Source organism: Streptomyces sp. Y20 (genome assembly GCF_043195475.1).
Classification (GTDB): domain Bacteria; phylum Actinomycetota; class Actinomycetes; order Streptomycetales; family Streptomycetaceae; genus Streptomyces.
On sequence record NZ_JBIDDP010000022.1, the window covers coordinates 57,177 to 101,187 of the forward strand.

At 72.5% G+C, this 44,011-nt stretch carries 41 protein-coding genes and 1 riboswitch (1 of these 42 running past the window's edge); of the genes, 6 read left to right on the forward strand and 35 right to left on the reverse strand.

Translation table 11 applies throughout. The annotated features are described in order from the left end of the window. The 8 genes from ACGFT1_RS34830 to ACGFT1_RS34865 form a co-directional block, all read right to left on the reverse strand. A protein-coding gene (locus ACGFT1_RS34830) for a hemolysin family protein (RefSeq protein ID WP_373912987.1) crosses the window boundary here: on the reverse strand, window positions 1–805 show its 5' portion. Its footprint begins 530 nt before the window's first position; the window shows 805 of its 1,335 coding nt (coding positions 1–805); its start codon is at window positions 803–805; its stop codon lies off the left edge, out of view. Between the two features lie 225 nt (window positions 806–1,030). Continuing rightward, window positions 1,031–1,486 (reverse strand): PH domain-containing protein, encoded by a 456-nt coding sequence (locus ACGFT1_RS34835; RefSeq protein WP_373912988.1) that lies wholly within the window; start codon window positions 1,484–1,486, stop codon window positions 1,031–1,033. A gap of 16 nt (window positions 1,487–1,502) precedes the next feature. Continuing rightward, the gene (gene hisG, locus ACGFT1_RS34840) at window positions 1,503–2,351 is read right to left on the reverse strand and encodes an ATP phosphoribosyltransferase (protein WP_373912989.1); all 849 of its coding nucleotides are present in this window, start codon (window positions 2,349–2,351) and stop codon (window positions 1,503–1,505) included. Window positions 2,352–2,396: 45 nt separating this feature from the next. Continuing rightward, window positions 2,397–2,669, reverse strand: a complete 273-nt coding sequence (locus tag ACGFT1_RS34845) for a phosphoribosyl-ATP diphosphatase (protein WP_059248197.1) — start codon at window positions 2,667–2,669, stop codon at window positions 2,397–2,399. Between the two features lie 34 nt (window positions 2,670–2,703). Then, window positions 2,704–3,189, reverse strand: coding sequence for a 6,7-dimethyl-8-ribityllumazine synthase (ribH, locus tag ACGFT1_RS34850; RefSeq protein WP_356824561.1), 486 nt, complete (start codon window positions 3,187–3,189; stop codon window positions 2,704–2,706). Between the two features lie 27 nt (window positions 3,190–3,216). Next, window positions 3,217–4,518, reverse strand: a complete 1,302-nt coding sequence (locus tag ACGFT1_RS34855) for a bifunctional 3,4-dihydroxy-2-butanone-4-phosphate synthase/GTP cyclohydrolase II (RefSeq protein ID WP_373912990.1) — start codon at window positions 4,516–4,518, stop codon at window positions 3,217–3,219. After that, window positions 4,515–5,156 (reverse strand): nicotinamide riboside transporter PnuC, encoded by a 642-nt coding sequence (locus tag ACGFT1_RS34860; RefSeq protein ID WP_373912991.1) that lies wholly within the window; start codon window positions 5,154–5,156, stop codon window positions 4,515–4,517. The genes ACGFT1_RS34855 and ACGFT1_RS34860 overlap by 4 nt, the downstream gene beginning before the upstream one ends. Further along, complete coding sequence (locus ACGFT1_RS34865) at window positions 5,153–5,758, reverse strand: riboflavin synthase (RefSeq protein WP_373912992.1); 606 nt, start codon at window positions 5,756–5,758, stop codon at window positions 5,153–5,155. The genes ACGFT1_RS34860 and ACGFT1_RS34865 overlap by 4 nt, the downstream gene beginning before the upstream one ends. A gap of 157 nt (window positions 5,759–5,915) precedes the next feature. Further along, a riboswitch (FMN riboswitch) is annotated at window positions 5,916–6,046 on the reverse strand. A 330-nt stretch (window positions 6,047–6,376) separates the two neighbouring features. Between ACGFT1_RS34865 and ACGFT1_RS34870 the strand changes: the two genes are divergently transcribed. Then, the gene (locus ACGFT1_RS34870; protein WP_373912993.1) at window positions 6,377–7,129 is read left to right on the forward strand and encodes an SDR family oxidoreductase; all 753 of its coding nucleotides are present in this window, start codon (window positions 6,377–6,379) and stop codon (window positions 7,127–7,129) included. A 75-nt stretch (window positions 7,130–7,204) separates the two neighbouring features. On the opposite strand, the gene ACGFT1_RS34875 is transcribed toward ACGFT1_RS34870, so the two are convergent. Beyond that, window positions 7,205–8,701: an ROK family transcriptional regulator gene (locus ACGFT1_RS34875; RefSeq protein WP_373912994.1), complete on the reverse strand. Its 1,497-nt coding sequence runs from the start codon at window positions 8,699–8,701 to the stop codon at window positions 7,205–7,207. A gap of 138 nt (window positions 8,702–8,839) precedes the next feature. Between ACGFT1_RS34875 and ACGFT1_RS34880 the strand changes: the two genes are divergently transcribed. Next, a complete protein-coding gene (locus tag ACGFT1_RS34880; RefSeq protein ID WP_373912995.1) occupies window positions 8,840–10,051 on the forward strand; it encodes an MFS transporter in 1,212 nt (403 codons plus the stop codon). Here the strand turns inward: ACGFT1_RS34880 and ACGFT1_RS34885 are convergent. Next, window positions 10,011–10,469: an acyl-CoA thioesterase gene (locus tag ACGFT1_RS34885; protein ID WP_373912996.1), complete on the reverse strand. Its 459-nt coding sequence runs from the start codon at window positions 10,467–10,469 to the stop codon at window positions 10,011–10,013. The genes ACGFT1_RS34880 and ACGFT1_RS34885 overlap by 41 nt on opposite strands. Before the next feature lie 231 nt (window positions 10,470–10,700). Between ACGFT1_RS34885 and ACGFT1_RS34890 the strand changes: the two genes are divergently transcribed. Together ACGFT1_RS34890 and ACGFT1_RS34895 are read left to right on the forward strand one after the other, a co-directional pair. Beyond that, window positions 10,701–12,071, forward strand: a complete 1,371-nt coding sequence (locus tag ACGFT1_RS34890; protein WP_373913024.1) for a uracil-xanthine permease family protein — start codon at window positions 10,701–10,703, stop codon at window positions 12,069–12,071. 123 nt (window positions 12,072–12,194) lie between these two features. Further along, a complete protein-coding gene (locus ACGFT1_RS34895; RefSeq protein WP_373912997.1) occupies window positions 12,195–12,881 on the forward strand; it encodes a DUF5995 family protein in 687 nt (228 codons plus the stop codon). A 337-nt stretch (window positions 12,882–13,218) separates the two neighbouring features. Here ACGFT1_RS34895 and ACGFT1_RS34900 read toward each other — a convergent pair whose 3' ends face one another. The 11 genes from ACGFT1_RS34900 to fmt all read right to left on the reverse strand — a co-directional run bounded on the left by ACGFT1_RS34900 (window position 13,219) and on the right by fmt (window position 25,390). After that, on the reverse strand, window positions 13,219–14,916 hold the full coding sequence (locus ACGFT1_RS34900) for a flavin monoamine oxidase family protein (protein ID WP_373912998.1): 1,698 nt from the start codon (window positions 14,914–14,916) through the stop codon (window positions 13,219–13,221). A 61-nt stretch (window positions 14,917–14,977) separates the two neighbouring features. Further along, window positions 14,978–15,766, reverse strand: a complete 789-nt coding sequence (locus ACGFT1_RS34905) for a carbon-nitrogen hydrolase family protein (protein ID WP_373913000.1) — start codon at window positions 15,764–15,766, stop codon at window positions 14,978–14,980. A 496-nt stretch (window positions 15,767–16,262) separates the two neighbouring features. Next, complete coding sequence (locus ACGFT1_RS34910; RefSeq protein WP_121789788.1) at window positions 16,263–16,715, reverse strand: Lrp/AsnC family transcriptional regulator; 453 nt, start codon at window positions 16,713–16,715, stop codon at window positions 16,263–16,265. Between the two features lie 27 nt (window positions 16,716–16,742). Continuing rightward, complete coding sequence (locus ACGFT1_RS34915; protein ID WP_373913001.1) at window positions 16,743–18,233, reverse strand: amino acid permease; 1,491 nt, start codon at window positions 18,231–18,233, stop codon at window positions 16,743–16,745. A gap of 392 nt (window positions 18,234–18,625) precedes the next feature. Continuing rightward, window positions 18,626–20,068: a GuaB1 family IMP dehydrogenase-related protein gene (locus tag ACGFT1_RS34920; protein ID WP_373913003.1), complete on the reverse strand. Its 1,443-nt coding sequence runs from the start codon at window positions 20,066–20,068 to the stop codon at window positions 18,626–18,628. A gap of 131 nt (window positions 20,069–20,199) precedes the next feature. Continuing rightward, window positions 20,200–20,529, reverse strand: coding sequence for a barstar family protein (locus ACGFT1_RS34925; protein WP_373913005.1), 330 nt, complete (start codon window positions 20,527–20,529; stop codon window positions 20,200–20,202). After that, entirely contained in the window at window positions 20,526–20,918 is a 393-nt protein-coding gene (locus ACGFT1_RS34930; protein WP_373913025.1) for a ribonuclease domain-containing protein, read from the reverse strand. The genes ACGFT1_RS34925 and ACGFT1_RS34930 overlap by 4 nt, the downstream gene beginning before the upstream one ends. Window positions 20,919–20,982: 64 nt before the next feature. Further along, entirely contained in the window at window positions 20,983–22,026 is a 1,044-nt protein-coding gene (locus ACGFT1_RS34935) for a sugar-binding transcriptional regulator (RefSeq protein WP_373913006.1), read from the reverse strand. Window positions 22,027–22,116: 90 nt separating this feature from the next. Continuing rightward, window positions 22,117–22,803 (reverse strand): ribulose-phosphate 3-epimerase, encoded by a 687-nt coding sequence (rpe, locus tag ACGFT1_RS34940; RefSeq protein WP_373913007.1) that lies wholly within the window; start codon window positions 22,801–22,803, stop codon window positions 22,117–22,119. Between the two features lie 154 nt (window positions 22,804–22,957). Further along, window positions 22,958–24,376, reverse strand: a complete 1,419-nt coding sequence (locus ACGFT1_RS34945; protein ID WP_373913008.1) for an RsmB/NOP family class I SAM-dependent RNA methyltransferase — start codon at window positions 24,374–24,376, stop codon at window positions 22,958–22,960. Between the two features lie 81 nt (window positions 24,377–24,457). Then, entirely contained in the window at window positions 24,458–25,390 is a 933-nt protein-coding gene (gene fmt / locus ACGFT1_RS34950; RefSeq protein WP_373913009.1) for a methionyl-tRNA formyltransferase, read from the reverse strand. 217 nt (window positions 25,391–25,607) lie between these two features. On the opposite strand from fmt, the gene ACGFT1_RS34955 reads away from it, so the two are divergent. Further along, window positions 25,608–26,150, forward strand: coding sequence for a hypothetical protein (locus ACGFT1_RS34955; protein ID WP_373913010.1), 543 nt, complete (start codon window positions 25,608–25,610; stop codon window positions 26,148–26,150). A 319-nt stretch (window positions 26,151–26,469) separates the two neighbouring features. On the opposite strand, the gene ACGFT1_RS34960 is transcribed toward ACGFT1_RS34955, so the two are convergent. From ACGFT1_RS34960 to pyrR, 14 genes are all read right to left on the reverse strand, one after another. Further along, complete coding sequence (locus tag ACGFT1_RS34960; RefSeq protein WP_373913011.1) at window positions 26,470–28,617, reverse strand: primosomal protein N'; 2,148 nt, start codon at window positions 28,615–28,617, stop codon at window positions 26,470–26,472. A gap of 196 nt (window positions 28,618–28,813) precedes the next feature. After that, a complete protein-coding gene (metK, locus tag ACGFT1_RS34965) occupies window positions 28,814–30,022 on the reverse strand; it encodes a methionine adenosyltransferase (protein WP_373913012.1) in 1,209 nt (402 codons plus the stop codon). Window positions 30,023–30,278: 256 nt separating this feature from the next. Further along, window positions 30,279–31,481 carry a bifunctional phosphopantothenoylcysteine decarboxylase/phosphopantothenate--cysteine ligase CoaBC gene (coaBC, locus tag ACGFT1_RS34970; RefSeq protein ID WP_373913013.1) on the reverse strand — a complete coding sequence of 401 codons (1,203 nt, stop codon included), beginning with the start codon at window positions 31,479–31,481 and terminating at the stop codon, window positions 30,279–30,281. Window positions 31,482–31,585: 104 nt separating this feature from the next. After that, on the reverse strand, window positions 31,586–31,858 hold the full coding sequence (gene rpoZ, locus ACGFT1_RS34975; protein WP_005319902.1) for a DNA-directed RNA polymerase subunit omega: 273 nt from the start codon (window positions 31,856–31,858) through the stop codon (window positions 31,586–31,588). 53 nt (window positions 31,859–31,911) lie between these two features. Beyond that, entirely contained in the window at window positions 31,912–32,505 is a 594-nt protein-coding gene (gmk, locus tag ACGFT1_RS34980) for a guanylate kinase (protein WP_373913014.1), read from the reverse strand. A 59-nt stretch (window positions 32,506–32,564) separates the two neighbouring features. Continuing rightward, window positions 32,565–32,888, reverse strand: a complete 324-nt coding sequence (locus ACGFT1_RS34985; protein ID WP_003977346.1) for an integration host factor — start codon at window positions 32,886–32,888, stop codon at window positions 32,565–32,567. A 301-nt stretch (window positions 32,889–33,189) separates the two neighbouring features. Further along, complete coding sequence (gene pyrF / locus ACGFT1_RS34990) at window positions 33,190–34,035, reverse strand: orotidine-5'-phosphate decarboxylase (protein ID WP_373913015.1); 846 nt, start codon at window positions 34,033–34,035, stop codon at window positions 33,190–33,192. After that, on the reverse strand, window positions 34,032–35,138 hold the full coding sequence (locus ACGFT1_RS34995) for a quinone-dependent dihydroorotate dehydrogenase (RefSeq protein ID WP_373913016.1): 1,107 nt from the start codon (window positions 35,136–35,138) through the stop codon (window positions 34,032–34,034). Before ACGFT1_RS34995 ends, pyrF begins: the two co-directional genes overlap by 4 nt. 54 nt (window positions 35,139–35,192) lie before the next feature. Further along, window positions 35,193–38,501, reverse strand: a complete 3,309-nt coding sequence (carB, locus tag ACGFT1_RS35000) for a carbamoyl-phosphate synthase large subunit (protein ID WP_373913017.1) — start codon at window positions 38,499–38,501, stop codon at window positions 35,193–35,195. Further along, window positions 38,494–39,651 carry a glutamine-hydrolyzing carbamoyl-phosphate synthase small subunit gene (gene carA / locus ACGFT1_RS35005; RefSeq protein ID WP_361987672.1) on the reverse strand — a complete coding sequence of 386 codons (1,158 nt, stop codon included), beginning with the start codon at window positions 39,649–39,651 and terminating at the stop codon, window positions 38,494–38,496. The genes carB and carA overlap by 8 nt, the downstream gene beginning before the upstream one ends. Further along, on the reverse strand, window positions 39,648–40,208 hold the full coding sequence (locus ACGFT1_RS35010; protein WP_373913018.1) for a hypothetical protein: 561 nt from the start codon (window positions 40,206–40,208) through the stop codon (window positions 39,648–39,650). Before ACGFT1_RS35010 ends, carA begins: the two co-directional genes overlap by 4 nt. Further along, entirely contained in the window at window positions 40,205–41,491 is a 1,287-nt protein-coding gene (locus ACGFT1_RS35015) for a dihydroorotase (RefSeq protein ID WP_373913019.1), read from the reverse strand. Before ACGFT1_RS35015 ends, ACGFT1_RS35010 begins: the two co-directional genes overlap by 4 nt. A gap of 4 nt (window positions 41,492–41,495) precedes the next feature. Continuing rightward, entirely contained in the window at window positions 41,496–42,530 is a 1,035-nt protein-coding gene (locus ACGFT1_RS35020) for an aspartate carbamoyltransferase catalytic subunit (protein WP_373913020.1), read from the reverse strand. Window positions 42,531–42,621: 91 nt separating this feature from the next. Further along, window positions 42,622–43,191, reverse strand: a complete 570-nt coding sequence (gene pyrR, locus ACGFT1_RS35025; protein WP_373913021.1) for a bifunctional pyr operon transcriptional regulator/uracil phosphoribosyltransferase PyrR — start codon at window positions 43,189–43,191, stop codon at window positions 42,622–42,624. Window positions 43,192–43,445: 254 nt separating this feature from the next. Here pyrR and bldD point away from each other — a divergent pair, with 254 nt between their 5' ends. After that, window positions 43,446–43,949, forward strand: coding sequence for a transcriptional regulator BldD (gene bldD, locus ACGFT1_RS35030; RefSeq protein ID WP_121789767.1), 504 nt, complete (start codon window positions 43,446–43,448; stop codon window positions 43,947–43,949). Window positions 43,950–44,011 lie beyond the last annotated feature (62 nt).

The window sequence follows — 44,011 nt, forward strand, 5'->3', positions numbered from 1 at the left end:
TGAGGTGGGCCATGCCGACGACCTCGTCGATCTTCTCCCGGTAGACGGGGAAGCGGGACAGGCCGGTGGCGCGGGTGAGGTTGACGACGTCCTCGGCGGTGGCCGAGTCCTGGAGGGCGCTGACCCGCACGCGGGGGGTCATGACGTGCTGCGCGGTCAGCTCCCCCAGGGACAGGGTGCGCACGAACAGGTCGGCCGTGTCCTGCTCCAGGGCACCGGCCTGCGCGGAGTGCCGGGCCAGGGAGACGAGTTCCCCGGGGGTGCGGGCGGAGGCCAGCTCCTCGGTGGGTTCGACGCCGAGGGCGCGGACCAGCCGGTTGGCGACCGTGTTCAGCGCGGAGATCACCGGGCGGAACAGGAGGGCGAAGCGGTGCTGGGGGCCGGCGACGAAGCGGGCGACCTGCAACGGCCGGGAGACGGCCCAGTTCTTGGGCACGAGCTCGCCGATCACCATCTGGATCGCCGAGGCCAGCAGCATGCCGACGACCACGGCGACACCGGAGACGGCGCCCCCGGGGATGCCGATCGCGGCGAACGGGCCGTGCAGCAGCTCGGCCAGGGCCGGTTCGGCGAGCATGCCGACGACCAGGGAGGTGATGGTGATGCCGAGCTGGGTGCCGGAGAGCTGGAAGGACAGTTCCTTCAGCGACTCCACGACCGTACGGGCGCGTCGGTCACCGTCGGCGGCGGCCTTCTCGGCTTCCGGGCGTTCGACGGTCACCAGACCGAACTCGGCCGCCACGAAGAAGCCGTTGGCCACAATGAGCAGGAGCGCCGCTCCTAGGAGCAGCAGGGGGATGGTCACGCTGCCACCGCCTTCCCGGTGTGTCGGGTCGGGGCGGCGCAGGTACTACAGGACGATCCGTCCATCGCTGGAGGGAGTCACTCCTCGGGTAGCAGGAACCCCTGGGTGCCGGGCGGCGCGCAGGGGGCGGAGGCACGGCGGAAAGGCCTCCGTCACCAGATTAATCAAGATAGGGGCGGGTGCGGCAGGGCCGGCACCCGGAGCGGTCCCTCATCCCGCCCCGAGTCAGCCCCGATTCTCCGCCGCCCGGGCCGTGGCGCGGGCCTCGGTGAGGGCACGGAGGGTGCGCGCGTCGGCGATGGCCCGCTGCCGGGCGACACCGGGCTGGATGCCGAGCGCGGGCAGGCTGGTGCCGTCGCTGAGGTCGAGGAACACCCAGGGGTCACCCGGTCGGAGGTTCACCCGGAGGATCTCCGCCCAGGCCAGGCGCCGCTTGCTCGCGATGTTGACCACGGTGACGCCGGACTCGTCGGCGACGACCCTGATCCGGGCGAGCTGGGCCGTGGCCCAGAAGATCAGCGCCCCGGTGATGACGAAGCTGAGCCGCGAACCGGGGCCGATGTGGTCCAGGAGCATCGCGACGCCGGAGAGCACCAGGAAGATCACGGCACCGGCGGTGAGCAGGATGGCCCGGGTGTGACCCGGCCGGAAGGTGACGGGGAGAGCGGGGAGGTCGGACATCTCGGTGCGTGTACCCCTACAGGCGGCAGGCGTGAATGGCCGTGGTAAGGATAGCGCGGGCGCCGATGCCGTAGAGGTCGTCCATGATCCGCTGCGCCTCCTTGGCGGGGACCATGGCGCGCACGGCGACCCAGCCCTCGTTGTGCAGCGGGGAGACGGTTGGGGACTCCAGGCCGGGGGTGAGCGCCACGGCCTTCTCCAGCTGCTCGACCCGGCAGTCGTAGTCCATCATCACGTAGGTCCGCGCGACCAGGACGCCCTGCAGGCGGCGCAGGAACTGCTGGACCTTCGGTTCCTCGCTGTCGGCACCGGTGCGGCGCACGACGATCGCCTCCGACTTCATGATCGGCTCGCCGAAGACCTCCAGGCCCGCGTTGCGCAGGCTGGTGCCGGTCTCGACGACGTCGGCGATGACCTCGGCGACGCCCAGCTCGACGGCGGTCTCGACGGCGCCGTCCAGGTGGACGACGGAGGCGTCGATGCCGCTGTCGGTGAGGTGCCGGGCGACGATGCCCTCGTAGGAGGTGGCCACCGTGCGGCCCTTGAGGTCCTCGATACCGGCCGCGGTGCCGGGCTTCGCGGCGAAGCGGAAGGTGGAGCGGGCGAAGCCCAGGGGGAGGATCTCCTCGGCGTCGGCGCCGGAGTCGACCAGCAGGTCACGGCCGGTGATGCCGATGTCGAGGCGGCCGGAGGAGACGTAGATCGCGATGTCGCGGGGGCGGAGGTAGAAGAACTCGACCTCGTTGACCGGGTCGACGATGCGCAGCTCCTTGGACTCGCGGCGCTGCTGGTAGCCGGCCTCATGCAGCATCTCCGCCGCAGGGCCGGACAGGGAACCCTTGTTGGGGACGGCGATGCGCAGCATGAGGTCGGCTTCCTTTGCTCGTTCTCTACGGGGGTGCGGTACGGCTCAGAGGTGGGCGTAGACGTCGTCCAGGGAGATCCCCCGGGCGACCATCATCACCTGGACGTGGTAGAGCAGCTGCGAGATCTCCTCGGCGGCCGCCTCCTTGCCCTCGTACTCGGCGGCCATCCAGACCTCGGCGGCCTCCTCGACGACCTTCTTGCCGATGGCATGGACGCCCTTGCCGACCAGCTCGGCGGTGCGGGAGGTGGCGGGATCGCCGTGGGCGGCCTTGTGCTGCAACTCGGTGAAGAGCTGCTCGAACGTCTTCTTGGACATGGTGGCCCCCACCCTACGTGGTCCGCCCGGTGCCTCAGTGCCAGGGTTCGGATACCGAGCGGAGTGTGGCCGCCGTCGCCACCGCGGCCGTCACCGCCTCGTGCCCCTTGTCCTCGGTCGAGCCCTCGATACCGGCCCGGTCCAGGGCCTGCTCCTCGGTGTCGCAGGTGAGCACGCCGAAGCCGACGGGGACGCCGGTCTCGACGGACACCTGGGTGAGGCCCTGGGCGACGCCCTGGCACACGTAGTCGAAGTGCGGCGTGCCGCCCCGGATGACGACGCCGAGGGCGACCACGGCGTCGTAGCCGCGGCCCGCGAGCACCTTGGCGGCCACCGGCAGTTCGAAGCTGCCGGGGACCCGGATCAGGGTCGGCTCGTCGATGCCCAGGTCGTGCAGGGCGCGCAGCGCGCCGTTCACCAGACCGTCCATCACCTTCTCGTGCCACTGTGCCGCGATGACGGCGACCCGCAGGTCGCTCACGTTGCGTACGGACAGTTCCGGTGCGCCCTTGCCGCTCACGTCTCTCCTCGGTGCTTTCTTTCTTGCTTACTGGTCGCCGCAGGTGGCCGCGGGAGCGGCCACGGCGGGCGTGTCGAGCCAGGGCAGGTCGTGCCCCATCCGGTCCCGCTTGGTGCGCAGGTAGCGGAGGTTGTGCTCGCCGGCCTGGACGGGCATCGGCTCGCGGCCGGTGACCCTCAGGCCGTGGCGCAGCAGCGCCTCGGTCTTGTCGGGATTGTTGGTCATCAGGCGGACGCTGCGTACGCCGAGGTCGGCGAGGATCTGCGCGCCGGCACCGTAGTCGCGGGCGTCGGCGGGCAGGCCGAGTTCGAGGTTGGCGTCGAGGGTGTCGTGGCCCTGTTCCTGGAGCGCGTAGGCGCGCAGTTTGGAAAGCAGGCCGATGCCGCGTCCCTCGTGTCCGCGCAGGTAGACGACGATGCCCCGGCCCTCGTCCTGGATGCGTCGCAGGGCGGTGTCCAGCTGGGGGCCGCAGTCGCAGCGCAGGGAGCCGAAGACGTCGCCGGTGAGGCATTCGGAGTGGACGCGCACCAGGACGTCCTCGCCGTCGCCCGGTTCGCCGTGGACCAGGGCGACGTGCTCGACGCCGTCGACGGTGGACCGGTAGCCGTAGGCGGTGAACGTGCCGTGCCGGGTGGGCAGCAGGGTCCGGGCCTCGCGGCGGACGGTGGGCTCGCTGCCGCGCCGGTAGGCGATCAGGTCCGCGATGGAGATGATCGTCAGACCGTGCTTGCGGGCGAAGGGGATCAGCTCGGGCAGCCGGAGCATGCGGCCGTCCTCGCCGGCGATCTCCACGATGGCGCCGGCGGGGCGCAGCCCGGCGAGCCGGGCGAGGTCGACGGCGGCCTCGGTGTGACCGTCTCGGACCAGGACACCGCCGGGCCTCGCGCGCAGCGGGAAGACGTGGCCGGGGCGGACGAAGTCGGTGGGCTGCGCCGTCCCGCCGGCGAGGAGCTGGAGAGTGGTGGCGCGGTCGGCGGCCGAGATGCCGGTGCTCACACCGTGAGCGGCGGAGGCGTCCACGGAGACTGTGAACGCGGTCTTCATCGACTCGGTGTTGTCCTCGACCATCTGCGGCAGCCGCAGCCGGTCCAGTTCCTCGCCTTCCATGGGCGCGCAGATCAGGCCCCGGCACTCGCTCATCATGAACGCGACGATCTCGGGGGTGGCCTTCTCGGCGGCGATGACGAGGTCGCCCTCGTTCTCCCGGTCCTCGTCGTCCACGACGACCACCGGGCGGCCGGCGGCGATGTCGGCGACGGCCTGCTCGACGGGGTCGAGTGCGAAGTCCTCGATCGGGTCGGTGCCGTACAGCGGTGGTGCGGAGGTCATGCCGGCGCTCCTTCCAGGACGGGCTGCGCGGCCCTGCGGGAGCGCAGCCACCAGTCGCGCATGCCCCACAGGACGAGCGCGCCGTAGATGACGTAGACGAAGCCGGAGAAGCCGTAGCCGTTGGCGAAGTTGAGGGGCACGCCGACGAGGTCGACGAGCAGCCAGGCGAACCAGAACTCGACCATGCTCTTGGCCTGGGCGTACATGGCGACGATGGTGCCGACGAAGATGTAGGCGTCGGGCCACGGGTCCCAGGACAGGTCGGGGTGGGCCTTGAAGAACAGCGCGACCGCGACCGTGCCGCCGGCGGCGGCGGCCAGCATCGCCGCGCGCTCGCGCCAGGTGGCGAAGCGGGGTGCGATGTGGCCGTCCCCCGACCGGTCCTTGCTGCGCTGCCACTGCCACCAGCCGTACAGCGCGACGGCCATGACGACGGCCTGCTTGCCGGCGCTGCCGGTCAGATGGCCGTAGAAGGCGGCGAAGAGGACGAGTCCGGACAGGAACTGCACGGGCCAGGTCCACAGGGAGCGGCGCCAGCCGAGGGCGAGGGTGATCAGGCCGAGGATGTTGCCGACCATGTCCGACCAGATGATGTGCTGGCCGAACAGGGTGAACGCCTCTGAGTTCATCCAGTTCACTTGCCGGCCCCCTGTCCGGCCGCGAGCAGCCGCTCCACGTACTTGGCGATGACGTCGACCTCGAGGTTGACCGGGTCGCCCGGCTGCTTCACGCCGAGCGTGGTCAGGGCGAGGGTGGTCGGGATGAGGCTCACGGTGAAGTGGTCGGAGCCGGCGTCCACGACCGTGAGGCTGATGCCGTCGACGGTGATGGAGCCCTTCTCCACGACGTACCGGGAGAGGTCCGCGGGGAGGGAGATCTTCACGATCTCCCAGTTCTCGGAGGGCTCGCGCGCCAGGATCCGGCCGGTGCCGTCCACATGGCCCTGCACGATGTGCCCGCCGAGGCGGGCGCCGACGGCGGTGGGACGTTCGAGGTTGACGCGGGAGCCGGGGGTGAGCGCGCCGAGGCTGGAGCGGTTCAGGGTCTCGGCCATGACGTCGGCGGTGAACTCGTCGCCCTCGTGCTCGACGACCGTCAGGCAGACCCCGTTCACGGCGATGGAGTCGCCGTGCTGTGCCCCCTCGGTCACGACGGGGCCGCGGAGCCGGAAGCGGGACGCGTCGCCGAGGTTCTCGACGGCGGTGATCTCACCCAGCTCTTCGACGATTCCGGTGAACACTTCCCGGGTCCTCCTGCCTCTTCGGGCACGGACTCCGGGGCTGTCGACGAACGACAGAATCAACGGGTGAGCACACCGGGGGCGTCGCCGACGGGGACGCGTCCGCGGACGGACGTGCCCGGTACGGCGGCGCGCACACGGAAAGCGTGCCCGCCCGCCGCGCACTGCCTCCCATCCGGACTTTAACCGTCGGTCCAGGAATTTCACCTGGTCAACCGGCCGCTGGAAGCGACCGGGTCGCGGACTGTAACCGCCGGTTCGGACTTTCACCGACCCCGGAGTGCGCTGCTTCTGGTACAGGGCCAGTGTGCCACGGCCCGCGGTCGCCCTGACCGGCGCACGGTGTGGGCTCGCTCACAGTGTGTACAGCACGTTTCGCGCCGCGTAGGGACGCCGTCCGACCAGCCGCTCCGCACCGGGCATCGGGGTTGGTCCGGACCATTGACCCAGCTGGTCTAGTCCTCTTATGGTGCGGGCGGGCCCGGCGGCGGTGACGACGGCCCTTGCCCGCCGCCGGGCCCGCCCAGGAACGCATGTCACGTTTCCGGGGGGCCGTTCCGTCCACCTGGCGAAGGGCGCTCCGGCCGGAGCGCCCGGTGTCGGAGGGACGGAAACAGCATGACCACGATCCTGGTGACCGGTGGGACCGGAACGCTCGGCCGGCTGGTCACGGAGCGGCTGCGGGCGGACGGGCACGAGGCACGGGTGCTCAGCCGGCACACCCGGCCGTACGCCGTCGACCTGCGCGCGGGCGGTGCGGGGCTGGACGCGGCCCTGGCGGGCGTGCGGACGGTCGTGCACTGCGCCAGTTCGCCCCGGGGCGGCGACGAGCAGGCCGCCCGGAACCTGATCACGGCGGCCCGGCGGGCCGGGGTGGACCATCTCGCGTACATCTCCATCGTCGGCGTCGACCGGGTGCCGTTCGGCTACTACCGGAGCAAGCTCGCGGTCGAGCGGCAGATCGAGGAGTCGGGGCTCGGCTGGACCGTGCTGCGCACGACACAGTTCCACGACCTGCTGGTCGCGCTCTTCCAGACCCTCGCCAAGCCGCCGGTGCTGGTGGTCCCGGCGGGCGTGCCGGACCAGCCGGTGGAGGTCGCCGAGGTGGCCGGCCGGCTGGCCGCGCTGGCGCTCGGCGCGCCGGCCGGACGGGTACCGGACCTGGGCGGCCCCGAGGTCCGCACGCTGGAGTCCCTCGCCCGCGCCTATCTGCGGGCTGCCGGCCGGCGCCGCGCCGTGGCACGCGTACCGCTCTTCGGGAAGGCGTACGGCGCCTTCCGCGCGGGCGGCCACCTGGCCCCGGACCTGGCGGAGGGCAAGGTCACCTTCGAGGAGCACCTGGCCCGGCGGTTCGGGAAGGGCGAGGGCTGAGGGGAGACCGGGCCGAGCGGCGGCGGGACGGCGGGGCGTCCGCGAGTCCGGCGAGCCACCGCCAAGGCGCCGCGGTCACGGCGCCGCGGTCACGGGGGCCGGGCGCTCGGGCGGTGCGAAGAGCTCGTCCTGCGCCCGGTCCCGGGCGGTGAGCAGCGCGCCGCGCAGCACGGCCGCGCCGCCCAGACTGCTCGCCCTCACCTCGGTGCGCAGGGGCGACATGGCCCGCAGCCGCTCCTCCACCAGCCCGGCGAGCACCGCTCCCCCGGCCCGGCCGACCTCCCCGCCGAGCACGACGCACCCGGGGTCCAGCACGGCCACGACGGAGGCGACACCGACGGCGACCCGGTCGGCCAGGACGCGGAGGAAGCGCTGCGAAGGGCTCCCGCCGGCATCGGCGAGCCACCGAGCGGCCGTCCCGGAACCGGCCACCGCACCCGTGCCCGCGCCCCCGCCCGGATGACCGACGGGGGCGGGCGCCGCCGGCAGGCCCGCGCCCGATGGAGCCGCCGCCCCAGCCGGCCCCCGCTCCCCCGCAGGGGGGAAGGCCGCCGGCCCGCCCGGCACCTCCGGCACCCTCGCCACCGCGGCGCTCGCCGCAGCCGCCGCCCCCGCTTCGCCCGTCACCGCGTCCGGCGCGTCACCCGCCGGCGCCGTGCCCTGCGACGTCGCCTCTGCTGCCACCGCCCCCCGTACGACCGCCGCGGCCCCCGCTCCGTCCCTCGCCGCCGGTGCCGGCAACCCGCACCGGGCCGCCAGGGACGTGAGGGCCGCCGCCCCCGCCAGGGCGTGGAAGCCGCCGTCGCAGTCCCGGGCCGAGGGCAGGCAGTCCGTGCCCGGGACCGGCAGGAAGCCGATCTCTCCGGTGCCGCCGGAGGCACCGCGGCGCAGGGTGCCGTCCAGGACGACCGCGGCGCCGACGCCGTGGCCGAGCCAGAGCAGGACGAACGTGTCCCGGTCGCGGGCGGCACCCTCGCGCTGTTCGGCCAGGGCGGCGAGGTTGGTCTCGTTCTCGACGGTGACGCGGGCGCCGGGCAGCCGTTCCTGGAGGGCGGTGGCGAGGCTGCGGTGCCAGGCGGGGAGGCCGGCGGAGTCGCGGAGGTCGCCGGTGACCGGGTCGATGAGGCCGGGGGCACCGATGCCGACGGTGTGCAGGCGGTCCGCCCCCGCCTCCCGGGCGGTCCGCTCCACCGCGGCGACCGCCTGCTCCACGGCGGTCCCGGTGCCGGCGTCGCCGCCGATCGGCACGGACCCCTCGGCGAGCACCCGCCCGAGGAGGTCGGAGACCAGGACGACGACGCCTGCGGTGCGGACGTCGAGGGCGGCCAGGTGGGCGCGGTCGGCGACGATGCCGTAGAGCCGGGCGTTGGGGCCACGGCGCTGCTCCCCGGACTCGCCGACCACCGTGATCAGCCCGGCGGCGGTGAGCCGGTCGACGAGGTCGGCCACCGTCGGCCGGGACAGGCCGGTGAGCTGCTTCAGCCGTCCCGCGGTGAGCGGGCCTTCCTGCTGCAACAGCCGCAGGGCCAGCCGGTCGTTGATGGCCCGGGCGGTACTGGGTGTCGCGGGCATGACGGTAATCCTCCCAGATGGGCGCGACCGGTCGCGGACGCCGGACGCGAAGGCCCGCTATCTATCAGGCAGGGTCCCTGATAGTTTACGGCGCGTGCAGCCCCAGCGGGGCGGGAATTGCCGGGGAGAGGTGGAGAGATGAGCGACGTGGGCCACGCGCGGGAGGTCAGGCGCGCCCGGTACGCCGTGGCGGCCGTCTTCGCCGTGCACGGTGCCGTGACCGGCTCGTTCGCGACGCGCGTGCCGTGGATCCAGGACCACACCTCGATCGGCGCCGGTCAGCTGGGTTTCGCGCTGGCCTTCACCGCGTTCGGCGCGTCCTGCGCGATGCCGCTGGCGGGCCGGATCAGCCACCGGTTCGGCAGCCGGACGGCCCTGCGCGGGCTGCTGGCGCTGTGGACGCTGTCCCTGGTGCTGCCGTCCTTCGCGCCGAACCTGGTCGCCCTGTGCCTGGCGATGTTCACCTACGGCGCGACCGCGGGCATGGCCGACGTGGCGATGAACGCGCTCGGCGTCGAGGTCGAGCGGCTGCTCGGGAAGTCGATCATGTCGGGACTGCACGGCATGTGGAGCGCGGGCGCCCTGGTCGGCTCGGCGGCCGGGACCCTCGCCGCGCATCTCGGCTCGGACGCGCGCCTGCACTTCGTGCTGGCGTCGGCCGTGCTGACCGCGCTCGGGCTGCTGGTCTGCTCCTGGGTGCCGGACCTCCAGCCCGGGGAGGACGAGGAGCCGCCGCCGCGGTTCGCCCTGCCGCCCCGCTCGGCCCTGCTGATCGGCGCGGTCGGCTTCTGCGCGGTGTTCGCGGAGGGCGCGAGCCTGGACTGGTCGGCGGTGTTCCTGCGGGACCGGCTGGGCGGTACGGCCGCTCTGGCGGCTGCCTCGACGACCGCGTTCATGCTGACGATGGCGGTGGCCCGGGTGGCCGGGGACGCGGTGGTGAACCGGTTCGGGGCGGTGCGCACGGTCCGCGCCGGCGGGGCGCTCGCCGTGCTGGGCGGCCTGCTCGTCGTCCTCGCCGGGAATCCCGCGGTGGCGATGGGCGGCTTCGCGCTGATGGGGCTCGGCATCGCGGTGGTCGTGCCGCTGTGCTTCGCGGCGGCCGGGCACGCCGGGCCGAACCCCAGCCAGGCCATCGCGGGCGTGGCGACCATCACGTACACCTCCGGGCTGGTCGCGCCGGGGCTGATCGGCGGGGTGGCCCAGGCGACCAGCCTGGTGGTGTCGTTCTGCGTGGTGACGGTCCTGGCGTCCGGGCTCGCCGTGTTCGCGGGCGTGCTGCGCACCGCCGAGCGCGGGGGCCGTACGGAGGTCAGTCCGCGGGCCGCAGCAGTGCCCGACCCGCGGCCCTGAAGGTCTCGCTCCAGGGAGCGGGGCGCATGGTCGTGGCGTCCAGCCGGACCAGCACCCGGGTGCCCTGGGCGTAGGTCTCGGTGCCGTCCGCCGAGCAGAACCGGAAGCCGTAGGTGAGGCCGGTGGTGCCGAGCCGTTCCAGCCACAGGTGGACGGCGTACGGGCCGGGGCGGGTCACCGGGGCCTCGTAGGTGATCCGCAGTTCCTTGACCGCGTTGCAGGCGTCCCCGGCCGCCGTCCAGTCCCCGTCGAAGCGGATGCCGTGCTCGTTCCACAGCTCGGTCCAGGCCCGCTCGACCATCAGCGGGTAGCGGGCGTTGTGCAGCAGCCCGAGCGCGTCGAGGTCGTCGAAGTGGACGGTGACGGGGACCAGCCGGCCGTGGGAGACGGCGGGGGCGGTCGGGGCCGGTGCGGTCACGGGTGGAGCTCCTGAGCGTCGCTGAGGGGGACGGTGACGGCCCCGGGCGCTCCGGGACCTCGTTCCATACTAAGCGACCGCTCAGCATCCCCGGCGCGAACCCCCTGGTCAGCAGGCCGGCCGCCGGCGGTCCGGCCGCTCCCCGTGCGCGGCCGTGCGCGCGTGCGGCCTTCCGGTCCCCCGACAATGGTGCGGACCCTCTTGACGTACTTGAGAAAGCGGAACCCCACCATGGACCTCGGCGTGCGCTGGAAACTGCACGGTGACGGGCGCACGCCCGCGCCCGGAGCGGTGGTACGCCCCGACGAACGGCTCACCTGGCCCCGGACCGTGGGCCTGGGCGCCCAGCACGTGGTCGCGATGTTCGGCGCCTCCTTCGTGGCGCCCGTGCTGATGGGCCTGGACCCGAACCTCGCGATCATGATGTCGGGCGTGGCGACCGTGATCTTCCTGCTCGCCACCCGCGGCCGGGTACCGAGCTACCTGGGCTGCTCCCTGTCGTTCGTGGGGGTGGCCGCGGTCATCCGCGCCCAGGGCGGGACGAGCGCGACCGTGACCGGTGCCGTCCTCGTCGTCGGTGCCGTGCTGTTCCTGGTGGGACTCGCCGTGCAGCGTTTCGGCGCACGGATCATCCACGCGGCCATGCCGCCCATCGTCACCGGCGCCGTCGTGATGCTGATCGGCTTCAACCTCGCCCCGGTGACCGCCTCCACCTACTGGCCTCAGGACCAGTGGACGGCCCTGCTGGTGATGCTGTTCACCGGGCTCGCGGTGGTCTGCCTGCGCGGTTTCTGGTCCCGGATCGCGATCTTCCTGGGTCTGGTCTTCGGCTACGGCATCTCCTGGGCGTTCGACCGGGTCTTCGGCAGGATCCACTCGGTGGACGCGAGCGGCAGGCTCACCGACCACTGGCGGCTCGACCTCTCCGGCGTCTCCCGGGCCGACTGGATCGGCCTGCCGTCCTTCCACGGGCCGTCCTTCCAGTGGTCGGCGGTCCTGGTCGCGCTGCCCGTCGTCATCGCCCTGGTCGCGGAGAACGCGGGGCACGTCAAGGCGGTCGGCGAGATGACCGGTGACCCGCTGGACGACCGGCTCGGCACGGCGATCTCGGCGGACGGCGTCGCCTCCGTCCTGTCGACCGCGGTGGGCGGCCCGCCCAACACCACGTACTCCGAGAACATCGGCGTGATGGCCGCGACCCGCGTCTACTCCACCGCCGCCTACTGGGCCGCCGCCGGTTTCGCCCTGCTCTTCGGCGTCTGCCCCAAGTTCGGCGCGGTCGTCGCCGCCGTCCCGGGCGGCGTCCTCGGCGGCATCACCGTCATCCTGTACGGCATGATCGGCCTGCTCGGCGCCCAGATCTGGAGCAACGCCAAGGTGGACCTGCGCAACCCGCTGAACCTGGTACCGGCCGCCGCGGGCATCATCATCGGCGTCGGGAACGTCACCATGAAGTTCACCGGCACCTTCAGCCTCAGCGGCATCGCGCTCGGCACCCTGGTCGTCATCACCGGCTACCACGCCCTGCGCGCCCTGGCCCCGGCCCACTTGAAGAAGCAGGAGCCGCTGCTGGACGAGGGCACGTCCTCCTACGACGCGTGACGCGGAAACGGCCGGCCCGCGAGCCGTGAGCGGCCTGGGCCCGCCCCGCCGGCGTTCCCCCGTTCCGGCGAAGCACCGGGCCGGTCGGTGCTCCGCCCGGCCCGGTGCTGCGACCCTTCCACCATGGCGCAGCCCGAGCACCTCACCACCCCCGTCGACGACGTCGTCTCACGGATGCGCGCACTCGGCGCGGTCCTCCCCGAGCGGGACGGCGTCGGCGTGTTCAACCGGGTCTACCTCGCGGTCACCGAGGAGGTCGGCCGGCGCCTGAACGCAGGGGAGTTCGCGGACCCGCGCGCGGCGGCCACGCTGGACGTGCGGTTCGCCGAGCGCTATCTGGCGGCGGTGGACACGGCCGCCGGCGACCACCGTCCGCCCGCCTGCTGGCGCCCGCTGTTCCAGCTCCGCCACCATCCGGGGGTACGGCCGCTCCAGTTCGCCCTGGCGGGCATCAACGCGCACATCGGGCACGACCTGGCGCTGGCCGTGGTGGACACGTGCCGCGCGCTCGACTGCGAACCCCTTGATCTGGAGGACGAGTTCGACCGGGTGGGCGATCTCCTCGTGTCGCTGGAGGAGCGCATCCGCGAGGACCTGATGCCCGGCCCCGACCTGCTCCAGATCGCCGACCCGCTCACCCACCTGCTGGGCTCCTGGAGCCTGGAGCGGGCCCGGGACGCCACCTGGACGACGGCCCGGGCCCTGTGGGCGTTGCGGCACTGCGCCGACGTCGCCGAGGAGTTCGCCGAACGCCTGGACGCGGCGGTGGGCTTGGCGGGACGGATGCTGCTGACGCCGCTGACGGACTGATCCGTCCGGCCGCGGCCGGACGTCGACCGGCCGGCACCCGGCCGCGGAGGAGCGGCGGCACGCCGATCCGGCTCGGTCACGGACTCCCCCGGGCCCGGCAGCACCCGAGCGGCAGGGACCTCCCCGGCATGGCGCGCGCCACGGAACGGACCGGCCGGGACAGCCCGGGGTCCTCGGGCGGCCCCCGTTTCCCGGGCCCGCCCGCCCGCCAGGGCCGGTGCGGCATCGAGGGCCTGCCCCGGCCCGACCGGTACCGCGGTCGCCCCCGAGGTGTACGACAAGGTGCGGGCGGCCGGAGTCCGGGGCCGGCCGCCCGCGCCTCGGTCGGTGTCCCCGGTCAGTCCTCGGGAAGCTCCACCGGCGCGATCTCGTCGTAGACGTCACCCGGGCCCGGGTTGGTGGCGTCGGTGGTGCCGCCGAAGTGGCGCATGACGCCCCAGACCGCGTTCAGCGCGGTCTGCACGGCGCCCTCGGCCCAGCCGGCCGTCCAGGAGATGTCGTCGCCGGCGAGGAAGATGCCCCGCTTGTCCTGGGGCAGCCGGTCCTGCATGAAGTGGGTGAACAGGCGCCGCTGGTAGCGGTAGTGACCCGGCAGGTTGGCCTTGAACGCGCCCATGAAGTAGGGCTCGTTCTCCCAGGAGACGGTCACCGGGTTGCCGATGATGTGCTTCCTGATGTCGACCTTGGGGTAGATCTCGCCGAGCGACTTCAGCATGACCTCCATCCGCTCGTTCGCGGACAGCGGCAGCCACTTCAGGCTGTCGTCGCACCACGTGTAGGACAGGCAGATCACGGCGGGCTTGTCCGGGCCGTCGTCCAGCAGGTAGGTGCCGCGGGTCATGCGGTCGGTGAGCGTCATCGACATGACGTCGCGGCCGGTCTGCTCGTCCTTGTCCAGCCAGAACGGCCGGTCCACCGGGACGAAGAGCTTCGAGGACTCCATGTAGTGGGTGCGCTCGATCGCGGTCCAGTGGTCGATCGGGAAGAGCGAGTCGTCACAGGCGATCTTGGACAGCAGCATCCAGGACTGGGCGGTGAAGATGGCCGCCTGGTAGGTGCGGATGTCGCCGTTGGCGTCCGTCACGGTGATCTGGTTGCCCGCGGTGCGGTGCAGCCGGGTCACGGCCGGGCGCGGCTCGCCGTCGACGTGCAGGGACTTCAGCGAGGTGCCGTACGGCCAGTGGACGATCTTCTCCGGCTCGCGCTCCCACAGGCGCAGCGGCAGCTGCTGGGAGCCGCCGACGATGCCGCGGTGGTGGTCGTCGGCCTCGGTGTAGACGACGCGCAGGATCTCCAGGATGGAGTTCGGGAAGTCGGTGTCCCAGCCGCCGGTACCGAAGCCGACCTGGCCGAAGATCTCCCGGTGCCGGAAGGACTTGAAGGCGTCGGAGTCGCAGAGGAAGCCGTAGAAGGTCTGGTTGTCGAGCTTCTCGACCAGCTTCGCCCAGATCTCGCGGATGCGCGGCACGTCCCGCTCGCGCATGGCACGGTTCATGTCGGAGAAGTCGGCGCCCTCCTCCAGGCACTTGCCCCAGGCCGCGGCGACGTCCCGGTACACCTGCGGCAGGTCGTCGATCGTCTCGGCGTAGTGCGACTCGCCCTTGAGGTCGACGACGGTCGAGGGGGTCGCCTCGGCCAGCGGGTTGGGGAAGGGGCGGGTCTCCAGACCGACCAGGTCGATGTAGTGCTGGAGCGCGGTGGAGGACGGCGGGAAGCGCATGGCGCCCATCTCCGCGGTCAGCGAGTCGTCGCAGCCCTCGAAACCGACCGTGCGGAGCCGGCCGCCGATCTGGTCGGCCTCGTAGACGACGGGCTTGAGGCCCATCTTCATCAGCTCGTAGGCGGCGACGATGCCGGACAGGCCACCGCCGATGACCGCGACCTCGGTGCCGTGCTCGGTGGCGGGTATCTGGCCGAGGCCCGCCGGATGGGTCAGGAAGTCGTCGTAGGCGTAGGGGAAGTCCGGGCCGAACATGGTGATCGGCGGCTGCTGCTCGTCGGTGTGCTCGACGGCGTTGGGCACCGTGGACGTCATGGGGGTACGGACTCCTTGCGCGAGGTGAAACAGGGGGGAGGCTGGTGCGGCGGCCGACGGCTCAGACGAGGGACCCGTACAGACCGGAGCGGCGGTCGTGCAGGTAGGGGTTGGCCTCGCGGGAGGCGGCCAGGAAGGCGGGGTCGGCGTCCGCGACCACCAGCTGCTCGGTACGGCCGGCGCGGGCGCGGGCCGTACCGTCGGGTCCGGCGAGGACGGACAGCCCGACGAACTCGAACTCCCCTTCCCGGCCGACCCGGTTGACGTACGCGACGTACATCTGGTTCTCGAAGGCGCGCACCGGGATCATCGACTCGGCGACGAACTGGTACGGGTGCATCTGCGCGGTCGGGACCAGGAGGAGGTCGGTGCCGGCCAGGGCGTGGGCGCGGACGTTCTCCGGGAACTCGACGTCGTAGCAGATCAGCAGGCCGACGGTCAGGCCGTTCAGCTCGGCCTGGACGACGTGCCGCTCGCCCGGCGTGAAGTGGTCGCGTTCGAAGCAGCCGAACAGGTGGGTCTTGCGGTAGTTCGCGAGCCGGGTGCCGTCGGCCGAGATCAGCTGCGCCGAGTTGTACACGGTCTCGCCGTCGCGCTCCGGGTAGCCGTAGGCGAGGGCCAGGCCGTGCCGTGTGGCGATCTCCGCGACCGCGTCGGCGGAGTCGCCGTCGGCGGGCTCGGCGAGGCGGGCGATGTCGTCGCCGATCGCGTACCCGGTGAGGAACATCTCCGGCGCGGCCAGCAGCCCCGCGCCCGCGGCGGCGGCCCGGCCCGCGGCCTCGTCGAGGACCTTGAGGTTCCCGGCGATCGAACCGGGGCGGCCGGAGCCTTGAAGCAGGGCGGTGCGCATGCGGGATCCTCACCGGTACGGGGGGTTTGGGGGCCGGATTAGACGGTACGGTCGGCGCGCTCGGCCGGACAAGCAGGAGCCGTTGCGCGCCGGTGCGCGGTTCGTTGCGTCGGGCGCGGGCCGGGCGGCGATTCGTTGCGTATCCCGGCGGGGGCCCTCCGTTCCGGGGACGACCTGCGGAAAGGGACCTCCCGACGGCCTGCGGGAAAGACCTCGCGACGGCCTGCGGGAAGGACCTGGTGAGGCACGCCGCGGGGAGAGGGGTGGGGCGCCGCCGTGGCCTCCATGAGGGGCGGTGCGTCGCATGCGCCGGCCGCCGATGTGAACCGGACCGGAACCGGACCGGCCCGGGTCGCGCGCGGGAGGCGCGGATCCGGGCCGGTCGCGCCGGTCGGTGGTGAGGGGCGCGGGCGCCCGCTCGGCCAGGGGCGCCCGCTCGGCCGTCGAAAGGCGGTGTCCCGTCCGGCGGCCGGTCACCGGACGGGACGCGCCGGGGTCACCCCGGCGCGCCGGAGGAGAACCGCCGCAGCAGCGGCGACAGCACCAGCACCGACTTGGTGCGTTCCACGAAGGGCTCGCCGGCGATCCGCTCCAGCACACGTTCGAAGTGGCGCATGTCGGAGGCGAACACCTGGGCGATCGCGTCCGCGTCACCGGTGACGGTCGACGCGGCCACCACCTCCTGGTAGCGCTCCAGACCCCGCTGGATGGTCTCCGGAGAGGTGTTGCTCCGGCAGTAGATCTCGATGTACCCCTCGGTCTCCCAGCCGAGCGCCGCCGGGTCCACCCGGACGGTGAATCCCGTGATGGCTCCGGTGGCGCGCAGCCGGTCCACGCGCCGTTTCACGGCGGGGGCCGACAGGCCGACCATCTGCCCGATGTCCGCATAGGAGCGGCGGGCGTCCTCGGCGAGGGCGTGCACGATGCGTTCGTCGAGATCGTTCAGCACAGGGGGTGGTTCACTTCTTCGGTCCGGTCACTTCTCTGCCGTCACCGCGAGGTCCTCGTCGGTCGCGAGACGGGAACGGCGGTAGCCGTACAGGAAGTAGAACACGAGCCCGACAGCCATCCAGACACCGAACACGATCCAGGTGACGGTGGACAGGCTGCCCATCATCCACACGCAGCAGAGGAAGCCGAGCGCGGGCAGCACCCATGACAGCGGGACGCGGAACGTGCGCTTCATGTCCGGACGGGTCCGGCGCAGGATGACGACAGCGATGTTGACCAGAGCGAAGGCGAACAGCGTGCCGATGCTGGTGGCGTCGGCGAGCTGTCCCAGCGGGATGGCGGCGGCGAGGACGCCGCAGAAGAGGGCCACGATGACCGTGTTGGCGCGCGGCACGCCGGTCTTCCGGTGGACCCGGGCGAAGACCTTGGGCACCAGGCCGTCGCGGGACATCGCGAAGAGGATGCGGGTCTGGCCGTACAGCACGGTCAGGACGACGCTGGCGATGGCGATGACGGCGCAGAAGGCCAGCAGGGTGCCCCAGAAGCTCTGGCCGGTGACGTCCGTCATGATCTGGGCGAGCGCGGCCTCGGAGTTCTCGAACGTCCGCCAGGGCTTGGCACCGACCGCGACGGCGGCGACCAGCACGTACAGGGCCGTGACGATGACCAGCGAGAGCATGATGGCGCGCGGCAGGTCGCGCTGGGCGTCCTTGGCCTCCTCGCCGGCGGTGGAGGCGGCGTCGAAGCCGATGTAGGAGAAGAACAGCGTGGCGCCGGCGGCGCTGACGCCTCCCATGCCGAGCGGCATGAAGTGCGAGTAGTTGCCGGACTTGAAGCCCATGAAGCCGATCGCGCAGAACAGCACCAGCGCGGCGATCTTCACGCACACCATGATGGTGTTGGCCCGCGCGGACTCCTTGGCGCCGCCGAGCAGGAAGGTCATCGCGAGGAGGACGACGATCAGGGCGGGCAGGTTGAACACGCCGCCGTGGACGCCGGGCGGGTTGGCCAGGGCGTCCGGGATGGTGACGCCGAAGGCGCCGTCCAGCAGCTCGTTCAGGTACTCGCCCCAGCCGACGGCCACGGCGGCGACCGAGACGCCGTACTCCAGGAGCAGACACCAGCCGCACACCCAGGCGATCAGCTCGCCCATCGTTGCGTATGCGTACGAGTACGAGGAGCCGGAGACCGGGATGGTGCCGGCCAGCTCGGCGTAGGAGAGGGCCGAGAACAGCGCGGTGACACCGGCGATCACGAAGGAGAGGGTGACGGCCGGGCCCGCCTTGGGGACGGCCTCACCGAGGACGACGAAGATGCCGGTGCCGAGGGTGGCACCAATGCTGATCATGGTCAGCTGCCACAGCCCGAGGGAGCGCCGCAGCTGGCCTCCCTCACCCTGGCCGCCCTCTGCGACCAGGCGTTCCACGGGCTTGCGACGCATCAGGCGCGTGGCGACGCCCGGGGACGCGGGGGCGGCCGGTTTCTGGTTCTGCGGGGGTGCGCCTTGATCGAGCACGCGTTGGCTCCTTATCGCTGCCGGGGATTGCGAGGCGAGCCGGCATGATCGCCGGCCCTCGTGGGTGGGGACCGGTGGGAGCCTGCGGGCAGGAACCGACCGAGCGGGGTCCCCGCCACACCACGTCTAGCGCAGCACCCTACGAGGCGGGCCTTCACGGGCGTAATGCAGCAACCTTGCGCATCCATGGATGATCATTGCGTCTATCGCCCCGGAGTGCCCATTCGTTGCGCACGCGCTGCCGAGCGTTGCACGGCGCCCTCACGGACCGCCTTCCGCGCCCTGCCGGCCGCTGTCCGCCGGCCGTGCCGGGAACGCCGGCGGCCCCCGTTCCTCCCGGGCGCGGGAAAGGCGCGCGGGAGCGACGGGGGCCGTCGGGACGGAGGCGGGGATCAGCTCCAGCTGGCGTGCAGCGGCTTGCCCTCGGCGTAGCCGGCCGCGCTCTGGATGCCGACGATGGCCTTCTCGGCGAACTCCTCCAGGGAGGCGGCGCCGGCGTAGGTGCAGGAGGAGCGGACGCCCGCGATGATCGAGTCGATCAGGTCCTCGACGCCCGGGCGGGCCGGGTCGAGGAACATGCGGGAGGTGGAGATGCCCTCCTCGAAGAGTGCCTTGCGGGCACGGTCGTACGCGGACTCCTCGGACGTGCGGTTGGCCACCGCGCGCGCGGAGGCCATGCCGAACGACTCCTTGTAATAGCGGCCGTCGGCGTCCTGATGGAGGTCGCCCGGGGACTCGTAGGTACCCGCGAACCAGGAGCCGACCATCACGTTGGACGCGCCGGCGGCGAGCGCCATCGCGACGTCGCGCGGGTGGCGGACACCGCCGTCGGCCCACACGTGCTTGCCGTACTTCTTCGCCTCGGCGGCGCACTCCAGCACCGCGGAGAACTGCGGCCGGCCCACGCCGGTCATCATGCGCGTGGTGCACATGGCGCCGGGGCCGACACCGACCTTGATGATGTCCGCGCCCGCGTCGATCAGGTCCTTGACGCCCTCGGCGGAGACGATGTTGCCCGCCACGATCGGCACCTGCGGGTCGAGCGCGCGCACCACCTGGACGGCGCTGATCATCGACTCCTGGTGGCCGTGCGCGGTGTCGATGACCAGCGTGTCGACGCCCGCGTCGAGCAGCTGCTTGGCCTTGCCCGCCACATCGCCGTTGATGCCGACGGCGGCGGCGATCCGCAGCCTGCCGTTCGCGTCCACGGCCGGGGTGTACAGGGTGGCGCGCAGGGCGCCCTTGCGGGTGAGGATGCCGGCGAGCCTGCCGTCGGCGTCCACGGCGGGGGCGTAGCGGCGGTTGGCCGCGTCCAGCCGGTTGAAGGCCTCGCGCGGGTCGATGTCCGCGTCGAGGAGCAGCAGGTCCCTGGACATGACCACTTCGAGCTGGGTGAAGCGGTCGACGCCGGACAGGTCCGTGTCGGTGACGACACCGACGGGGCGGTGGTCCTCGTCCACGACGACACCGGCGTTGTGCGCCCGCTTGGGCAGCAGCGACAGGGCGTCGGCGACGGTCTGGTGCGGGGCCAGCACGATCGGGGTGTCGAGCACCAGATGGCGGCTCTTCACCCAGGAGACGACATCGGTGACGACGTCGATGGGGATGTCCTGCGGGATGACCACCAGGCCGCCCCGGCGGGCCATCGTCTCGGCCATGCGGCGGCCGGCTATGGCGGTCATGTTGGCGACGACGAGCGGGATGGTGGTGCCCGTGCCGTCCGGCGAAGCGAGGTCCACGCCCTGACGCGAGCCCACCGCGGAGCGGCTCGGCACCATGAACACGTCGTCGTACGTCAGGTCGTACGCGGGCTGGATGTCATTGAGGAAACGCACGTGCTGCACATCCCAGTCGATCAGAGGTGGCCCCCGGACAGGTGTGCCAGGGGGAAAGAGCACGTACTTCATTCTCCCATGCCTCCACCGCTTCCCCGCCCTCACGGAACGTCCAGGCCGGCCGCGGCGGCCTAGGAGGATCCTCCAAGGGCGAGCACGACGGTGAGCGCGGGCGTCCGGTCGGCCGCCTCGGCGAACACGTCCAGCGCGGTCCGCCACGCGTCCGGATCCGTCTCGGCGTACGGCCGCCATCCCTGTACGACGATCAGCAGTCCCCGCGCGGCGGCTCCCTCGGGCCACCCGGAGTCGTCGGCGAGGGAGTCGGCCAGCGCGTCCCAGTTCCGCCCGAACCAGTCGGGCAGCCTCAGGGCCCGGACGACACGGTCCATCAGGCCCGCCTTGTCCGTGACACCGTCCAGATCCAGGGTGACCGGGTACCGGCCGCCCAGGTCTTCCGTCATCTCAGCACCGCCCGGAACGACTCGTAGTGATCATCGGTGTAGTACGTCTCCCCGTCCTGCCCGGTGACGATGCGCCGGGCCCCGCGGTCGTGCGAGCCGGGCGTGCGCACGGTGTACTCGTGGTAGTGGCCGCGCCGCTGCCGGGGCAGGCGTCCCTCGACGTTCCCGAAGACGGCTCCGTCCCTGGCGTACGGGAAAGGACCGCCTCGGTCGATGAGGGCGAGCGTCCGGCGGGCCTCGGCGGGGAGCCGGGACTCGCGGACGGTGGCCATGCCCTCGGCCCACGCCGGAGCGGACGCGCCCGGTGCCGTCGTGGTGCCCGGGGAGGGCGCACAGCCCGTGAGCAGGACGGAGAGGCAGACGAGCAGTCCCGTCAGCGCGACGAGCAGTCCCGCCGGCGCACGGGGGACGAGCCGCGGCGGCGGGAGGGCGGCCCGCCGCCGGGGGCCGCCGTCAGTTCCCGTCGGGGTCGGCACGGTTCAGCGCGGACTTCGGCGTGGGTCCCGCGGTCATCAGGTAGTCGGCGGCCGACGTGTCGGTCACCAGGCTGGTGACCAGCCCGGAGCGGAGCACCGCGTCGATCGCCGCCCCCTTGCGCTGCCCGCCCGCGATCGCCACGACCTCCGGGACGCGACGCAGCTGGTCGGCCTTGACCGTGATGCACCGCTCCCCCAGGTCCCGCCCGATCCGGCGCCCCTCGGCGTCGAAGAGGTGCGCGGACATCTCGGCGGCGACACCGAGCGAGGCGTAGTGCGCGCGCTCCTCGTCGCTGAGCATGTCGTGCACGGTCGAGATGCCCGGCTCCCACGAGCCGATGGAGACGCAGGCGACCGTGACCTTGTCGAAGTACTCGAAGGCCCGGGCGATCCCCGTCTGGTGGCGCAGCGCCACCGCGGTGGCCGCGTCGGGCAGCAGCATCGGCGCGTAGATGGGGTGCGCGTCACCGCCCGACACCTGGGCGGCCCGGCGGACGGCCTCCACCGAGCCGCGCTCGGCGGTCCCGGCGTCGTACACGCCCGTCAGCTGCACCACCGTGCACGGCGGCAACCGGTCGAGCGCGGCGGCCATGTTGATGGTGGACCGGCCCCACGCCAGTCCGAGGACGTCCCCCTCGTTGACGAGTTCGCCGAGCAGGTCGGCGGCCACCTCCCCGAGGTTCTCGGGGTCGGGACTGTCCTCGGCGTCGGCCGGGGACTCGACCACGACGGCGTGTCTGAGGCCGTAGCGGGCGCGGAGCGCGTCGGAGCGCTCGGCGTCCAGTTCGGCCGGCACCCGGATCTCGATGCGCACGAGATCCCGTTCGAGAGCGGTCTCCAGGACCCTGGCCACCTTGAAGCGGCTGACGCCGAACTCCTCCGCGATCTGGATCTTGGATTTGCCCTCGAGGTAGAAGCGGCGGGCCATGGCCGCCGCCTGCACCAGCTCAGCGGGTCCCATCCGCATGGCTGACCGGCCCGCCGACATACCCGACACGGCGATCTCCTCACTGCTGTTCACACTCTGGATTCGCCGTTCATCCTTGCAGATCCGGCGCTGCTGATCCGCCCTGATGGGCGCCGTTCATTCAAGCGTTCACTTCGCTGTGGCTCAGTGGTCGCATGCCCAGGACGCCTGGGCGGTGGCCGTCTCCGCCTGTGTGCGCAGGGCACGTACGGCCGCTGCCGGGTCCTCGGCCCCGTAGACGGCGGAGCCGGCGACGAACACGTCCGCTCCCGCCTCCGCGCACCGCTCGATCGTGGAGGCCGAGACGCCGCCGTCGACCTGGAGCCACAGCTCCAGACCGTGCTTGCCGATCAGTTCACGGGTGCGGCGGATCTTCGGCAGCATCATGTCGAGGAAGGCCTGGCCGCCGAAGCCCGGTTCGACCGTCATGATCAGCAGCATGTCGAGTTCCGGGAGCAGGTCCTCGTACGGCTCGATCGGCGTGGCGGGCTTGAGCGCCATGGACGCCCGGGCGCCCTTGGCCCGGATCTCCCGGGCCAGCCGCACGGGGGCGGCGGCGGCCTCCACGTGGAAGGTTACGGAGGAGGCGCCCGCCTCGACGTACTGAGGAGCCCAGCGGTCGGGGTCCTCGATCATCAGATGGCAGTCCAGCGGGGTGTCCGTCGCACGGGCCAGGGACTCCACGACCGGCACACCGAGCGTCAGGTTCGGGACGAAGTGGTTGTCCATGACGTCGACATGGAGCCAGTCGGCGCCTTGCACCGCCTTGGCCTGCTCCGCGAGGCGGGCGAAGTCGGCGGAAAGGATGCTGGGATTGATCTGCACGGCCATGACCCAAGCCTGCCATGCCCGGGGCACTGATGTTCCCCACCGTCCACAGGCAGGTTCGTTCATCGTACCGGTACGACGATATGTGACTGCCTGTGGACATCACCGACCACAGCGGCACCGCCGGCCCGTGCGGCGGATCAGCCGGTGCGCCGGATCAGCCGGTGCGCCGGATCAGGGCCAGGTACATCGCGTCGGTGCCGTGCAGATGCGGCCACAGCTGCACGTCCGGTCCCTCGCCGAGCGCGGGGAGGGCCGGCAGCAGCGGGCGGGCGTCGACCAGTTCCGTCTCCGGCCGCTGCTTGAGCACGTCGGCGACGACCGCCCGGGTCTCCGCGAGGTGCGGGGAGCAGGTGGCGTAGCCGACGATCCCGCCGACCCGGACCGAGTCGAGCGCCGTACGCAGCAGCCCGCGCTGGAGCGGCGCGAAGCTGTCCAGGTCCTCGGGGCGCCGGCGCCAGCGCGCCTCCGGACGCCGGCGCAGCGCGCCCAGCCCGGTGCACGGCACGTCCATCAGCACCCGGTCGAAGGAGCCCGGCCGCCACGGCGGCCGCGTCCCGTCGGCGGTGATGACCTGGTACGGCCCGGGGTTGCCGTGCAGCGCCCGGGCCACGAGCCCCGCCCGGTGCGGCAGCTTCTCCGAGGCGAGCAGCGCGGCCCCGCGCTCGGCGGCGAGCGCGGCCAGCAGCGCGGCCTTCCCGCCGGGCCCGGCACATCCGTCCAGCCACCGCGCGTCGGGTCCGTCGAGCGGGGCGTTCGCCAGTGCGAGGGCGACCAGCTGGCTGCCCTCGTCCTGCACGCCCGCCCGGCCCTCCCGCACGGCCTCGACCGCCCCCGGCTCGCCGCCCTCGGCGAGCCGCACGGCGTACGGCGACCAGCGTCCGGGTTCGGCGGCGTCCTCCCGCAGCAGTTCCCCGGTGGTCGCGCGCCCGGGGCGCGCGACGAGCGTCACCTCGGGCCGCTCGTTGTCCGCGGCCAGCAGCTCCTCGATGCCGGCCCGGCCGCCGCCGAGGGAGTCCCACAGCGCGGAGACGACCCAGCGGGGGTGCGAGTGCACGACGGCGAGGTGGTCCTCGGGATCGTCGTCGTAGGGCGGCGCGACCTTCTCGGTCCACCCCTGCAGATCGTGCTGCGCGACCTTGCGGAGCACGGCGTTGACGAACTTGGCGCGCCCGTCCCCGAGCACCACCCGGGCCAGTTCCACGGAGGCGGAGACCGCGGCGTGCGTCGGGATCCGCGTGCCGAGCAGCTGGTGCGCGCCCAGACTGAGGACGTCGAGCACCGGCGGGTCGACCTCGCGCAGCGGCCGGTCGACGCAGGCGGCGATGACGGCGTCGTACGTGCCCTGCCGGCGCAGTGTGCCGTACACCAGCTCGGTGGCGAGGGCGGCGTCCCGGGCGTCGAAGTCGCCCTTGTCGCGCGCCTTCCTCAGCAGCGGCGGCAGCACGAGGTTGGCGTACGCGTCCCGCTCGTCCACCGCGCGCAGCGCCTCGAAGGCCAGGATGCGGACGGGGTCCTTCTGGGGACGGCGGTAAGGCTTGGCGGGCCCGCGGGGCCGCCGGGACTGCTCGCTCACGAAAAAGGTGCTCCGGATGTGATGAAGGGGATGCGGGTCCCAGCCTACGTCGGCGTGTCCCCGCCGCCGCCGTCCGGGGCGTCAGCCGCCGAGCGTCTCGCCGTCCGCGATGCGCGTCCCGCGCGCCCAGTCGGCCGCCCGCATGGGCTTCTTGCCCTGGGCCTGCACCCACAGCAGCTCGACGGCGTACGAACCGGTGCCCACATGCACGCTGTTCTTGCCCGCCGCGAGCCGGCCCGGCGCGAGGTCCGTCCGCTCGGGCACCGGTGTGACCTGGATGAGCTTGAGCCGCTCGCCGCGGAAGGTGGTCCACGCGCCGGGCGCCGGGGTGCAGCCGCGCACGACCCGGTCGACGCGCAGCGCCGGCGCCGCCCAGTCCACCTGGGCGTCCTCGACCGTGATCTTCGGGGCGACGGTGATGCCCTCGGCGGGCTGCGGTACGGCCTTCAGGGTGCCGTCCTCGATGCCGTCCATGGTCGCGGCCAGCAGCCCGGCGCCCGCGAAGGCGAGCCGGGTGAGCAGGTCACCGCTGGTGTCGGTCGGGCGGATCTCCTCGGTCACGGTGCCGTAGACGGGCCCGGAGTCGAGTCCCTCCTCGATCAGGAAGGTGGACGCTCCGGTGATCTCGTCACCCGCCATGACGGCGTGCTGCACCGGCGCCGCCCCGCGCCAGGCGGGCAGCAGCGAGAAGTGCAGGTTCACCCAGCCGTGGGCCGGGATGTCCAGGGCGGCCCTCGGCAGCAGGGCGCCGTAGGCGACGACCGGGCAGCAGTCCGGCGCGATCTCCCCGAGCCGCTCCAGGAACTCGGGGTCGCGGGGCTTGAGCGGCTTGAGCACCTCGATCCCGGCCTCCTCCGCCCGCTCGGCCACGGGGGACGCGACCAGCCTGCGTCCGCGTCCGGCCGGCGCGTCCGGCCGCGTGACGACGGCGGCCACCTCGTGCCGCCCGGAGGCGAGCAGAGCGTCCAGGGCGGGAACGGCGACCTCGGGGGTACCGGCGAAGACGAGCTTCATGGGCGGGATCGGGCCTCTCGGGCGGAAGTCGGGCGGGCAGCGCACCAGTCTATGACCACGGGCGGCGCGCGGACGGGAGGGCGGCGTACGCGCAGGACCGCGCGCCCCCAGCCCGTGACCAGCGGAGCGTCGGCGCGTTGGTCAAGACAGAGTTGACCCCATCGGGCCCCTTCCACGGCCCGGTTCCTTATCGACGCCGGTTCGGAGAGGCTTGTTCATGGCCGACCATGCAACCCACGACGCCCAGGCCCGGGCCAGCCTGCACCTGCTGGTGCGGGACATCGAGCGGGTCCGCCGGCAGGTGGACGCGCTGCGCACGCTCACCGCCCAGTTGGGCAACGTCTACCGCCCGCGCCGTTCCGGCCCCTCCACGGGCTTCGTCGTCTACGGCCGGGCCCCCGCCCCGACGGTGCGCCTCGCCCAGGAGCTGCGGGACAGTGTCGAAACCCTGGTCACGGCCGCCGTGGACTTCGACCGCTCACTGGGCTTCTCATGGGACGCGGTGGGCTCCGCGCTCGGCGTCACCAAGCAGGCGGTGCACCGCCGCTACGGCGCCCGTCGCGCCGCCGCCCAGGCTGCCGCCGAGACCGACCGGGCGACGGAGCCGGCCGCCGCCCGCACGCTCACCCCGAACGCGGGACTGCCCACGGTGCCGACGGTCCCGGCGGCTCGCTCCATGCCGACCCAGCCGACCGCGGGCAGCCCGGCGCTCCGCGAAGGCGCCCGCCCGACGGCCTTCCCCAGCCCGCGCAACGGCTGACGGCTGACGGCCCGCGCCCCGCCCTCCCGGACGCGCCCGGGAGGGCAGACCTGTGCGCGGGCGCGGACGTCGAAGCGGCCGGGCCGGGCCGCGCCGAGTGCCCTTGCCGGACCAGGGCACCGGCGGACTCAGCGCAGGTGCCCAGCGGCCCGTCCGGGCCCGACCTGCCTGTCCTGGAGCCGGTACCGGGTCTCCGGACATCGCCCGGCAGGCCGCGGTGCGGCCGGAACGGCATCGGGACCGGCACGGCATCGCGGGCTCAGGCACTCGCGCGCCCCGAGGCATCTCGCCCGACGCCCCGTACCTGCCCACGCGCCCGTCAGCCGATGTCCGGCGGATCGATCCGTACCCGCACCGGCTCCTCGCTCCCCCGGGCCGTGCGAGCGGCCTGCGCGGTCTTCAGGGCGGTGGCCAGCGCGGCGCCGCTGCCCGGCGGTACGCGGACGAGCGCCCGCTCCCAGTGCTCGCCGGGCGGCGGCCCGCCGGGCCTGCGGGGCCGGCCGGGCGGCGGAGGCGGCAGCGGCACCGGTCCCAGCACCTCGGCGTCCGGCGGCAGCTCGACCGCTCCCAGGAACTCCGCGACGGCCGCGGGCGGCCCGGACACGGCCGCCATCCGGGACACCGGCGGGAATCCCAGCTCGGCCCGCTCGGCCAGCTCCCGCACGGCATGTCCTACGGGGTCCCAGCGCACGAGGGCCTGCACGGGGCGCAGGGTCGGCTCGGCCACCACGACCACCGTGCCCCCCTCGGACTGCGGCCGCACCAGCGCTCCGGCCGCGATCCACCGGCGCAGCGCGTCCTCCCCGGCCCGCAGGTCCGGCCGTACGAGCATGGCCCAGCCGTCCAGCAGCAGCGCCGCCGCGTAACCTCCCTCGGCGACCGGTTCGGCGCCCGGTGTGCTGACCACCAGCGCGGGCGTGCCGGGCACGGTGTCCAGCACGTGCTCGCGTCCCGAGGTGCGCACCGGTACGGCGGGGAACGCGCGCCCCAGTTCCTCGGCGGTGCGCCGCGCGCCCACGACCTGGGCGCGGAGCCGGAAGCCGCCGCACTCCGGGCAGTGCCAGGCGCTCTCCTCGCGTCCGCACCAGCCGCATCGCAGGACGCCGCCGTCCTGCCCCTCCAGCGGTCCTGAGCAGTGCCGGCACCGGGCGGGCGCCCGGCACCGGTCGCAGGCCATGCGGGGCGCGTAGCCCCGACGGGGCACCTGTACGAGCACCGGTCCGTGCCGCAGCCCCTCGCGGGCCGCCTGCCAGGCGAGGGTGGGCAGCCTGGCGGCGCGGGCGGCCTCGTCGCGCGCGAGGTCGCCGTCACCGACCGTCCGGACCAGGGGCGCGGCCCGCCGCACCTCCTCCCGACCGGCGGCCAGCGGCCGGGCCCAGCCGCTCTCGACGAGCTGGGCGGCCTCCACGGTGCAGGTCCAGCCCCCCAGCAGGAAGGCACACCGGTCGAGGGCGGCGCGCAGCAGCAGCACGTCCCGGGTGTGCGGCTGCGGGGCGTGCTGCTCGCTGTGGCTGCCGTCCCCGTCGTCCCAGACGGCGACGAGACCCAGGTCCCGTACGGGCGCGAACATGGCCGCCCGCGTGCCGACCACGGCACGCACGGATCCCCGCCGCACCGCCAGCCACTGCGCGTACCGCTTCTCCGGTCCGGCGTCGGCGGTGAGCAGCGCGTGCCGGCCGGTGCCGAGCAGAGCGGTCAGCGCGGCGTCCACGCGGGCGGCGGCCCGCCCGTCGGGTACGACGACGAGGGCGCCGCGCCCCGAGGCCAGCGTGGCGGCGACGGCCCGGGCCAGTTCCTCGCTCCACAGCGGCCCCGGCAGCGCGTTCCACACGGCCCGCGGTGCCCCGCCCGAGGCCAGCGCGCCGAGAAAGGCGCTCCCGTGCGCGTACCGCTCCCAGGAGCCGGCGTCCGGGGCCGGCGGCGGTGGCAGCGGTGCCGGGGAGGGCCGCTGTTCGGCGCGTGCGTTGCGCGGTGGTACGGCGAGCTGGAGTACGTCGGCGAGGCTGCCCGCGTAGCGGTCGGCGACGGCCCGCGCCAGCCCCAGCAGCTCCTCGCCCAGCACGGGCTCCGGAGACACGACCTGGGCGAGGGCGGCCAGGGGGCCGGAGTAGTCGGACTCGGCCCGCCGCTCGACGAGGAAGCCGTCGACGAGCCCACCGCCCTCCCGGCGCCCCGCGCGCACCCGGTGCCGCCCGGCCCCGAACCGCACCCGTACCCGCACCCCGGGCTGCGCCTGCTCGTCCAGGTCGGCGGGCACGGCGTAGTCGAAGTACCGGTCGAGGTGCAGCACGCCCTTGTCGACCAGCACCCGGGCGACCGGGAGGTGCTCGGCGAGCGCGGCTCCCCGCCAGGTCCGCGGCTTGGCCCGCGGTACCTCGGCCTTCCGCACGCTCTCGCGGATGAGCGCGAGCTGCTCCGGCGGCGCCCCCTCGGCGCCGCCGTCCCCCGGTCCGTTCTCGCTGCTCACGCTTGCATTCTTACCAAACGCCACTGACAACGCCGCCCGCGCCTGACGACCGGGCCGGGCCGCCGGGCCCGGCGCCCTGCCGTCAGCCACGTCCGCCCCGCCTCCGTGGCCGCCGCTCAGCGCGGCCCGTCCGCGCACACGCCGAGGCCCGGCCCCCACGCAGGGGAACCGGGCCTCGGTGAGCGGTGCTGCGGGGTTACAGGCCCGCGGCGGTGCGCAGGGCGTCCACGCGGTCCGTGCGCTCCCACGTGAAGTCGGGCAGCTCGCGGCCGAAGTGACCGTAGGCGGCCGTCTGCGAGTAGATCGGGCGCAGCAGGTCGAGGTCGCGGATGATCGCGGCCGGACGGAGGTCGAAGACCTCGTCGATGGCCTTCTCGATCTTCTCGGTCTCGACCGTGTTGGTGCCGAAGGTCTCGACGAACAGACCGACGGGCTCCGCCTTGCCGATCGCGTAGGCCACCTGGACCTCGCAGCGGGAGGCCAGGCCGGCCGCCACGACGTTCTTGGCGACCCAGCGCATGGCGTAGGCGGCCGAGCGGTCCACCTTGGACGGGTCCTTGCCGGAGAAGGCGCCGCCGCCGTGGCGGGCCATGCCGCCGTAGGTGTCGATGATGATCTTGCGGCCGGTGAGGCCGGCGTCGCCCATCGGGCCGCCGATCTCGAAGCGGCCGGTCGGGTTGACCAGCAGGCGGTAGCCCTCGGTGTCCAGCTTGATGCCCTCGTCCAGGAGCGCCGTCAGCTCCGGCTCCACGACGAACTCGCGGATGTCGGGGGCGAGCAGCGACTCCAGGTCGATGTCGGAGGCGTGCTGGGAGGAGACGACCACCGTGTCCAGACGCACGGCCTTGTCGCCGTCGTACTCGATGGTGACCTGCGTCTTGCCGTCGGGGCGCAGGTAGGGGATGGTGCCGTTCTTGCGGACGTCCGAGAGGCGCTTGGACAGGCGGTGCGCCAGGAAGATCGGGAGCGGCATCAGGGTCGGCGTCTCGTCGGACGCGTAGCCGAACATCAGGCCCTGGTCGCCCGCACCCTGCCGGTCCAGCTCGTCCTCGTCACCCTCGACCCGGGCCTCGTACGCCGCGTCGACGCCCTGCGCGATGTCCGGGGACTGCGCGCCGATGGACACCGAGACACCGCAGGAGGCGCCGTCGAAGCCCTTTTTGGAGGAGTCGTAGCCGATGTCCAGGATCTTGCCGCGGACGAGCGTCGCGATGTCCGCGTAGGCCTTGGTCGTCACCTCGCCGGCCACATGGACCAAGCCGGTGGTGATCAGCGTCTCGACGGCGACCCGGGAGGTCGGGTCCTCGCGCAGAAGCGCGTCGAGAATGGTGTCGCTGATCTGGTCAGCGATCTTGTCGGGGTGACCCTCGGTCACGGACTCCGAGGTGAACAGGCGACGGGACACAACGCTCCCTGTGGTTGCAGCGGCTGCTGGCTGATCATTTGCGGTCGACACAGGGCTGCGCCCGGTCGACCGTGAACAGTTTATCGGTCGCGCTCGGCCGACGGGTCACCGTCTCGCTTCTCGGCGCCGTTGTGACCTGCGGCACAGGCATTCTGCACAATGACAGCCGGTGTGACCAGAGCCGCCACACCCGGCCGCAGTACCACGGCGCGCGCCGTTCACCCGGGCGGGGGCCCGGCCCGGACCGCCGGGCGTGTCAGCCCAGGCGCTGGGCGACCAGGTCCCAGACAATGTCGGCGAGGGCCTCCTTCGGGCCGTGCGGCACCGGGGTCTCACTGCCGTCGGCGCCCAGTACCACGGCTTCGTTCTCCTCGGAGCCGAAGGTCTTGCGCTCCCCCACCTCGTTGACCACGAGCAGGTCGCAGCCCTTGCGGGCGAGCTTGGTGCGGCCGTTGGCGAGGACGTCGTCGGTCTCGGCGGCGAAGCCGACGACCACCTGTCCGGGGCGGGCCCGGTCGGCGGAGATCTCCGCGAGAATGTCTGGATTTCGCAGCAGCACGACCGGATCGGGTTCCTGGCCGTCCTTCTTCTTGATCTTCCCGGCGGCGTAGGCGGCCGGCCGGAAGTCGGCGACGGCGGCGGCCATGACCACGGCGTCGGCGTCCGCCGCGGCCTTGAGCACGGCCTCGCGCAGCTGGACGGCCGTGCCCACCGGGACGACGTCCACGCCCGCCGGATCGGGCAGGCCGGTGTTGGCCGCGACCAGTGTCACCCGGGCGCCGCGGGCGGCTGCCGTACGGGCGAGGGCGTAGCCCTGCTTGCCGGAGGAGCGGTTGCCGAGGAAGCGGACCGGGTCGAGGGGCTCGCGGGTGCCGCCGGCGGAGACGACGACGTGCCGCCCCCGCAGGTCGGGCTCGGTGACGCCGCGGGCCAGCACCCGGCGGCAGACCTCGAAGATCTCCACCGGGTCGGGGAACCGGCCCTTGCCGGTGTCGACGCCGGTGAGGCGGCCCACGGCGGGCTCGACGACCACGGCGCCGCGGCGGCGGAGCGTCGCCACGTTCTCCCGGGTGGCCGGGTGCTCCCACATCTCGGTGTGCATGGCCGGGGCGAAGACGACCGGGCAGCGGGCGGTGAGCAGCGTGTTGGTCAGCAGGTCGTCGGCGAGGCCGTGGGCCGCCTTGGCGAGCATGTCCGCGGTGGCCGGGGCGACGACCACCAGGTCGGCGTGCTGGCCGATGCGGACGTGCGGGACCTCGTGCACGTCGTCCCAGACCTCGGCCGAGACGGGATGGCCGGACAGGGCCGACCAAGTGGCGGCGCCGACGAAGTGCAGCGCGGAGGCGGTGGGCACCACGCGGACGTCGTGGCCCGACTCCGTGAACCTCCTCAGCAGCTCACAGGCCTTGTAGGCGGCGATGCCACCGCTGACCCCCAGCACGACCCTCGGCTTGTCCACCGTGTCTCCCGGACTCGAAAACGTACGACCGACTCCATGACACACCACAGGCCCGGCAGCGTGACTGCCGGGCCTGTGGATAAGTCGATCGCAATATGGAAAAACTACTGCGCCGGGCCCTCGATGGCCTCGGAGGTCAGCAGACCGGCGTTGATCTCGCGCAGGGCGATCGAGAGCGGCTTCTCGTGCACGTGGGTGTCGACGAGCGGACCGACGTACTCGAGGAGGCCCTCGCCGAGCTGCGAGTAGTACGCGTTGATCTGGCGGGCACGCTTGGCCGCGTAGATCACGAGGCTGTACTTCGAGTCGGTGGCCTCGAGAAGCTCGTCGATCGGCGGGTTGATGATGCCCTCGGGCGCGGTGATGGAAGAGGACACGCTCTACCTTCCGATGGATGGAAAAGAATCAGTCACCGTGATCACAGTCACGATCACACAATGTCCATCAAGGCTAGCAGCTCGCGCGCCACGTCCTCGACGGAGGTGTTGACCAGGGTCACGTCGAACTCCGGCTCGGCCGCCAGCTCGGTCCTGGCCGCCTCCAGGCGGCGTTCGATGACCTCGGGCGGCTCGGTCCCCCGACCGGTGAGCCTGCGCACCAGTTCCTCCCAGGAGGGCGGAGCGAGGAACACCAGCTGGGCGTCGGAGAGCGACTCCCTGACCTGGCGGGCGCCCTGGAGGTCGATCTCCAGCAGGACGGGCTCGCCGTTCTCCAGCCGCTCCAGCACGGCCGCGCGGGGCGTGCCGTAGCGGTTGCCGGCGAACTCGGCCCACTCCAGCAGCTCGCCGTTGGCGATCAGCTTGTCCATCTCGTCGTCGGTGACGAAGAAGTAGTGGACTCCGTGCTGCTCGCCGGGGCGCGGCTTGCGGGTGGTCGCCGACACCGAGAGCCAGACATCGGGGTGTTCCTTGCGCATATGAGCGACGACCGTGCTCTTGCCGACCCCCGAGGGGCCGGAGAGCACGGTCAGCCGCGGACGTGCGTCCGGGGGTTCGGGGGACGTCCCCCGGAGTGTTGCTGCCATGCAGCGATTATCCAGCAATCCCGGAGTGCCCGGGACTCCCTGTCCGTCGGGAGGCGGACTCAGGAGCCGGTGCTGCCGAACTCACGCTCCAGGGAGGCGATCTGGTTGGAACCGAGACCGCGCACACGGCGGCTCTCGGAGATTCCCAGACGCTCCATGATCTGCTTGGCGCGGACCTTGCCCACGCCCGGCAGGGACTCCAGCAGCGCGGAGACCTTCATCTTGCCGATGACGTCGTTCTCCTGGCCCTGCTTGATGACCTCGTGCAGGGAGGCGCCGGAGTGCTTGAGTCGATTCTTGACCTCGGCCCGCTCCCGGCGAGCCGCGGCGGCCTTTTCGAGCGCGGCTGCGCGCTGTTCAGGGGTAAGGGGCGGAAGAGCCACGCCTACGTCACCTCGGATGTCGAACTGTCGGATACGGACCGGTGAGGAACCTAGTCGCCCCACACCTGGGGAGCCACGAGCAACACGCGTCACCCGTTCTCCCCCACTGCCTTGAGGGCCTGGGAGGTGCCCCCACTGCTCGGAGACTAGCGGGCAAGTGCGCCGGAGTCAGCGAGAACAGCGGAAAAGTCCTGGTCAGCCTCCGTCAGGTCGGACATTGCAGACATATTGCCCTGGTTTTGCGGATGTATTCACCTTCAGGCCGACGCGACAGCGCTCAGCCGAGCACGCGGCCGGCGGTTCAGGCGCCGTCGACGACCGCCCGGATCTCCTCCGCGACACGCTCGGCCGCCCCGCGCAGCGCGCTGACGTCGGGACCGTGACGCAGAACACCCCGGCTGACGTTGGGCACCACGTTGCGCACGGCCGCCCCGAAGACCCGGGGAAGGTCGGCGGGGGTCGCGCCCTGGGCGCCGATGCCGGGCGCGAGGAGCGGGCCGTTGATGTCGAGGTCGTACGAGGACAGGTCACCGAGCGTGGCGCCGACGACCGCGCCGAACGAGCCCAGCGGTTCCTCCCCGGCGTTCTCCGCCGCCAGGTGGGCCAGCATGGTCGCCCCGATGGTCCGGCCGTCGGCGCGCACCGCGTGCTGCACCTCTCCGCCCTCCGGGTTCGAGGTGAGCGCCAGCACGAAGAGGCCGGCGCCGCTCTCCCGGGCCAGCGCGACGGCCGGGCTGAGCGAGCCGTAGCCCAGGTACGGCGAGACGGTGAGGGCGTCGCAGAACAGCGGGGCGTCCTCGCGCAGGAACGCCTCGGCGTAGGCGGCCATGGTCGAGCCGATGTCGCCGCGCTTGGCGTCCATCACGACCAGGGCGCCCGCCGCCCGCGCCTCCCGGACGGACGTCTCCAGGACCGCGAGGCCCCGCGAGCCGAACCGTTCGAAGAAGGCGCTCTGCGGCTTCAGGACGGCCACCCGGCCGGCCACGGCCTCCACCACCGTGCGGCTGAACCGTTCCAGACCCGCGATGTCGTCGTCCAAACCCCACTCGGCGAGCAGGGAGGCGTGCGGGTCGATGCCGACGCACAGCGGGCCGCGCTCGTCCATGGCGCGGCGGAGCCGGGCGCCGAAGGGCTCCAACGGGGTCATGCGGGCTTCCTCACGTCGGCGCCGACCGCGTCGGCGAGGGTGGCGTAGGGGCTGGTGCGCAGGCGGGCGGCGAGGCCCTTGTGGACGGCGCGGCACCAGAACGGGCCCTCGTAGACGAAGGCGCTGTAGCCCTGGACCAGCGTGGCACCGGCCAGGATGCGCTGCCAGGCGTCCTCGGCGCTCTGGACGCCCCCGACGCCCACCAGGGTGATCCGGTCGCCCACACGCGCGTACAGGCGGCGCAGCACCTCCAGGGAGCGTGCCTTGAGCGGGGCTCCGGACAGGCCGCCGGTCTCCTTGACCAGCGCGGGGTCGGAGCGCAGGCCGAGGCCCTCGCGCGCGATGGTGGTGTTGGTGGCGATGATGCCGTCCAGACCGAGTTCGACGGCCAGGTCGGCGACGGCGTCGACGTCCTCGTCGGCGAGGTCCGGGGCGATCTTCACCAGCAGCGGGACACGCCGGTTCGCCACCGTGCGGTCGGCGGCCTCGCGCACGGCGGTCAGCAGCGGGCGCAGGTGGTCCACGGCCTGGAGGTCGCGCAGTCCGGGCGTGTTGGGCGAGGAGACGTTGACGACCAGGTAGTCGGCGTACGGCGCGAGGCGCTCGGCGGACTTCACGTAGTCGGCGACGGCCTCCGCCTCCGGGACGACCTTGGTCTTGCCGATGTTGACGCCGACGACGGTCCGGAAGACCGGCTCACGGGTCGCCAGGCGGGCCGCTACGGCCAGCGAGCCGTCGTTGTTGAAGCCCATGCGGTTGATCAGCGCACGGTCCTCGACCAGCCGGAACAGCCGCTTCCTGGGGTTGCCGGGCTGCGGCTCGCCGGTGACCGTGCCGATCTCGACGTGGTCGAAGCCCAGCATCGACATCCCGTCGACGGCGACGGCGTTCTTGTCGAAGCCGGCGGCGAGGCCGAAGGGGCCGTGCATCCGCAGCCCGAAGGCCTCGGTGCGCAGTTCCTTGTGGCGGGGCGCGAGGGCGGCGGCCGCGAAGGTACGCAGCACGGGGACGCGGGCGGCCAGCCGGATCCACTGGAAGGCCAGGTGGTGGGCACGCTCGGGGTCCATCCGCCGGAAGACCAGGCGGAAGAAGATCTTGTACATGTGGGTGTCCTCACGAAGAGGGGGACACCGTTTCCGGTGTCCCCCTCGGGGCTGCTAGTCGCGGGCCGCGATCAGGTGTTCGGCGTGCTCCTGGAGCGAGCGGACGCCCACGTCGCCGTGGTTGAGGGCGTCGATGCCCTGGACGGCCGCCGCGAGCGCCTGGACGGTCGTCAGGCAGGGCACGGAGCGGGCCACCGCGGCCGTACGGATGTCGTAGCCGTCGAGGCGGCCACCGGTGCCGTACGGGGTGTTGACGATGAGGTCGACCTCGCCGTCGTGGATCAGCTGGACGATGGTCTTCTCGCCGTTCGGACCGGTGCCCTCGGACTGCTTGCGGACGACCGTGGCGTTGATCCCGTTGCGCTTGAGGACCTCGGCGGTGCCGGAGGTGGCGAGCAGCTCGAAGCCGTGGGCGACGAGCTCGCGCGCCGGGAAGATCATCGAGCGCTTGTCGCGGTTGGCGACCGAGATGAACGCGCGGCCCTTGGTGGGCAGCGGGCCGTAGGCACCCGCCTGCGACTTGGCGTACGCCGTGCCGAAGACGGAGTCGATGCCCATGACCTCGCCGGTGGAGCGCATCTCCGGGCCGAGGATGGTGTCGACACCGCGGCCCTGGATGTCCCGGAAGCGGGACCAGGGCAGGACGGCCTCCTTGACGGAGATCGGCGCGTCGAGGGGCAGCTCGCCGCCGTCGCCGTTCCTCGGCAGCAGACCCTCGGCGCGCAGCTCGGCGACGGTCGCGCCCAGGGAGATGCGGGCGGCGGCCTTGGCGAGCGGTACCGCGGTCGCCTTCGAGGTGAAGGGGACCGTGCGGGAGGCGCGCGGGTTGGCCTCCAGGACGTAGAGGATGTCGCCCGCCATGGCGAACTGGATGTTGATCAGGCCGCGCACGCCGACGCCCTTGGCGATGGCCTCGGTGGAGGCGCGCAGGCGCTTGATGTCGAAGCCGCCGAGGGTGATCGGGGGCAGGGCGCACGCCGAGTCGCCGGAGTGGATGCCGGCCTCCTCGATGTGCTCCATGACACCGCCGAGGTACAGCTCCTCGCCGTCGTAGAGGGCGTCTACGTCGATCTCGATCGCGTCGTCGAGGAAGCGGTCGACGAGGACCGGCCGGGAGGGGCTGATCTCGGTCGACTCGGCGATGTACGAGGCGAGGCGGGTCTCGTCGTAGACGATCTCCATGCCGCGCCCGCCGAGGACGTAGGACGGCCGGACCAGGACCGGGTAGCCGATCTCGTCGGCGATGGCCTTGGCCTGCTCGAAGGTGGTGGCCGTGCCGTGCTTGGGCGCCGGCAGGCCCGCCTCCGCGAGGACGCGGCCGAAGGCGCCGCGGTCCTCGGCCGCGTGGATGGCCTCGGGGGGTGTGCCGACGACCGGCACGCCGTTGTCCTTCAGGGCCTGCGACAGGCCCAGCGGGGTCTGGCCGCCGAGCTGGACGATGACGCCCGCGAGCGGGCCGGCCTGCTGCTCGGCGTGGACGATCTCCAGCACGTCCTCGAGCGTCAGCGGCTCGAAGTACAGGCGGTCGGAGGTGTCGTAGTCCGTGGAGACGGTCTCCGGGTTGCAGTTGACCATCACGGTCTCGTACCCGGCGTCGGACAGCGCGAAGGAGGCGTGGACGCAGGAGTAGTCGAACTCGATGCCCTGGCCGATGCGGTTGGGGCCCGAGCCCAGGATGATCACCGCGGGCTTCTCGCGGCGCGCGACCTCGCTCTCCTCGTCGTAGGAGGAGTAGAAGTACGGCGTCTTCGCGGCGAACTCGGCGGCGCAGGTGTCGACCGTCTTGTAGACCGGCCGGATGCCGAGGGCGTGCCTGACCTCGCGGACGACGTCCTCGCGCAGGCCGCGGATCTCGCCGATCTGCTGGTCGGAGAAGCCGTGCCGCTTGGCGTCGGCGAGCAGGCCGGCGGTCAGCTCGGGGGCGGCGGCCAGCTCGTCCGCGATCTCCTTGATCAGGAAGAGCTGGTCCACGAACCACGGGTCGATCTTCGTGTAGGAGAAGACCTCCTCGGGGGTGGCGCCCGCGCGGATGGCCTGCATGACGGTGTTGATCCGGCCGTCGGTGGGCCGTACGGCCTCGCGCAGCAGGGTCTCCTTGTCGCCGGGCTCGCCGGTGAAGGCGAACTGGCTGCCCTTCTTCTCCAGTGAGCGCAGCGCCTTCTGGAACGCCTCGGGGAAGTTGCGGCCGATGGCCATGGCCTCGCCCACCGACTTCATGGTGGTGGTCAGCGTGGAATCGGCGTGCGGGAACTTCTCGAAGGCGAACCGCGGGGCCTTGACGACCACGTAGTCGAGGGTGGGCTCGAAGGAGGCCGGGGTCTCGCGCGTGATGTCGTTCGGGATCTCGTCCAGCGTGTAGCCGACGGCCAGCTTGGCCGCGATCTTGGCGATCGGGAAGCCGGTCGCCTTGGAGGCGAGGGCGGAGGAGCGCGACACGCGCGGGTTCATCTCGATGACGATCACGCGGCCGTCCTCGGGGTTCACCGCGAACTGGATGTTGCAGCCGCCGGTGTCGACGCCGACCTCGCGGATGATCGCGATGCCGACGTCGCGCAGCACCTGGTACTCGCGGTCGGTCAGCGTCATCGCGGGCGCGACGGTGATGGAGTCGCCGGTGTGCACGCCCATCGGGTCGAAGTTCTCGATGGAGCAGACGACCACGACGTTGTCGTGCTTGTCGCGCATCAGCTCCAGCTCGTACTCCTTCCAGCCGAGGATGGATTCCTCCAGGAGGACCTCGGTGGTCGGGGAGAGGGTGAGGCCCTGGCCGGCGATGCGGCGCAGCTCCTCCTCGTCGTGCGCGAAGCCGGAGCCCGCGCCGCCCATGGTGAAGGACGGGCGGACGACGACCGGGTAGCCGCCGAGCGTCTCGACGCCCTTGAGGACGTCGTCCATGGTGTGGCAGATGACCGAGCGGGCGGACTCACCGTGCCCGATCTTGCGGCGGACCTCCTCCACGACGCCCTTGAAGAGGTCGCGGTCCTCGCCCTTGTGGATGGCCTCGGGCTTGGCGCCGATCAGCTCGACGCCGTACTTCTCCAGCGCGCCGTTCTCGTGCAGCGAGATGGCGGTGTTCAGGGCCGTCTGGCCGCCCAGGGTGGGCAGCAGGGCGTCGGGGCGCTCCTTGGCGATGATCTTCTCGACGAACTCGGGGGTGATCGGCTCGACGTAGGTGGCGTCGGCGATCTCCGGGTCGGTCATGATCGTCGCCGGGTTGGAGTTGACGAGGACGACGCGCAGGCCCTCGGCCTTGAGGACCCGGCACGCCTGGGTGCCGGAGTAGTCGAACTCGGCGGCCTGGCCGATGACGATCGGGCCGGAGCCGATGACCAGGACGGACTGGATATCGGTGCGCTTAGGCACGCTGGCCCTCCATCAGGGAAACGAAGCGGTCGAACAGGTAGGCGGCGTCGTGCGGTCCGGCTGCCGCTTCCGGGTGGTACTGGACGGAGAAGGCGGGCTGGTCGAGCAGCTGGAGCCCCTCCACGACGTTGTCGTTGAGGCAGACGTGCGAGACCTCGGCACGGCCGAACTTCGTCTCGCTGACCTTGTCGAGCGGCGCGTCCACGGCGAAGCCGTGGTTGTGCGCGGTGACCTCCACCTTGCCGGTCGTACGGTCCTGGACCGGCTGGTTGATGCCCCGGTGGCCGTACTTCAGCTTGTAGGTGCCGAAGCCGAGCGCGCGGCCGAGGATCTGGTTGCCGAAGCAGATGCCGAACAGCGGGGTCCGGCGCTCCAGGACGGCCGACATCAGCGCGACCGGTCCGTCGGCCGTGGCCGGGTCACCGGGGCCGTTGGAGAAGAAGACGCCGTCGGGGCCGACGGCGTAGACGTCGTCGGCCGTCGCGGTGGCGGGCAGGACGTGCACCTCGATGCCGCGCTCGGCCATGCGGTGCGGGGTCATGCCCTTGATGCCGAGGTCGATGGCGGCGACGGTGAACCGCTTCTCGCCGACCGCAGGGACGACGTACGCCTCCTTCGTCGCGACCTCCTCGTACAGGCTCGCGCCCTTCATCTGCGGCTGGGCCTGCACCCGCTCCAGCAGCTCGGCCTCGGGGGCGACGGCCTCGCCCGAGAAGATGCCGGCGCGCATCGAGCCGCGCTCGCGCAGATGGCGGGTGAGGGCCCGGGTGTCGATGCCGGAGATGCCGACGACGCCCTGGCGCTCCAGTTCGTCGTCCAGGGAGCGCGTGGAGCGCCAGTTGGACGGCACGCGCGCGGGGTCGCGCACGACGTAGCCGGAGACCCAGATGCGGCCCGACTCGTCGTCCTCGTCGTTCCAGCCGGTGTTGCCGATCTGCGGGGCGGTCGCGACGACGATCTGGCGGTCGTACGACGGGTCGGTCAGGGTCTCCTGGTAGCCGGTCATGCCGGTGGAGAACACGGCCTCGCCGAAGGTCTCCCCCACGGCCCCGTAGGCGCGGCCGCGGAAGAGGCGGCCGTCCTCCAGGACGAGTACGGCGGGAAGCGCCTTGTTCCTCTGGGAGGAGCTTCCCCTGGTGGAGGTGGTCATCGTGCGCCTTCCGTCTTGTCGGTCATCTGGTTCAGGGCGTCGACCCATCGGGTGTGCTCGGCCGCGCGGTCCGAGCGGAACCCGGAGTCGATCAGTTTGCCGCCGTGCGCCCAGGTCACCACCAGCAGTCCGCCCTCGGTGAGGACCTTGCCGGCGATGCCCTTGTCCAGGCGCGCTTCCCGCAGTGCGGCGGTGGGGACGAAGAAGTCGGCCGCGCCGGGGCGCTCGACCTCCAGGCCCGCGTCGGTCAGGGTGAGCTCGACCCGGCTGCGGGTGCCGAGGCCGTGGGCCACGATGCGGTCCAGCCACTGCCCGGCGGTGGTGGAGCCGTGGTAGCGGCCGCTCATCGTCAGTCTCGCCTCGCCGGGCTCGTCCGGCGCGGTGGGCAGCTCCGGGATGTCGCCCTGGAGGGTGCCGCGCCACTTCCAGCCCTCGCGCATCAGCCAGTAGACGAGCGCGATGAACAGGACGAGCCCGACCAGCCAGCCGATGCGGGCCGGCCAGTCGGTGACGTCGGCCGACTTCCTGGCCTCGGCCAGCCAGATCACAGGTGTCACGTGAGCTTCCCGTCGATGAGCGTGCCCTTGCCCCGCAGCCACGTGTGGGTGACCCGGCCCGGCAGCTCGCGCCCCTGGTAGGGGGTGTTGCGGCTGCGCGAGGCGAAGCCCGCGGGGTCCACCTGACCACGGTATGCCGTGTCGACGAGGGTGAGGTTGGCGGGCTCACCAGCCGAGACGGGCCGGCCGTGCCCGGTGGCCCGGCCGATCTGCGCGGGCCGGAAGGACATGCGGTCGGCGACGCCGGCCCAGTCCAGCAGGCCCGTGTCGACCATGGTCTCCTGCACCACTGACAGCGCCGTCTCCAGGCCGACCATGCCCATGGCGGCGGCGGCCCACTCGCAGTCCTTGTCCTCGTGCGGGTGCGGGGCGTGGTCGGTGGCGACGATGTCGATCGTGCCGTCGGCGAGCGCCTCGCGCAGGGCCATGACGTCCCGCTCGGTGCGCAGCGGCGGGTTGACCTTGTAGACCGGGTTGTACGTCCGTACCAGCTCGTCGGTGAGGAGCAGGTGGTGCGGGGTGACCTCGGCGGTGACCTGGATGCCGCGGGACTTGGCCCAGCGGACGATCTCGACCGAACCGGCGGTCGACAGGTGGCAGATGTGGACGCGGGAGCCGACGTGTTCGGCGAGCAGCACGTCCCGCGCGATGACCGACTCCTCGGCGACGGCCGGCCAGCCGCCCAGGCCCAGCTCGGCGGAGACGACGCCCTCGTTCATCTGGGCGCCCTCGGTCAGGCGCGGCTCCTGCGCGTGCTGGGCGACGACCCCGCCGAACGCCTTCACGTACTCCAGCGCGCGGCGCATGATCACCGCGTCGTCCACGCACTTGCCGTCGTCGGAGAAGACGGTGACGCCGGCCGCGGACTCGTGCATGGCGCCCAGCTCGGCGAGTTTCCTGCCCTCCAGGCCGACGGTGACGGCACCGATGGGCTGCACGTCGCAGTAGCCGTGCTCCCTGCCGAGCCGCCAGACCTGCTCGACCACGCCGGCGGTGTCGGCGACCGGGAAGGTGTTGGCCATGGCGAACACGACCGTGTAGCCGCCGCTCGCCGCCGCACGGGTGCCGGTGAGCACGGTCTCGGAGTCCTCGCGGCCCGGCTCGCGCAGGTGGGTGTGCAGGTCCACCAGGCCGGGCAGCAGCACCTTGCCGCCGGCCTCGACCACCTCGGCACCCTCGGCGGACAGCCCGGTGCCGACCTCGGCCACGGTCTCGCCGTCGATGAGCACGTCCTGCGGCTCACCGCCGAGCACCCTGGCGCCACGGATCAGGATCTTGCTCATGGTCTTACTTCTCCTCGGCCGTGAAAGGGGTGTGCGCGGGGCGCTCGTCGGCGGGCTGGTGCGCGGCGGCGGACGGGCGGGCGTGGGTGACGGCTGGTTCGTTGCCGCCCAGCAGCAGGTAGAGGACGGCCATGCGGATGGAGACGCCGTTGGTGACCTGCTCGACGGCGGTGCAGCGGTCGGAGTCGGCGACCTCGGCGGTGATCTCCATGCCGCGGACCATCGGACCGGGGTGCATCACGATGGCGTGTCCGGGCAGCCTGGCCATGCGGTCGCCGTCGAGGCCGTAGCGACGGGCGTACTCGCGCTCGGTCGGGAAGAAGGCCGCGTTCATCCGCTCGCGCTGGACGCGGAGCATCATCACCGCGTCGCACTTGGGCAGCGTGCTGTCGAGGTCGTACGACACGGCGCACGGCCAGGACTCGACGCCGATCGGCAGCAGGGTGGGCGGGGCGACGAGGGTGACCTCGGCGCCGAGGGTGTGCAGCAGGTCCACGTTGGAGCGGGCGACCCGGCTGTGCAGGACGTCGCCGACGACGGTGACGCGCTTGCCGGACAGGTCCTGGCCGAGCCCGGCGTCGCGGCCGGTCAGCCGGCGGCGCAGGGTGAAGGCGTCCAGCAGGGCCTGGGTGGGGTGCTGGTGGGTGCCGTCGCCGGCGTTGATGACGGCGGCGTCGATCCAGCCGGAGTTGGCCAGGCGGTACGGGGCTCCGGAGGCGCCGTGCCGGATGACCACGGCGTCGACGCCCATGGCCTCCAGGGTCTGGGCGGTGTCCTTCAGGGACTCGCCCTTGGACACCGACGATCCCTTGGCGGTGAAGTTGATGACGTCCGCGGACAGCCGCTTCTCGGCGGCTTCGAAGGAGATCCGCGTGCGCGTGGAGTCCTCGAAGAAGAGGTTGACGATCGTCCGGCCGCGCAGGGTCGGCAGCTTCTTGATCGGCCGGTCGGCGACCCTGGCCATCTCCTCGGCGGTGTCGAGGATCAGGACGGCGTCGTCGCGGGTGAGGTCGGCGGCCGAGATGAGATGACGCTGCATCTGTCAGGCTCCGTAAGGCAGTTCAAATGGGGAGAAGCAGGGCAGGCCGGTGCGTGTGCCGGCGCGCCGGAGCGGCCGGGCGCCCGACTTGCTACTGGCCGGCCGGCTTGGCACCGAGCAGCACGGTGTCGCGACCGTCCTCCTCGGTGAGCTGGACCTTGACCGTCTCCCGCAGCGACGTGGGGAGGTTCTTGCCGACGTAGTCGGCACGGATGGGCAGTTCGCGGTGGCCGCGGTCGACCAGGACCGCGAGCTGGACCGCGCGCGGGCGCCCGATGTCGTTCAGGGCGTCCAGGGCGGCGCGGATGGTGCGGCCGGAGAACAGCACGTCGTCGACGAGGACGACGAGCCTGCCGTCGATGCCGTCACCGGGGATCTCGGTGCGGGCCAGCGCGCGCGGCGGGTGCAGGCGCAGGTCGTCGCGGTACATGGTGATGTCGAGCGAGCCGACCGGGACCGTCCGGTCGGTGATCTGCTCCAGCTTGGCGGCGAGCCGCTGGGCGAGGAAGACGCCGCGGGTCGGAATGCCGAGGAGCACCACGTCGTCGGCGCCCTTGGCGCGCTCGACGATCTCGTGGGCGATGCGGGTGAGCACCCGCGCGATGTCGGGGCCCTCGAGGACGGGCCGCGCGTCGGCGGACGGGTTCGCGTGTGAGTCCATAAGAAACGGACCTCCTTCTCCGCCTCACGGGACGGACCTTAAAGGACGTCGGATTTGCGCCACCTACGGTAGCAGGTGCCCGGAGCGGCGCTGCCGTCACCCCCTCGGCCCAGTGAGCCGCCGCCACCACGGAAGAGTCGGTGTGGACCATTCGGCTTGACGCACAAGAGTCACGCTGCGTAACCTCACAGTGAGTTACCAGCGGTGCGGCGGGAAGACAGCCGACCGCGTCGACACAGTGTCCGGGGAGCTATATGTCCAGCGAATACGCCAAACAGCTCGGGGCCAAGCTCCGGGCCATCCGCACCCAGCAGGGCCTTTCCCTCCACGGTGTCGAGGAGAAGTCCCAGGGGCGGTGGAAGGCCGTGGTGGTCGGTTCGTACGAGCGCGGCGACCGCGCCGTGACCGTGCAGCGCCTTGCCGAATTGGCCGATTTCTATGGCGTTCCCGTGCAGGAGCTGCTGCCGGGCACCACGCCGGGCGGCGCCGCCGAGCCGCCGCCGAAGCTGGTCCTTGACCTGGAGCGGCTGGCCACCGTGCCGGCCGAGAAGGCGGGCCCCCTTCAGCGCTACGCGGCGACGATCCAGTCCCAGCGCGGTGACTACAACGGCAAGGTGCTCTCGATCCGCCAGGACGACCTGCGCACACTCGCCGTCATCTACGACCAGTCCCCCTCGGTCCTCACCGAGCAGCTGATCAGCTGGGGCGTCCTGGACGCGGATGCGCGTCGCGCGGTGGCCGCCCACGACGAGGCCTGAGCCTCCGCTCGCGCCTCAGCAGAAACGTGCCGCCGGGGCGGCCGGAACCCCACGGTTCCGGC

Bases quoted from the DNA above. Each gene is read 5' to 3' on its own strand.
- ACGFT1_RS34835 (WP_373912988.1), bottom strand. From the start codon at position 1,486: ATGTCCGACCTCCCCGCTCTCCCCGTCACCTTCCGGCCGGGTCACACC.
- rpe (WP_373913007.1), bottom strand. From the start codon at position 22,803: ATGGCCGTGCAGATCAATCCCAGCATCCTTTCCGCCGACTTCGCCCGC.
- ACGFT1_RS34890 (WP_373913024.1), top strand. From the start codon at position 10,701: ATGGACCTCGGCGTGCGCTGGAAACTGCACGGTGACGGGCGCACGCCC.
- carA (WP_361987672.1), bottom strand. From the start codon at position 39,651: ATGACCACCTCCACCAGGGGAAGCTCCTCCCAGAGGAACAAGGCGCTT.
- bldD (WP_121789767.1), top strand. From the start codon at position 43,446: ATGTCCAGCGAATACGCCAAACAGCTCGGGGCCAAGCTCCGGGCCATC.
- ACGFT1_RS34995 (WP_373913016.1), bottom strand. From the start codon at position 35,138: ATGTACAAGATCTTCTTCCGCCTGGTCTTCCGGCGGATGGACCCCGAG.
- ACGFT1_RS34925 (WP_373913005.1), bottom strand. From the start codon at position 20,529: ATGACGGAAGACCTGGGCGGCCGGTACCCGGTCACCCTGGATCTGGAC.
- ACGFT1_RS35020 (WP_373913020.1), bottom strand. From the start codon at position 42,530: ATGCAGCGTCATCTCATCTCGGCCGCCGACCTCACCCGCGACGACGCC.
- gmk (WP_373913014.1), bottom strand. From the start codon at position 32,505: ATGGCAGCAACACTCCGGGGGACGTCCCCCGAACCCCCGGACGCACGT.
- ACGFT1_RS35015 (WP_373913019.1), bottom strand. From the start codon at position 41,491: ATGAGCAAGATCCTGATCCGTGGCGCCAGGGTGCTCGGCGGTGAGCCG.
- ACGFT1_RS34855 (WP_373912990.1), bottom strand. From the start codon at position 4,518: ATGACCTCCGCACCACCGCTGTACGGCACCGACCCGATCGAGGACTTC.
- ACGFT1_RS34880 (WP_373912995.1), top strand. From the start codon at position 8,840: ATGAGCGACGTGGGCCACGCGCGGGAGGTCAGGCGCGCCCGGTACGCC.
- fmt (WP_373913009.1), bottom strand. From the start codon at position 25,390: ATGAAGCTCGTCTTCGCCGGTACCCCCGAGGTCGCCGTTCCCGCCCTG.
- ACGFT1_RS34900 (WP_373912998.1), bottom strand. From the start codon at position 14,916: ATGACGTCCACGGTGCCCAACGCCGTCGAGCACACCGACGAGCAGCAG.
- ACGFT1_RS34955 (WP_373913010.1), top strand. From the start codon at position 25,608: ATGGCCGACCATGCAACCCACGACGCCCAGGCCCGGGCCAGCCTGCAC.
- ACGFT1_RS34870 (WP_373912993.1), top strand. From the start codon at position 6,377: ATGACCACGATCCTGGTGACCGGTGGGACCGGAACGCTCGGCCGGCTG.
- ACGFT1_RS34845 (WP_059248197.1), bottom strand. From the start codon at position 2,669: ATGTCCAAGAAGACGTTCGAGCAGCTCTTCACCGAGTTGCAGCACAAG.
- ACGFT1_RS34905 (WP_373913000.1), bottom strand. From the start codon at position 15,766: ATGCGCACCGCCCTGCTTCAAGGCTCCGGCCGCCCCGGTTCGATCGCC.
- ACGFT1_RS34875 (WP_373912994.1), bottom strand. From the start codon at position 8,701: ATGCCCGCGACACCCAGTACCGCCCGGGCCATCAACGACCGGCTGGCC.
- pyrR (WP_373913021.1), bottom strand. From the start codon at position 43,191: ATGGACTCACACGCGAACCCGTCCGCCGACGCGCGGCCCGTCCTCGAG.
- ACGFT1_RS34895 (WP_373912997.1), top strand. From the start codon at position 12,195: ATGGCGCAGCCCGAGCACCTCACCACCCCCGTCGACGACGTCGTCTCA.
- hisG (WP_373912989.1), bottom strand. From the start codon at position 2,351: ATGCTGCGCATCGCCGTCCCCAACAAGGGTTCCCTGTCCGGCCCTGCG.
- pyrF (WP_373913015.1), bottom strand. From the start codon at position 34,035: ATGACCCCGTTGGAGCCCTTCGGCGCCCGGCTCCGCCGCGCCATGGAC.